The sequence below is a fragment of the Micromonospora sp. DT53 genome, from assembly GCF_049841535.1.
Taxonomy (GTDB): Bacteria; Actinomycetota; Actinomycetes; order Mycobacteriales; family Micromonosporaceae; genus Micromonospora.
Genome location: NZ_JBNCKM010000001.1, coordinates 1,166,227 through 1,222,161, shown reverse-complemented (window position 1 = coordinate 1,222,161; position 55,935 = coordinate 1,166,227). Strand labels below are relative to the sequence as shown.

54 protein-coding genes and 5 pseudogenes (2 of these 59 cut by a window edge) are annotated in these 55,935 nt (G+C 69.2%); 26 read left to right on the top strand and 33 right to left on the bottom strand.

Annotated elements, in window-relative coordinates; translation table 11 throughout:
- The 5 genes from ACLQ3B_RS05710 to ACLQ3B_RS05690 form a co-directional block, all read right to left on the bottom strand.
- Positions 1-729: the 5' portion of a ketosynthase chain-length factor gene (locus ACLQ3B_RS05710; protein ID WP_425777954.1), read on the bottom strand. Its footprint begins 516 nt before the window's first position; 729 of the gene's 1,245 nt are visible here — the first part of the coding sequence; it begins with the start codon at positions 727-729; its stop codon lies beyond the left edge, outside the window.
- A complete protein-coding gene (locus ACLQ3B_RS05705; protein ID WP_425777952.1) occupies positions 726-1,994 on the bottom strand; it encodes a beta-ketoacyl-[acyl-carrier-protein] synthase family protein in 1,269 nt (422 codons plus the stop codon). Before ACLQ3B_RS05705 ends, ACLQ3B_RS05710 begins: the two co-directional genes overlap by 4 nt.
- 6 nt (positions 1,995-2,000) lie before the next feature.
- On the bottom strand, positions 2,001-2,339 hold the full coding sequence (locus ACLQ3B_RS05700; protein ID WP_425777950.1) for an antibiotic biosynthesis monooxygenase family protein: 339 nt from the start codon (positions 2,337-2,339) through the stop codon (positions 2,001-2,003).
- A gap of 111 nt (positions 2,340-2,450) precedes the next feature.
- Entirely contained in the window at positions 2,451-3,218 is a 768-nt protein-coding gene (locus ACLQ3B_RS05695; RefSeq protein WP_425777948.1) for an SDR family NAD(P)-dependent oxidoreductase, read from the bottom strand.
- Positions 3,219-3,280: 62 nt separating this feature from the next.
- On the bottom strand, positions 3,281-3,721 hold the full coding sequence (locus ACLQ3B_RS05690) for a nuclear transport factor 2 family protein (protein WP_425777946.1): 441 nt from the start codon (positions 3,719-3,721) through the stop codon (positions 3,281-3,283).
- Between the two features lie 174 nt (positions 3,722-3,895).
- On the opposite strand from ACLQ3B_RS05690, the gene ACLQ3B_RS05685 reads away from it, so the two are divergent.
- The 6 genes from ACLQ3B_RS05685 to ACLQ3B_RS05660 all read left to right on the top strand — a co-directional run bounded on the left by ACLQ3B_RS05685 (position 3,896) and on the right by ACLQ3B_RS05660 (position 9,481).
- A complete protein-coding gene (locus ACLQ3B_RS05685) occupies positions 3,896-4,675 on the top strand; it encodes a cyclase family protein (protein ID WP_425777944.1) in 780 nt (259 codons plus the stop codon).
- 94 nt (positions 4,676-4,769) lie between these two features.
- Positions 4,770-5,702 (top strand): SRPBCC family protein, encoded by a 933-nt coding sequence (locus ACLQ3B_RS05680; RefSeq protein WP_425777942.1) that lies wholly within the window; start codon positions 4,770-4,772, stop codon positions 5,700-5,702.
- Positions 5,695-6,357, top strand: a complete 663-nt coding sequence (locus ACLQ3B_RS05675; protein WP_425777940.1) for a class I SAM-dependent methyltransferase — start codon at positions 5,695-5,697, stop codon at positions 6,355-6,357. The genes ACLQ3B_RS05680 and ACLQ3B_RS05675 overlap by 8 nt, the downstream gene beginning before the upstream one ends.
- An 82-nt stretch (positions 6,358-6,439) precedes the next feature.
- Positions 6,440-7,285, top strand: coding sequence for an NAD(P)H-binding protein (locus tag ACLQ3B_RS05670; RefSeq protein ID WP_425777938.1), 846 nt, complete (start codon positions 6,440-6,442; stop codon positions 7,283-7,285).
- A gap of 181 nt (positions 7,286-7,466) precedes the next feature.
- Positions 7,467-8,891, top strand: coding sequence for an NDP-hexose 2,3-dehydratase family protein (locus ACLQ3B_RS05665; RefSeq protein WP_425778063.1), 1,425 nt, complete (start codon positions 7,467-7,469; stop codon positions 8,889-8,891).
- Entirely contained in the window at positions 8,888-9,481 is a 594-nt protein-coding gene (locus ACLQ3B_RS05660) for a dTDP-4-dehydrorhamnose 3,5-epimerase family protein (protein WP_425778062.1), read from the top strand. Before ACLQ3B_RS05665 ends, ACLQ3B_RS05660 begins: the two co-directional genes overlap by 4 nt.
- A gap of 9 nt (positions 9,482-9,490) precedes the next feature.
- Here ACLQ3B_RS05660 and ACLQ3B_RS05655 read toward each other — a convergent pair whose 3' ends face one another.
- The 3 genes from ACLQ3B_RS05655 to ACLQ3B_RS05645 form a co-directional block, all read right to left on the bottom strand.
- The gene (locus tag ACLQ3B_RS05655) at positions 9,491-10,213 is read right to left on the bottom strand and encodes a class I SAM-dependent DNA methyltransferase (RefSeq protein ID WP_425777936.1); all 723 of its coding nucleotides are present in this window, start codon (positions 10,211-10,213) and stop codon (positions 9,491-9,493) included.
- Positions 10,206-11,516: an activator-dependent family glycosyltransferase gene (locus ACLQ3B_RS05650; RefSeq protein WP_425777934.1), complete on the bottom strand. Its 1,311-nt coding sequence runs from the start codon at positions 11,514-11,516 to the stop codon at positions 10,206-10,208. The genes ACLQ3B_RS05655 and ACLQ3B_RS05650 overlap by 8 nt, the downstream gene beginning before the upstream one ends.
- Positions 11,517-11,608: 92 nt before the next feature.
- The gene (locus tag ACLQ3B_RS05645) at positions 11,609-12,757 is read right to left on the bottom strand and encodes a cytochrome P450 family protein (RefSeq protein ID WP_425777932.1); all 1,149 of its coding nucleotides are present in this window, start codon (positions 12,755-12,757) and stop codon (positions 11,609-11,611) included.
- An 804-nt stretch (positions 12,758-13,561) separates the two neighbouring features.
- Here ACLQ3B_RS05645 and ACLQ3B_RS05640 point away from each other — a divergent pair.
- Complete coding sequence (locus ACLQ3B_RS05640; protein WP_425777931.1) at positions 13,562-14,455, top strand: NAD(P)H-binding protein; 894 nt, start codon at positions 13,562-13,564, stop codon at positions 14,453-14,455.
- Positions 14,452-14,613, top strand: coding sequence for an NmrA family NAD(P)-binding protein (locus ACLQ3B_RS05635; RefSeq protein ID WP_425777929.1), 162 nt, complete (start codon positions 14,452-14,454; stop codon positions 14,611-14,613). The genes ACLQ3B_RS05640 and ACLQ3B_RS05635 overlap by 4 nt, the downstream gene beginning before the upstream one ends.
- Positions 14,614-14,723: 110 nt before the next feature.
- Here the strand turns inward: ACLQ3B_RS05635 and ACLQ3B_RS05630 are convergent, their stop codons facing one another.
- The 6 genes and pseudogenes from ACLQ3B_RS05630 to ACLQ3B_RS05605 all read right to left on the bottom strand — a co-directional run bounded on the left by ACLQ3B_RS05630 (position 14,724) and on the right by ACLQ3B_RS05605 (position 19,098).
- On the bottom strand, positions 14,724-15,497 hold the full coding sequence (locus ACLQ3B_RS05630; protein ID WP_425777927.1) for a class I SAM-dependent methyltransferase: 774 nt from the start codon (positions 15,495-15,497) through the stop codon (positions 14,724-14,726).
- A gap of 69 nt (positions 15,498-15,566) precedes the next feature.
- Positions 15,567-16,655 carry an aldo/keto reductase gene (locus ACLQ3B_RS05625; RefSeq protein WP_425777925.1) on the bottom strand — a complete coding sequence of 363 codons (1,089 nt, stop codon included), beginning with the start codon at positions 16,653-16,655 and terminating at the stop codon, positions 15,567-15,569.
- A 71-nt stretch (positions 16,656-16,726) separates the two neighbouring features.
- Positions 16,727-16,873: pseudogene (locus tag ACLQ3B_RS05620) on the bottom strand (methionine adenosyltransferase domain-containing protein); the annotation flags it as partial.
- Positions 16,874-17,191 (bottom strand): hypothetical protein, encoded by a 318-nt coding sequence (locus tag ACLQ3B_RS05615; protein ID WP_425777923.1) that lies wholly within the window; start codon positions 17,189-17,191, stop codon positions 16,874-16,876. It abuts the pseudogene before it with no gap.
- Positions 17,188-17,643, bottom strand: a complete 456-nt coding sequence (locus ACLQ3B_RS05610; protein WP_425778060.1) for a hypothetical protein — start codon at positions 17,641-17,643, stop codon at positions 17,188-17,190. The genes ACLQ3B_RS05615 and ACLQ3B_RS05610 overlap by 4 nt, the downstream gene beginning before the upstream one ends.
- Positions 17,644-18,171: 528 nt before the next feature.
- Entirely contained in the window at positions 18,172-19,098 is a 927-nt protein-coding gene (locus ACLQ3B_RS05605; protein WP_425777921.1) for an NAD-dependent epimerase/dehydratase family protein, read from the bottom strand.
- Positions 19,099-19,833: 735 nt separating this feature from the next.
- Here ACLQ3B_RS05605 and ACLQ3B_RS05600 point away from each other — a divergent pair.
- Positions 19,834-20,763 carry a hypothetical protein gene (locus ACLQ3B_RS05600; RefSeq protein ID WP_425777919.1) on the top strand — a complete coding sequence of 310 codons (930 nt, stop codon included), beginning with the start codon at positions 19,834-19,836 and terminating at the stop codon, positions 20,761-20,763.
- A 240-nt stretch (positions 20,764-21,003) separates the two neighbouring features.
- On the opposite strand, the pseudogene ACLQ3B_RS05595 reads toward ACLQ3B_RS05600, so the two are convergent.
- Positions 21,004-21,691: pseudogene (locus tag ACLQ3B_RS05595) on the bottom strand (transposase); the annotation flags it as partial.
- A gap of 119 nt (positions 21,692-21,810) precedes the next feature.
- Between ACLQ3B_RS05595 and ACLQ3B_RS05590 the strand changes: the two are divergent.
- From ACLQ3B_RS05590 to ACLQ3B_RS05580, 3 genes and pseudogenes are all read left to right on the top strand, one after another.
- Positions 21,811-23,097 (top strand): activator-dependent family glycosyltransferase, encoded by a 1,287-nt coding sequence (locus ACLQ3B_RS05590; RefSeq protein WP_425777917.1) that lies wholly within the window; start codon positions 21,811-21,813, stop codon positions 23,095-23,097.
- 185 nt (positions 23,098-23,282) lie between these two features.
- Positions 23,283-23,402 (top strand): annotated as a pseudogene (locus tag ACLQ3B_RS05585) (IS5-like element ISFal3A family transposase); the annotation flags it as partial.
- Between the two features lie 191 nt (positions 23,403-23,593).
- The gene (locus tag ACLQ3B_RS05580) at positions 23,594-23,875 is read left to right on the top strand and encodes a hypothetical protein (RefSeq protein ID WP_425777915.1); all 282 of its coding nucleotides are present in this window, start codon (positions 23,594-23,596) and stop codon (positions 23,873-23,875) included.
- Positions 23,876-23,923: 48 nt separating this feature from the next.
- Here the strand turns inward: ACLQ3B_RS05580 and ACLQ3B_RS05575 are convergent, their stop codons facing one another.
- A complete protein-coding gene (locus tag ACLQ3B_RS05575) occupies positions 23,924-25,255 on the bottom strand; it encodes an MFS transporter (protein WP_425777913.1) in 1,332 nt (443 codons plus the stop codon).
- A 252-nt stretch (positions 25,256-25,507) separates the two neighbouring features.
- Here ACLQ3B_RS05575 and ACLQ3B_RS05570 point away from each other — a divergent pair, with 252 nt between their 5' ends.
- Both ACLQ3B_RS05570 and ACLQ3B_RS05565 read left to right on the top strand, forming a co-directional pair.
- On the top strand, positions 25,508-26,407 hold the full coding sequence (locus tag ACLQ3B_RS05570) for a LysR substrate-binding domain-containing protein (RefSeq protein ID WP_425777911.1): 900 nt from the start codon (positions 25,508-25,510) through the stop codon (positions 26,405-26,407).
- Positions 26,408-26,868: 461 nt separating this feature from the next.
- A pseudogene (locus ACLQ3B_RS05565) lies at positions 26,869-27,643 on the top strand (IS701 family transposase); the annotation flags it as partial.
- Here the strand turns inward: ACLQ3B_RS05565 and ACLQ3B_RS05560 are convergent.
- Positions 27,643-28,563, bottom strand: a complete 921-nt coding sequence (locus ACLQ3B_RS05560; protein ID WP_425777910.1) for an RNA polymerase subunit sigma-70 — start codon at positions 28,561-28,563, stop codon at positions 27,643-27,645. The pseudogene ACLQ3B_RS05565 and the gene ACLQ3B_RS05560 sit on opposite strands and share 1 nt — an antisense overlap.
- Positions 28,564-28,700: 137 nt before the next feature.
- On the opposite strand from ACLQ3B_RS05560, the gene ACLQ3B_RS05555 reads away from it, so the two are divergent.
- From ACLQ3B_RS05555 to ACLQ3B_RS05535, 5 genes are all read left to right on the top strand, one after another.
- Positions 28,701-29,417 (top strand): DUF899 family protein, encoded by a 717-nt coding sequence (locus tag ACLQ3B_RS05555; RefSeq protein ID WP_425777908.1) that lies wholly within the window; start codon positions 28,701-28,703, stop codon positions 29,415-29,417.
- 113 nt (positions 29,418-29,530) lie between these two features.
- The gene (locus ACLQ3B_RS05550) at positions 29,531-29,938 is read left to right on the top strand and encodes a hypothetical protein (protein ID WP_425777906.1); all 408 of its coding nucleotides are present in this window, start codon (positions 29,531-29,533) and stop codon (positions 29,936-29,938) included.
- A 117-nt stretch (positions 29,939-30,055) separates the two neighbouring features.
- Positions 30,056-31,045 carry a hypothetical protein gene (locus ACLQ3B_RS05545; RefSeq protein ID WP_425777904.1) on the top strand — a complete coding sequence of 330 codons (990 nt, stop codon included), beginning with the start codon at positions 30,056-30,058 and terminating at the stop codon, positions 31,043-31,045.
- Between the two features lie 543 nt (positions 31,046-31,588).
- Positions 31,589-32,875: a Na+/H+ antiporter NhaA gene (gene nhaA, locus ACLQ3B_RS05540; protein ID WP_425777902.1), complete on the top strand. Its 1,287-nt coding sequence runs from the start codon at positions 31,589-31,591 to the stop codon at positions 32,873-32,875.
- Between the two features lie 70 nt (positions 32,876-32,945).
- Positions 32,946-33,392, top strand: coding sequence for a CBS domain-containing protein (locus ACLQ3B_RS05535; RefSeq protein ID WP_393362455.1), 447 nt, complete (start codon positions 32,946-32,948; stop codon positions 33,390-33,392).
- 3 nt (positions 33,393-33,395) lie between these two features.
- On the opposite strand, the gene ACLQ3B_RS05530 is transcribed toward ACLQ3B_RS05535, so the two are convergent.
- The 4 genes from ACLQ3B_RS05530 to ACLQ3B_RS05515 all read right to left on the bottom strand — a co-directional run bounded on the left by ACLQ3B_RS05530 (position 33,396) and on the right by ACLQ3B_RS05515 (position 37,604).
- Positions 33,396-34,685 (bottom strand): SLC13 family permease, encoded by a 1,290-nt coding sequence (locus ACLQ3B_RS05530; RefSeq protein WP_425777900.1) that lies wholly within the window; start codon positions 34,683-34,685, stop codon positions 33,396-33,398.
- A gap of 320 nt (positions 34,686-35,005) precedes the next feature.
- Positions 35,006-35,566, bottom strand: a complete 561-nt coding sequence (locus tag ACLQ3B_RS05525; protein ID WP_425777898.1) for a GerMN domain-containing protein — start codon at positions 35,564-35,566, stop codon at positions 35,006-35,008.
- On the bottom strand, positions 35,563-36,918 hold the full coding sequence (locus ACLQ3B_RS05520) for a sensor histidine kinase (RefSeq protein WP_425777896.1): 1,356 nt from the start codon (positions 36,916-36,918) through the stop codon (positions 35,563-35,565). The genes ACLQ3B_RS05525 and ACLQ3B_RS05520 overlap by 4 nt, the downstream gene beginning before the upstream one ends.
- Positions 36,915-37,604, bottom strand: a complete 690-nt coding sequence (locus tag ACLQ3B_RS05515) for a response regulator transcription factor (RefSeq protein ID WP_425777895.1) — start codon at positions 37,602-37,604, stop codon at positions 36,915-36,917. Before ACLQ3B_RS05515 ends, ACLQ3B_RS05520 begins: the two co-directional genes overlap by 4 nt.
- Before the next feature lie 153 nt (positions 37,605-37,757).
- Between ACLQ3B_RS05515 and ACLQ3B_RS05510 the strand changes: the two genes are divergently transcribed.
- From ACLQ3B_RS05510 to ACLQ3B_RS05495, 4 genes are all read left to right on the top strand, one after another.
- Positions 37,758-38,174 carry an STAS domain-containing protein gene (locus ACLQ3B_RS05510; RefSeq protein WP_425777893.1) on the top strand — a complete coding sequence of 139 codons (417 nt, stop codon included), beginning with the start codon at positions 37,758-37,760 and terminating at the stop codon, positions 38,172-38,174.
- Positions 38,175-38,326: 152 nt separating this feature from the next.
- Entirely contained in the window at positions 38,327-38,944 is a 618-nt protein-coding gene (locus tag ACLQ3B_RS05505; RefSeq protein ID WP_425777891.1) for an STAS domain-containing protein, read from the top strand.
- A gap of 126 nt (positions 38,945-39,070) precedes the next feature.
- Positions 39,071-39,346 carry a GlsB/YeaQ/YmgE family stress response membrane protein gene (locus ACLQ3B_RS05500; RefSeq protein ID WP_425777889.1) on the top strand — a complete coding sequence of 92 codons (276 nt, stop codon included), beginning with the start codon at positions 39,071-39,073 and terminating at the stop codon, positions 39,344-39,346.
- A gap of 155 nt (positions 39,347-39,501) precedes the next feature.
- Positions 39,502-39,801, top strand: coding sequence for a BON domain-containing protein (locus tag ACLQ3B_RS05495; RefSeq protein WP_425777887.1), 300 nt, complete (start codon positions 39,502-39,504; stop codon positions 39,799-39,801).
- An 88-nt stretch (positions 39,802-39,889) separates the two neighbouring features.
- On the opposite strand, the gene ACLQ3B_RS05490 is transcribed toward ACLQ3B_RS05495, so the two are convergent.
- From ACLQ3B_RS05490 to ACLQ3B_RS05480, 3 genes are read right to left on the bottom strand one after another with little or no spacing between them, the layout of a single operon-like run.
- Complete coding sequence (locus ACLQ3B_RS05490; RefSeq protein ID WP_425777885.1) at positions 39,890-40,939, bottom strand: PucR family transcriptional regulator; 1,050 nt, start codon at positions 40,937-40,939, stop codon at positions 39,890-39,892.
- Positions 40,940-40,999: 60 nt separating this feature from the next.
- The gene (locus tag ACLQ3B_RS05485) at positions 41,000-41,788 is read right to left on the bottom strand and encodes an ABC transporter permease subunit (protein WP_425777883.1); all 789 of its coding nucleotides are present in this window, start codon (positions 41,786-41,788) and stop codon (positions 41,000-41,002) included.
- Complete coding sequence (locus tag ACLQ3B_RS05480; RefSeq protein WP_425777881.1) at positions 41,766-42,692, bottom strand: ABC transporter ATP-binding protein; 927 nt, start codon at positions 42,690-42,692, stop codon at positions 41,766-41,768. Before ACLQ3B_RS05480 ends, ACLQ3B_RS05485 begins: the two co-directional genes overlap by 23 nt.
- Positions 42,693-42,932: 240 nt before the next feature.
- Between ACLQ3B_RS05480 and ACLQ3B_RS05475 the strand changes: the two genes are divergently transcribed.
- The gene (locus ACLQ3B_RS05475; RefSeq protein ID WP_425777880.1) at positions 42,933-43,823 is read left to right on the top strand and encodes an ABC transporter ATP-binding protein; all 891 of its coding nucleotides are present in this window, start codon (positions 42,933-42,935) and stop codon (positions 43,821-43,823) included.
- A gap of 83 nt (positions 43,824-43,906) precedes the next feature.
- Positions 43,907-45,421: a hypothetical protein gene (locus ACLQ3B_RS05470; RefSeq protein WP_425777878.1), complete on the top strand. Its 1,515-nt coding sequence runs from the start codon at positions 43,907-43,909 to the stop codon at positions 45,419-45,421.
- A 233-nt stretch (positions 45,422-45,654) separates the two neighbouring features.
- Here the strand turns inward: ACLQ3B_RS05470 and ACLQ3B_RS05465 are convergent.
- The 6 genes and pseudogenes from ACLQ3B_RS05465 to ACLQ3B_RS05440 all read right to left on the bottom strand — a co-directional run.
- Positions 45,655-46,058 (bottom strand): annotated as a pseudogene (locus ACLQ3B_RS05465) (cation:proton antiporter); the annotation flags it as partial.
- Between the two features lie 223 nt (positions 46,059-46,281).
- Positions 46,282-46,560, bottom strand: a complete 279-nt coding sequence (locus ACLQ3B_RS05460) for a BON domain-containing protein (protein WP_425777876.1) — start codon at positions 46,558-46,560, stop codon at positions 46,282-46,284.
- A gap of 80 nt (positions 46,561-46,640) precedes the next feature.
- The gene (locus tag ACLQ3B_RS05455) at positions 46,641-47,069 is read right to left on the bottom strand and encodes a PRC-barrel domain-containing protein (RefSeq protein ID WP_425777874.1); all 429 of its coding nucleotides are present in this window, start codon (positions 47,067-47,069) and stop codon (positions 46,641-46,643) included.
- 193 nt (positions 47,070-47,262) lie between these two features.
- Positions 47,263-48,147 carry a glycine betaine ABC transporter substrate-binding protein gene (locus tag ACLQ3B_RS05450; RefSeq protein ID WP_425777872.1) on the bottom strand — a complete coding sequence of 295 codons (885 nt, stop codon included), beginning with the start codon at positions 48,145-48,147 and terminating at the stop codon, positions 47,263-47,265.
- An 81-nt stretch (positions 48,148-48,228) separates the two neighbouring features.
- The gene (locus tag ACLQ3B_RS05445) at positions 48,229-49,122 is read right to left on the bottom strand and encodes an ABC transporter permease (protein ID WP_238688368.1); all 894 of its coding nucleotides are present in this window, start codon (positions 49,120-49,122) and stop codon (positions 48,229-48,231) included.
- Positions 49,119-50,366: a quaternary amine ABC transporter ATP-binding protein gene (locus ACLQ3B_RS05440; protein WP_425777869.1), complete on the bottom strand. Its 1,248-nt coding sequence runs from the start codon at positions 50,364-50,366 to the stop codon at positions 49,119-49,121. The genes ACLQ3B_RS05445 and ACLQ3B_RS05440 overlap by 4 nt, the downstream gene beginning before the upstream one ends.
- 629 nt (positions 50,367-50,995) lie before the next feature.
- Between ACLQ3B_RS05440 and ACLQ3B_RS05435 the strand changes: the two genes are divergently transcribed.
- The gene (locus tag ACLQ3B_RS05435) at positions 50,996-52,975 is read left to right on the top strand and encodes an acyl-CoA dehydrogenase (RefSeq protein WP_425777867.1); all 1,980 of its coding nucleotides are present in this window, start codon (positions 50,996-50,998) and stop codon (positions 52,973-52,975) included.
- Between the two features lie 29 nt (positions 52,976-53,004).
- Here the strand turns inward: ACLQ3B_RS05435 and ACLQ3B_RS05430 are convergent, their stop codons facing one another.
- From ACLQ3B_RS05430 to ACLQ3B_RS05420, 3 genes are all read right to left on the bottom strand, one after another.
- Positions 53,005-54,471 (bottom strand): metallophosphoesterase family protein, encoded by a 1,467-nt coding sequence (locus ACLQ3B_RS05430; protein ID WP_425778059.1) that lies wholly within the window; start codon positions 54,469-54,471, stop codon positions 53,005-53,007.
- Between the two features lie 130 nt (positions 54,472-54,601).
- Positions 54,602-54,940: an STAS domain-containing protein gene (locus tag ACLQ3B_RS05425; protein WP_425777865.1), complete on the bottom strand. Its 339-nt coding sequence runs from the start codon at positions 54,938-54,940 to the stop codon at positions 54,602-54,604.
- 127 nt (positions 54,941-55,067) lie between these two features.
- A protein-coding gene (locus ACLQ3B_RS05420) for a PP2C family protein-serine/threonine phosphatase (protein ID WP_425777863.1) crosses the window boundary here: on the bottom strand, positions 55,068-55,935 show its 3' portion. Its footprint extends 224 nt past the window's final position; the window shows 868 of its 1,092 coding nt (coding positions 225-1,092); the start codon falls outside the window, past its right edge; it ends in the stop codon at positions 55,068-55,070.

Here is a 55,935-nt window from a genome sequence, read left to right as displayed (position 1 = left end):
GGCGTTCGCCTCGGATTCCAGGACGAGCAGCGCTCCCCCGTCACCCGGCACATAACCGGCGGCGTCGACGTCGAACGGCAGGTAGGCGCGGCCGGGATCCCCGGAGCGGCTGACCTCCCGGTTGGTCAGCTGCGCGACCCAGCCCCAGGGACAGGGCGACCCGTCGATCGACCCGCAGATCATCGCGGCCGCCCCGTCGCGGATCCGGCGCCGCGCCTGGGCGATCGCGTCCAGCCCGCCGGACTGCTCGGTGACGAGCACCCCGTTCGGGCCCCGCAGCCCGTGACGGATCGAGATCTGACCCGTGTTCACCGCGTAGAACCATGCGAACGACTGATACGCGCTGACGTGCTCGGGTCCCCTGCTCCACAGCTTCTCGAGCTCGCGCTGACCGAACTCGAAACCGCCGGCGGAACTCGCGGTGACCACGCCCATGCCGTACTCCGGCAGGCCGGCCGGGTCCAGCTGCGCGTCCTGCAGCGCCCAGTCGACCGCGACCAACGACAGCCGGGTCACGCGGTCGGTCTGCGGCAGCAGCTGGTGCGGCAGATGCTCGCCGGGCTCGAAACCGCTGATCTCCCCGGCGAGCGTGCTCGAGTACGGTTCCGGGTCGAATGCGGTGATCCGGCGGATCGCGCCCCGCCCGGCCACGGTGCTGTCCCAGTGCCGCACCGCACCGAGCCCGGTCGGCGCCACCACCCCGATCCCTGTCACCACGGTGGCGGTCACGGCCGCTTCCGCTCCGGCCGGCACAGCACCATCGCACTCTGGAAGCCACCGAAGCCGCTGCCGACCGTCAACACGGTGTCGACCTGCCGTTCGCGCGGCAGGACCGGGACGTAGTCGAGGTCGCACTCGGGATCCTGGTCGTGCAGGTTCGCGGTGGGCGGGATGATGCCGTGCCGCATGGCCAGCGCGCACGCGGCGATCTCCAGCGAGCCGATGGCACCGAGTGAGTGACCGATCATCGACTTGATGGAGCTGATCGGGATGGCGTACGCCGCCTGTCCGAGGCTCCGCTTGAACGCCGCCGTCTCGTGTCGGTCGTTCTGCACGGTGCCCGAGCCGTGGGCGTTGATGTAGTCGATGTCCTCGGCAACCACCCCGGCCCCGGCCATGGCGACCCGGATCGCCTCGGCCATCTCGACACCGTCCGGCCGCAGCCCGGTCATGTGGAAGGCGTTGGCCCGGTTGGCGAAGCCGGCGATCTGGGCGTACGGGTGCGCACCCCGGCCACGGGCGTGCTCGAGCTCCTCCAGGACGAACATCGCCGCACCCTCACCGAGCACGAACCCGTTGCGGCTGCGGTCGAAGGGGCGGGCGGCGGTGGTCGGGTCATCGTTGCGCGGCGTGGTGGCCCGGATCGCGTCGAAGCACGCCACGGTGATCGGCGAGATCGGCGCGTCGGTCGCCCCGGCCACCATCACATCGGCCGTGCCCTCCCGGATCAGATCGACGGCATGCCCGACCGAGTCCAGGCCGGAGGTGCAACCGGTGGAGATCAGGCCCACCGGGCCCTCGGCACCGACGCCCCAGGCCACCTCGGCGGCGAGCGAACTCGGGACCAGCGCGTTGAACAGGTGCGGAACCCCGTACTCCTCCGACACGTGCCAGCTGCGACCGCCGTCGCTGACCGTGGCGTACTCCCGTTCGAGGCTCATGGTGCAGCCGACGGCGCTGCCGACGGTCACACCGACGCGCCCCGGGTCGAGCGTGCGGAAGTCCAGCCCGCTGTCCTCGACGCACTCCCGGGCGCTCACCACCGCCAGCTGCGCCGCCCGGTCCATCCGCCGAACCTGTTGCGGGGACAGCCCTTCCATGGCCGGATCGAAGTCGCACTCGGCCGCGATCTGCGAGCGGAACGGGGCGGGGTCGAAGAAGGAGATCCGGCGGGTCGCGGTGCGACCGGTGGAGATCACGTCCCAGAACTGCTTGGCACCGGTGCCGCCCGGTGCGACGACCCCGATACCGGTTATCACGACGCGACGTTTCATTCGGGATCACCGCACCGAGTAGCTCTGCCGAGGCGTGTACATGTTCGCCTCGTTGGTGCAGCGGGTGCGGATCTCCTTGGCATGGGCCTCGAATTCTGGATGGGTGATGGCGTTGCGCCACGACTCGACGTCGGTCCACAGGGCGATGTTGACGAACCGATTTTGCTTGTCCGCGTCGATGTGCCGGGAGAGCGTGTACTGGATGAATCCGGGCTGGCTGGCCATGAACTCGGAGATGTCGGCGAACACCCGCTCGAAATCGTCCGGCGAGCCGTGCACGCTGAAGGTATTGACGAACGTGACGACACCGCTTCCGGTCGCATCGAACCGTTGTGGATTCGACATCAGCACCACTCCTCGTTGTTGCCTGCGGACCGGCGTTCGGCCCCCTACCGCAAACGGTGCCCGATGCCTCTAGCGGTCAGCTCGATTCTGGCTCGGCTGCGGCCCGGCCGGTCAGACAACGCTCGCTCCCCCGTCGACCGCCAGCACCGTGCCGGTGGCGAAGCCGGCCTCTGGCGCCGTCAGTTGCCGAACCCACCAGGCGATCTCCGCCGGCGCACCGACCCGGCCCAGCGGGGTGACGGTCTTCATCCACTCCAGGAAGCGGGCGTACTCCTCCTGCGTCGCGCCCGACCGCACGCCCATCCCGGTCTCCACCACCCCGGGAGCGATGCCCACCACCCGGATCCCCTGAGGTGCGAGTTCGACGGCCCAGGTCCGGGTCAGAAAGTCGAGCCCGACCTTGGTGGCGCCGTAGATCGAGAAGTTGGGCCAGGCCCGGCGTCCGAGCGAGCCCGCGCTGCTGATGTTCACCACGGTGCCGCCGGTCGCGGCCAGGGCGGGGATCGCCGCCTGTGTGAGCAGGATCGGCGCCAGGAGGTTGACCTCGATGTCCGCCAGGGCCGCCGGTTGCTCGATCGTCCCCAGCGGTGCGGGCGTTGCTGCCGAGGCGTTGTTGACCAGCACGTCGATCCGGCCGAACTCGCGCACCGCGGTGTCCACGATGTGCCGCACCTGGCCGGGCGCGGTGATGTCGGCGGTCAGCGGGCGGATGGTTGGGTAGCCGTCGGCGGTCTCCACCAGGGTTCGCTCGGTGCGGCCGACCACGAGGACGTGGTCGGCGTGCTCGGCGAACGCTCGGGCGGTGGCCTGACCGATGCCGGTGCCGCCCCCGGTGACCACCACGGCGCGGGGTGCGGTGCCGTCCTTCGAAACGTTCACGCCGCGACGCTAACCACCGCCGCTCGAGGCGCGGTCGACCGGCGATGGTGCCCGGCGAGGCGTCAGCGCAGTTCGTCGCGGGTCACCACTCGCCGACGCACCTTGAGCCGCCCGTCCTCGCGGACCAGCACGTCTTCGCACACGCACATCGCGTGCAGCACCGACGCCCCGCCCCGTGGCGTGCGCACGACCTGCACGTACGCCCGGACGTGCAGGTCCCCGCCGGGCTCCGGTACCACCGACACCATGGTGTGACAACGTCGGTAGCGGATCCCCTCCGCGGCGAGCGCGTCCGCCGCCCGGCGCAGGCCGGCCCGCAGGTTGGCGCGCCCCCGGATCGGCTCGGGCACCTTTGGCGGCGAAAGCATTGTGGCGTCCTCGGTGAACGTCATCACCGCTTCCTCGACGATCCCTTCGTCGAGGAACCAGATGTGCTCGGCGTAGAACTGCTGCACTTCCGCGTAGAGGGTCGCGTAGGTCGTTCGATCGGTTGGTACGGCCATGGCTTCTCCCGACTTCGTGTCATCGCGGCAGGCGCCGTCCGGCGCAACGCTCGCACACACACGTCGAAACCCGCTCGAATCACGGCCCGGCTGGAGCAGGGCTGTACCGCGCCTCGAACGACGGCGGCGAGGATCGCCGACGACCGTGTCACCATCCAGACCCGGGAGGCGCCCGTGCGCATCATCGACCTCTCCGCCCCGGTGGACGGAGCAGCCTACGAGCCGGATCCGATCCATCACGAGGTGCTCACGCCGCGCGAGGGCGCACTGCACATGAGCGCGGAGATGCAGGAACACTTCGGCATCAAGTTCGATCCGGACGAACTGCCCGACGGTGAGTTCCTCTCGCTGGACCGGATCACGCTGACCACCCACACCGGCACCCATGTGGACGCACCCTCGCACTACGGCTCGACAGCCGCCTACGGCAACGGGATCCCGCGGCACATCGACGAGCTGCCGCTGGACTGGTTCCACCGACCCGGGGTCGTGCTCGACCTCACCGAGGCCGGCGTCGGGGTGGTGGGCGCGGCTCACCTGGAGAAGGAGTTCGCGCGGATCGACCACGTCCCGGCCCCGATGGAGATCGTGCTGCTGCACACCGGCGCCGACAAACGGATCGGCACCCCCGAGTACTTCACCACCTTCGCCGGCCTGGACGGCCCGGCCGTGCACCTGTTGTTGGATCTCGGGGTGCGGGTGATCGGCACCGACGCGTTCAGCCTCGACGCGCCGTTCGGCGACATCATCGAGCGGTACCGGCGGACCGGTGACCGCTCGGTGCTGTGGCCGGCCCACGTCGCCGGCCGTCGGCGCGAGTACTGCCAGATCGAACGCCTCGCCAATCTCGGCAGCCTGCCCCGGCCGACCGGCTTCACCGTCTCCTGCCTTCCGGTGAAGATCACCGGCGCCGGTGCCGGCTGGGCGCGCGCGGTCGCGCTCATCGAGGACTGACGGTCCAGCGAGGTTCCACAGGCGCTCAAGCCGGCGCGGAGAGTCTCGAGCTCACACATCGTCGCCTTCCCGACCACATGGAGGTATCGCAGCCGTGCCGACCCTGCAGCAGGACACCATCCAACACACCACCATCGTCGACGCGCCGGCGACCCTGGTCTTCGATCTGGTGGCCGGCTTCGACCGGTGGCCCGAGTTCCACGGCCCCTCCGTGCACGCAGAGCGGCTCGGGCACCAGGACGGGGCCGAGGTGTACCGGCACTGGTGGGTCATTGACGACCACACCGTACGCTCGTGGCAGGCGCGCTGGCGGTTCCACCGGGACGAATTGCGGATCAGCTTCGAGTTCGATCCCGAGGGACCGGACGCGGCTCCTTCGCGCGGCCAGTTCGCCTTCCTGTCGTTGTCCGCGGGATCCGCCGAGATCCGGGCCGAGCAGACGGTGTCCGGTCCGGGCAGCTACGACCCGGAGCGGTTCGAGCGTGAGCTCCGCGAGCTGGTCGACCGGTTCGCCGACGCGGCCGCGCGCAGCGAGGAGCGACGGGACCTGGTCGTCGACTTCGAGGACCCGCTCTTCGTGGCCGGCCCGCTCGAGGACGCGTACAACTACCTGTACGAGGCCGACAAGTGGCCGGAGCGCATTCCGCACGTCTCCCGCCTGACCCTGGAGGAGCCGGCGCCGGGCGTCCAGTTCTTCGACATGGACACCCAGACCCCGGACGGCTCGGCGCACACCACCAGGTCAGTGCGGATCTGCCTGGCCGGCAACGTGATCGTTTACAAGCAGATCCACCTGCCGAAGCTGCTCGACGGCCACACCGGGCACTGGAAGTTCACGCCCACCCGGGAGGGCTTCATCCTCGCGGCCCGGCACACCGCCACGATCAAGCCCGACGCGCTGCCGATCCTCGGCCCCGGCACCACCGTGCTCGACGCCCGCCGCTACCTGCGTCGGGTGCTCAGCACGAACAGCATGAGCAACCTACGGCTGGCCAAGGCCTATGCCGAGGAGCGCGGCGGTGTCTGAGCCGACGGCGCGCGAAACCCTTGCCGGGACGGCCGTCTACACCCCGGAATGGCTCGCCGAGTACGACGCCGTGGTGCTCGAGAAAGTCTCCCGGCAGGTCTGGCGCTGCGACCCGTCGGTGATGCTCGAGTGGTACGAGCGGAACATCGGCTCGCGGCACGTTGACCTCGGTCCGGGGACCGGATACTTTCTCGACAAGTGCCGGCACAGCTCCCCGCGGCCCCGCATCGCGCTTGTCGATCTCAATTCGGCGGTGCTGGTCGAGGCGGCCACCCGGCTGCGGCGGTTCCAGCCTGTCACTTTCCAGCGCAACGTGCTCTCGCCGTTCGCGCTCGACGACGAACCGTTCCACTCAGCCGGGCTGAACTTCCTGCTGCACTGCCTGCCGGGTGAGATGGCCCGCAAGGCCCGGGTCCTCGACCACGCCCGCGCGCATGTCGTGCCCGGCGGCCGGATCTTCGGCAGTACGGTCCTGATGGACGGGGTGCGCCACAGCAAGGCGGCGCGGCGGCTGCTGGACACGCTCAACGACAGGGGCACCTTCAGCAACCGCGGCGACTCCCTGGAGGGCCTGTCGGCCGAGCTGGCCAGCAGGTTCACCGACCACCGCCTCATCGTCCACGGGTCCGTGGCCCTGTTCGAGGCGCGGGCCTGAAGCGCAGCGGTGGACTTTCGGTCCTCAATGGATCGGTGCCCGCTGTTATGCTCGTGGGAAATCCGGATTAAGGAGCACATTTGTGAAGATCTTGGTGACCGGAGCCACCGGTACGGTCGGCCGCCACGTCGTCGACCGCCTGCTCGCCGGAGGCGTGCAGGTGCGGGCGCTCACCCGACGGCCGGAGCATGCCGGGCTGCCGGCGCAGGTCGAGGTCGTCGGCGCTGACCTGGAACAGCCGGACACGCTCGAGGCGGCCTTCCAGGATGTCGACCAGCTGTATCTGGTGGTCAGCGGAGCGACCGAGGAGGTCGTCGACCTCGCGAGGAAGGCGCAGGTGCGGCGGATCGTCGTCCTGTCGACGGCCACCGCCGCCATCGACGGCGACATGATCGGCGGTTTCCACCGCGCCGCCGAGAAAGTGGTGGAGAACTCCGGGCTGGCCTGGACCCACATCCGCCCGGGCATGTTCGCCGCCAACCTGCTGGACTGGGCGGACGCCATCCGTACCGAGGGTGTCGTGCGAGCGCCGCACGAGGCCGCGCGGCAGGCGCCCCTGCACGAGGTGGACGTCGCCGAGGTGGCCGCCACCGCGCTGCTGGCCGACGGACACGACGGGCGGATCCACACCCTCTCCGGCCCGCAATGTCTCACCAAATCCGAACAGGTGGCGGCGATCAGCCAGGCCATCGGCCGCCCGGTCAGCTTCGAGGAGTTGACCCCGGAGCAATGGCGGGCGAGCGTGCAGGACGCGCTGCCCAGCTACGTGGCCGAGTGGATGCTCGGGCTCTGGGCCAAGGCGGTCGACAACCCGGAGCCGGTGCTGCCGACCGTCCAGGAGGTGCTCGGCCGGCCACCCCGGTCGCTGGCCGAGTGGGCCAGCGACCATGCCGCGGACTTCCGGTCCGAGGCGGCGCCGGCGCACTGATCCCGGCCGCGTGCCCGGAACCCGGCGTCGAGCCAGGCTCGACCCAGCGTTCGACCGGCCTCGAGCGGCTCCTGCCACCGTCGTATGTGGAGCAACCGGCAGTCTGCTACGACGGAGGAGCTTCCCGGTGCGCACAGATCATGGAACCGGCACCGCCCCGCGCCCGAACCACGACACCGCCATGCCGATACGCATCGCGGAGTCCGTGCTCGCCGGGGCCGAATCAGGCGCAGCAGAGATCGATGGCTGGCTTGACGCGTTACGTTCCCGACGCACCATGCAGGTGCGGCAGGTCGGGCTCGACGAGTTAGACGGCTGGAGCACCGACCAGGACACCGGTGTCATCCGGCACGACAGCGGCAAGTTCTTCACCATCGAAGGGCTCGAGGTGCACGTACCGGGCGCGCCGGTGCCGCGCTGGAGTCAGCCGATCATCAGCCAGCCGGAGGTCGGCATCCTCGGCTTCCTGGTCAAGCAGTTCGACGGCGTCCTGCACTGCCTCATTCAAGGCAAAACCGAGCCGGGCAACTACCACGGACTGCAGATCTGTCCGACCGTGCAGGCGACGCGGAGCAACTACACCATGGTGCACGGCGGAAAAGCCGTGCCCTACCTGGAGTACTTCCAGGACGCCCCACCGCACCGGGTCATCGCCGACGTCCGCCAGTCGGAGCAGGGGGCGTGGTTCCGCCGGAAGCGCAACCGCAACATGATCGTCGAGGTGACCGGGGAGGTGCAGCTGCTCGACGGCTTCCGCTGGGTCACCCTCGGCCAGTTGCACCGGTTGCTGCACGCCGAGGATCTGGTCAACATGGACGCCCGTACCGTGTTGTCCTGCATGCCGTTCGCCGGACCGGGTCTGGCGGGTGCCCTGCCGGCCGGCCGAGACGAGTTCCATGACGCGCTGCTCGCCTCGTGCAGCGACGACCGGGGCAGCCTGTACTCGGTGGGCGACATCCTGAGCTGGGTGACCGAAGCGCGCAGCCACACCGACATCTTCACCCGCGAGGTTCCGCTGAAGCACCTGCCCGGGTGGCGCAAGACCGACGGCCGGATCTCCCACGAGTCCGGGCGCTACTTCGACATCATGGGGGTGGCGGTGCGCAGCGGCACCCGGGAGGTCGGCAGCTGGGCGCAGCCCCTGATCGCGCCCGTCGGCACCGGTCTGGTCGCCTTTCTGGTCGCCCGCATCCACGGCGTCCTGCACGCACTGGTGCACACCCGCGCCGAGCCCGGCTATGTGGACGTGGTGGAGCTGGCGCCGACCGTGCAGTGCACCCCCGGCAACTACACGGTGCTGCCGCCGGCCGCGCGCCCACGCTTCATCGACGCGGTGCTGGACGCACCACCCGAGCGCATCCACTTCGACACGATCCTGTCGGAGGAGGGTGGCCGCTTCTACCATGCCAGGAACCGCTACATGATCGTGGAGACCGACCCGGACGCGGCCTTCGACCACCCGGACTTCCGCTGGATGACGCTGCACCAGATGGTCGGCCTCCTCCGGCACAGCCACTACCTGAACGTTCAGGCACGAAGCCTCGTGGCGTGCCTGCACAGCGTCACCGGGGTGCGCCCGGCGGCCGACCGGGCGGGGCGGCCGTGACGGTCCGCCGGCTCGCCGTCGAGGGGGCGTTCGAGTTCTGTGTGCCCGACTTCCCGGACGAGCGGGGCCGGTTCACCACTCCGCTGGACCAGGCGGCCTTCGCCGAGGGGGTGGGGCGACCGCTGTTCTCGGTCGCCCAGGCCTGTGTCAGCACGTCCAGGCGGGGAGTGTTCCGTGGCGTGCACTACACCGCGGCCCCACCGGGGCGCGCGAAGTACCTCTGGTGCGCCCACGGGCGCTTCCAAGACATCGTGATCGACCTGCGCGTCGGGTCACCGACCTTCGGCCGGCACGAGACCGTCATCCTGGACGGCGACGGTTCGCGTGCGCTGTACCTGCCGATCGGGGTCGGGCACGCGTTCCTCGCGCTGGCCGACGACACGGTGGTGTCGTACCTGCTCTCCGGCGCGTACGTGCCCGAGCGTGAGCACGCCCTGGATCCGTTCGACCCGGCGCTCGGCCTGGACCTGCCGCCCGCCTCGACCCTCATGCGCTCCCCGCGGGACCTCGCCGCGCCGACGCTGGCGGAGGCGGCGAGCCGGAATCTGCTGCCGAACTACGCCGAGTGTGTCCGGGCCGAGCCCGGATGAGCCGACGCGTCATCCCAGGTTGACCCCGACGAACAGGCCACGGTTGAACCAGCCTTCCGGGCGGATGAACTCCGCCGGGCACCCCGCCTGCGCGAAGGCGTCCTCGTACTGCTCCCGCGTGAACAGCGCGAGCCGATGCGTGTCGCTGAGGTGCCGGAGCCCGCCGGCGTCGCCCGTCAGATAGTGCACCGTCATCCGCACCGCATCACCGTCGCGCACCGAGTGCGAGAACCTGGCGATGGTCCGCCCGCACTCGTGGTCGCGGACCAGGTCCGAGGAGACATAGCCGGAGACGAACGTGTCCGGGAAGACCCACGGCTCGATGACCACCACGCCGCCCGGTGTCAGGTGCCGGGCCAGGCAGGCCAGCGTCCGGTCGAGGTCGGCCTTGTCGGTCACGTAGCCGATCGAGCTGAACATCAACGTGATCGCGTCGTACCGGCGACCGAGGTCGAAATCACGCATGTCACCCTGGTGCAGACAGCCTTCCGGGAGCCGCTGGCGGGCGATGGCCAGCATCTCCGGGGAGATCTCCAGACCATCGGCGACGGTGAACCAGTCACGCAGATGGCAGAGGTGCCCGCCGGTGCCGCAGGCCACGTCGAGGACGGACCGCGCCGTGCGATGGTGGCCACGCACCAGCTCGGCGAGGTAGTGCGCCTCGGCCCGGTAGTCCTTGCCGCGGTGCCGGTAGATCAGATCGTAGACGTCGGCGAAGTCGGCCTCATACATGCGAGCCTCCGGCTCGACGGGACTCCGTGAGCTCCACCAGGAGCGGCGCGAGATCGTTGGGGCTTGGCTCGGCGAGCACCTCCTGCTGCACCCGACGCGCCCCCTCGGTGAACGACGGATCCTTCAGCAGCCGGTTCAGGCCGTCGCGCAGCAGGTCGGCGGTGACCTCGGCCCGGGGCAGGGTGAGCCCCGCCTGGCACCGGGCAACGGCCTGGCCGCGAACCGCGTCCCACGGGTCGGTGAGCATCAGCTGCGGCACACCGTGCACCTCCGCGGTGGACCGGGTGCCGCTACCTCCCTGGTGTAGGACGGCTGCGCAGGTCGGCAGCAGCTCGTTGAACGGTACGAACCCGACGGCCCGCACGTTGTCCGGCAACCGGATCTCGCCGAGTTGGTCCGGGTCGAGGGTCGCGACGACCTCCGCGTCCAGATCGCGGACCGCCTCGAGCAGGTCGCCCAGGGAGACCGAGCCGAGCACCTCGTCGAGCGCGCTGACCGGCTGGCCGTCGGAGCGGCTGGTGAGGCCGAGCGTCAGGCAGATCCGCGGGCGCTCCGGCGGCGTGCGCAACCAGTCGGGGAGAACGGCCGGCCCGCCGTACGGGATGTAGCGCATGCCGACGGTCCGCACGTCGACGTCGAGCCGCATGCTGGGCGGCGTGATGTCGATGGTCCACTGCCCGGTGACGATCTCTTCATCGAAATGGGCACCGTGCCTGGCAAGGCTGGCCGTCAGCCACTCAGCGGTGGGATCGTCGCGATGCTCCGGCGGCCGCTCCTCGGCCAGTCGGAGCATCGCGTGCCGTGCGCGCAGCGCGATGTCCGGGCCCCACAGGAATCGCGCGTGAGCCGCACCGCAGACCTGGGCCGCGATCGCGCCGGCGAAGGTGTACATCTCCCAGACCACGAGATCCGGCTGCCATCCGGTGGCGAACTCGGTGAGTCCGTCGATCATCGGGTCGCTGTTCATCGTGGCGTACATGGCAGAGCTGGCGACGTGTTCGAGCTCCAGCAGCGCCCGCCAGTTCCAGGTGTGCGGGGAGTCGCCGGTGTAGTCGAAGTCCCGTACCAGGTCCAGGCTGCCGGGGAAGATTTGCCCGAGCAGCTCCGGTGCCCACGGATCGATCCCGAACCAACCCGACCGGCCGACCGGGACCGCGGTGAGCCCGGCGCCGGTGATGGTGTCGACCAGGTCGGGCTGGCTCGCCACCCGAACCTCGTGTCCGGCCGAGCGCAGTGCCCACGCGAGCGGCACGAGCGAGTAGTAGTGCGTCGGGGCGGCGAAACAGGTGAACAGCACCTTCATGGCTGGCTACCTTCCGTGTCGTACGTCGGCCGGGACGTCCGGGCGCGGCGCTGCGGCCCTGCGCCCACCTGGTTCGCGGCGGGCGCGGGTGCCTAAGTACGGGCGGGCAGTCTGCGGACGCCGTGGCTGACCGGCGCCCGCACCTTCCGGACCACGGGTCCGGCTGCCGTGAGGCCGGGAAACCGGGTGACCAGCGCGGTGAGCGCAACCGCCGCCTGGGCGCGGGCCAGCGGCAGGAACAACGCTCCGGGCCAGCCGGGCACCAGCACCGCCCCGCCGGGTGCCGGCGGGCGACCGGGCCTGAAGGTGTCGGGTGCCTCGAAGACATCGGGATCACGGTTGGCGGGGCCGATCAGGAGCGCGACCTGGTCACCCGCCATGATTTTGGCACTGTGGACCGTGGTGTCCCGGACGGCGACCATCAGCTGCACCCGGACCGGCGGGTCGTACCGCAGGGTCTCGGTGACGATCGCCGCCGCGCGGCCAGGCTCCGCGCGCAGCTCCGTCCAGCGCGCCGGTTCGGCCAGCAGCGCGACCAGCGCGTTGCACAGCAGATCGACGCAGATCCGGGCTCCGACCAGCCCGAGCACCAGGTGCAGCGGCTGCCCGTCGAACAGTTCACGGAGATCGTCGATGGCGGTCAACATCTCATCCGTGCCGTGCAGACCCTGGGGGCAGAGCAGACTGTCGACGGCCGGTGCGGCGCGCGAGGCCTGCTCGGCCAGCCGCGGCCCACAGGCCGCCGGCAGCGCCAGCAATTCGGTAAGCATGGCCATCGACATGTCGGCCGCGACCGCGGCGAGATCGAGCTCCTCGCCGCCGAACCGGTCCAGCGTCCGTCCGGCGGCCGTCGTCAACCGGGGCTCGTGCCGTGTCAGCGCGGCCTCCCCCACCCATGACCGGGCCAGGTCCGACAGGACCGCCCGCTGTTCCGGCTGCAGGCCGAGGTCCCGCTCGGTCAACGGCATGACCGGCATGCCGAGTGGGCGCCAGTCGCACAGCCGCGCCTCGAACGCCGGGTCGGCCATGAGCGCCGCGGTGGCGCCATGCCTGGCCACCACCCACGTCCCGGTGTCGCTCCGCCAGATCGGGCCACGCTCGCGGAGGCGGGCGTACAGGGCCGGCTGGTCCTCGTCGTGGTCGCGCAGCAGCGCGGCGAAGGGGTCGCCTCCCGCCGCGCGCAACCACTGCAGTCCCTGGACGAGTTGCAGACGACGTCGCCTGCCGTCATCGATCACCATCTCGTCACCCCCTGCGCGACCGATGGCTGGAGATCCTCTGGCACCGCCCGGTCAGGGACGTGCCGCTACCTGAAGGGATTGATGAAAGGTGTCTCACAAGTCTGAACCCTGATAACAGGCTCTCGGATCTGGCTACAGACGTGGTGGACACCGCAGGCGGCCGGGCAGATTCCGAGCTGGCGCCAGGCTCAAATTCTCTTCGCCACCTTGCAGATGCCCTGCGGGTCAGCCGCCACCACAATCAGTCCGCAGTGCTGATCGGTGACCTCGAACGGATCTACCGGCGCTCCACGAGGCCGACAAGGAACTGAAGGATCTGGTCGCTTCCACCGGCAGCACGTACGCGCCGCCTCCGGCGACGACTCCCCCACGGCGCTCGACCTACGTTTCCACATCGGCATACTGCTGGTCTCCGAAGACAAGGCCGCCGAGACCGCGGACGAGCTCCAACCGGTGCACGACGACCTCTGCCCGGCGCAGTCGGTGGAGCCCAGTTCAGCACCACCAACTCCGGGGCGGTCAAGTGTTCCTGGCCCACGGCTGTCTCATGCCGGGCCCTGAGGTGGAGCAGCCGGGCGGTGTCGACCCTGGCGGCGCGCAGCGCACCGGCGGAGCATCGCCGTGCCTGGGGAGTACCCGCGCCATCCGGAACACCGACACAATCGGACCGCGGTGGCCTCGCATGTCGTACATATGCGACATTGGAATCTCGCCTAGCCTGCGTGGTGACCGCCTCCGCGCCCTGGGCCGTGGATTCGCGGCGGCGGTCTATTGCCCCACTCCAGGTACTCGAGAAAGAGCATCGTGACAATCCTAGTAACCGGAGCGACCGGAAACGTGGGTCGCCACGTGGTGACCCAACTGGCCCGGGCCGGGCGACCGGTGCGGGCGATGACCCGCCGGCCGCGGACAGGCCGGCTGCCGGACGGTGCCGAGGTGGTCCAGGGAGACTTCGAACGTCCCGAGACCTGGCGAGCGGCGCTGCACGGAGTGCAGTCGGTGTACCTGTTCCCCTTCGTGTACGCCGCGACCGACCACGGGTTCGTCGATGAGGCGGTCAAGGCCGGCGTCACCCGGTTCGTCGTGCACTCCGCGGCGGCGGCCGGGTTCGCACCCGGAACCGGAGGCAACGGCGCTCTCGGGCGGCACCTGACCGAGGAGCGGGAGACGCACCGCGGGCTGGAACTGCTGGTGGAGGCCTCCGGCGCTGAGTGGACCCATGTGCGGCCGGGCCTGTTGGCCGCCAACGCGCTGCGGTGGGCCGACCAGATCCGGACCGGACGGGTGGTGCGCGGGCCGTACGCGGCCGCTGGCTACCCGGTGGTCCACGAGGCCGACGTCGCTGACCTGGCGGTCGCGGCGCTGCTGACCGACGACCATGTCGGTGCTGCATACACCGTCACCGGCCCGGCGAAGGTCTCGCAGGCGGAGCAGGTCGCCGCGATCGGTGCCGCCATCGGCGTGCACCTGCGGTTCGAGGAACTCGATCCGGCCGAGGCGCGCAGGCAGTGGCTGCGCGACGGCTTCGATGAGGAAACCGCCGATTGGATGATCGCACTGCTCGCCGACGCGATCGACGGGACGGGTGCGCTGCCGCCAACGGACACCTATCTGCAGGTGACGGGGCGACCACCGCGCACGTTCGCCCAGTGGGCCAACGATCACGCCGCCGACTTCCGGCTGGAGGTGACGCGATGACGATTCTGGTCACGAGTGCCACCGGCATGGTGGGCCGACACGTCGTCACCGCACTGGTGAGGACCGGCCATCGGGTCCGCGCACCCACGCGGACGCCGACGGCGTCGAGCCTTCCGCGGACGACGCAGCAGCGATTGCCCCGCCAGCCTCGGACGTAATCAGGTAGCGGTCGTCATGGCGGACCACCTACGCCCACATGCTTGCAGAGCTGTTCGATGATCGGAAGGCAGCGCATCATCCGTGGTCAGCGCCGGCTCGGCGATGAATTTCACTCGCCCCACTTCAAGTAGATCACGGGCTGCTCACGGTGGGGAAGCTGCCGCAGCACCATCTGGTCGAGGCCGAAAACCTCACGGAGCGCGGCGGTTACGCCAGGCCATCTGGGATGCCCGAGTTCGTCGAAGGCAATGATGCTGCCCTTGGCGAGGTGGGGACGGATCGCTTGGAGCAATTCGTGAGTCGGCTCGTATAGGTCGAGATCAAAGAAGGCCATCCCGATGACCGTCTCCGGGTTTTCCGCCAGATAGCGCGGGACAGTTTCCCGTACGTCTCCCTGGACCACAAAGGTCCGCTGTACGTGCGAGACCGAGTCCCCTGACTCGTGCGCGGCGAGCACGTCGCGCAGGTGGTCCACTTCGTGGTCGGGGACGGCGAACCTGCCGACGGCCGCGCTCGGGCTCACCTGGTCGATTTCGGAGAGGTCGGGAAATCCGGTGAAGGTGTCGAAACCGATGATCCGGCGGAAGGAGTTGTACGGTTCGTACAGGCTACGCAGTGCGGACAGAATAGCGAGATGGCGTCCGTGCAGGACGCCGAATTCCATGATCACGCCGGGGATCTCGGGGAGCATGCGGTAAAGCGCATCCATGGTCAGCAGATCGGCGAGCTGATGGCGCCGTAGATACACCGGGAGATTGTCGATCAGATACTTGGGTGGCATGGGCGTCTCTGTCAGCAGTTCTGTGAGCCGCTCACGCACCTTCTTTTCCAGTGATGACTCGTGCGGCAAATACTGCGGATTCTTGTACTGCGCCTCTGTCATACGGGTTCCCTTTCTCGGTATACAACTCCGGATCCGATGGGCGGGCGTGTGATGCGGCAGCGACGGGGATCAGGAAATCCATGCTTCTGGTGCGGGCCCGCCCCGGCCTATAGGCGGGAACAAGGCGTCGAGCCTGGCGAACTCCGACTCGGACAGAGACACCTCCAGCGCTGCTATCGCGCCGTCGACATGTTCTGTCGTCCGAGGCCCGATGACCGCGGCGGTGACCTCGGCGCGGGAAAGCACCCACGCCAGCCCAACCTGGGCGGGGTCGCGGCCGATCTCGTCGCACAACCGCTCGTACTGCACGATGGTGTCGCGCTGGTCGTTCAGTGCGGCGAGTGCGCGGCCCTGCGCTGACTTGACCGCGGTCCCCTCGGCCAGCTTGCGGACCGCGCCGCCGAGCAGTCCGCCATGCAGGGGCGACCAAACGAGCACGGCGATGCCATATGCCTGCGCCGCTGGCAGCACCTCCGTTTCGGCGAACCGTGTCGTCAGGTTGTATAGGCACTGCTCGGAAGCCAGTCCTAGGAAGTGCCGGCTGCGGGCGGACTCCTGCGCTGCCGCGAGGTTCCAGCCGGCGAAGTTGGAGGAGCCGATATAACGGACTTTTCCCTGGCTGACCAGCTGTTCCATGGCTTGCCACACCTCTTCCCAGCCGACTGCGCAGTCGGTCCGGTGCATTTGGTAAAGGTCGATCCAATCAGTGCGCAATCGCCGTAGCGACGCCTCGCACGACGCAATGATGTGCCGGGCGGACAGGCCCCGGTCGTTGGGCCCCGTTCCCATCTCGTTGCCGACTTTGGTGGCCAGCACGACCTCGTCCCGCCGCGCGGGTTTCGCCAGCAGCCATCGTCCGATAACTTCCTCGGTGTAACCCTTGTAGGCGCGCCAGCCGTACAGGTTTGCGGTGTCAAGGAGGTTGATGCCGTTGGCCAGTGCGTAGTCCATGAGCCGGTGGGCCTCGGGTTCTTCCACCCGCCCACCGAAATTCACCGTGCCGAGGGCGAGGCGGCTGACCCTCAGGCCGGTACGCCCCAGTTGCGTGTAGAACCGATCGTGGTCCACCTGGGCCGACCGATCGCCCTGAGCCTGGCTCGAGACGCCGATGCCACTCGCGTCGACCGGATGGGTTCCGTGCTGTCCGGTGAGTTCCATGCAGATATCCCCTTTGAGGTCGACGTTCAGGTGCCGCCTCGAGCTCGAAAGATTCTGTCTCATGAGAATTCGGGCCGCAGAAGGTCGAGATCTCGGATGATCGCGCCGGGACGAGGGTCGAACACGTCGGCGATGGCCGCCGAGATGCGGTGGGGGTCCACCCGTTCGGTGCCGAACGTTTCGATGGACAGGCCCACCGAAGCGGCCTGCCCCAGGGATTATGATTCCTTTTCACGACCATTTTCCCTGCCAGTTCGGCTGCCCGACAGGCACCCGATCGCCGACCAGTCGTTCCAGTTGTTCGACCACCTCGAACGGTGTCGGCCGCGCCAGCACGTCGGCACGCAGTTCACCTGGGGCAGTGTGAAATTCGGACTCAGGAGCCGCTGCAGGGCAGCATCGATGTCGCTATCGGTGATGGCGGCGCCTGAGAGATTCGGCCCTGCTCCGCTGTCGCGCACCTGGTGGCCTTGGAAGACCTCATCCGGAATGTGGGAGACGGCCAGTAGCGGCAAGCCGTTGACGAGCGAGGTCAACACACTTCCCGCACGTACTCCTCGATGGGCGCGGTGAAGTCGATACTCCACAGGTGTCGGACGGCGGGTACGTCGAGCAACGTGCCTATCAATGGACCGACGAGTCCGGTCGGTTCGAACACGACCAGCTCAGAGCGCCCACGCTCGGCGAAAGACACCGCGTCGGCAGCGTGCGCTCGGGCCGCGGCCGCCGCGAGCCCGAACCCGACGACCTGCCGCTCTCTTTCCTGTTCCGCAGCAACCGTCTGATCGGCGCTGAGCACCTCAGTCTCGGGTTTCCAATCGCGCCTGGCGGATTCGGTGCGCAGCAGCGCGAAGGAGTCGAAATCCGGACCTACGCCGAACGCGGGCAGTCCGGAGCCGACGATGGCCGGCACCGTATCCGGCTTGCTGACCACCACGACGTCGTGGCTGCGGGCGCGTAACGCCCAGCGGCACCATCGGGCGCAGATGGCCCGGTGTGTCCCACATTGCGATCAGAATTCGCATCTTCGTCTCCAATCACAGGTTCACAGCCGGGTTCGCCGGCGAGAGTCGTGTGCGCAGCATCCTGCGGCGCGCTCGGAGATCGCTCCAGCAGGAGTCGATGTGGACACAGCAGGGCGCATCGAGAGACGCTGGATTCGCGCTCCGGCGAGGAATGTCGTTATGAGCCAACGTCTCGTGGACGCGATCGATGCGATGGCACGGCCGTGCCGCTGGTGCACATCGGCTCCGCGTACGAGTACGGGGTCGCACGGGCCGACGGGAGTCGGAGCGTGGACGAGCCGACCCACCGCCCCCGGAACCCGCCCACGGCAGTACCAAATTCGCCGCCACCGCATGCCTGACCGGGTCGACGCCGCCGTGCATCGACTCATCGAGTTCAGCGCGCCGGTGCGAGTAGTCACCACCGAGGGGCCGGAGTCGTCGCGGGCGTCCGCCACAGGCGCGCCGCGGATCCGCATCGAGAAGGCGGCCCGACACGCGGGTGCGCGGCTTCAGGATGTGAGTGCGCTCCAGTAGTCGCGCAGTGCTTGGTCTAGGTTGCGGGTGGCCCGCCAACCGAGTGCCTGCTCGGCGGTATCGGTGGCCACTTCCAGCCAGCTTGCGCTGGGCCTCGGCGCGCTGGGCGCGGTGGCGGATTCGACGATATCGGCGGGCACCGCGCTGATCGTGACCAGCCGGTTGACCAGCTGCCGCACGGAAACTGCTTGTCCGCGACCGATATTCACCACAGTGCGCGCGGTTCGCGAGCGCGCCGCGACGGGTACCGCGTCGCCGAGGTCACGCACGTCGACGAAATCGCGGTAGGCGGTAAGCGTCGACAGTTCGACACGTGCCCGGCCTGCACGGTGACTTGCGAGTATGGAGCCGACCTTGCCGATCAGGGTGCCAGGGTGCTGGCCGGGGCCGATGCTGTTGGTCACGCGTAGTACGACACCGTCCACCGCGCCGCGTGTTATGGCCGCCTGAACCGCCATGGTGGCCGCCAATTTCATTCGACCATAAGGAGATTCGGGCTCGGTCGGCGCAGACTCGTCGACCTGCCCGGAACTGGGGAATGGGCCGTATTCCAGCACGCTGCCCAGGTGCACGTAACGGGTGCGCAGGTCGGGGCGGGCTGCCAGCGCGGCGAGCGTGGTCTCGGTCAGGGTGACGAGCGATCGATGCATGCGGCGTTCATCCAGGTCCCAGTACGAACCTGCCGCGTTCACCACCAGGGTGGGCCGGTATCGCCGCAGCAGCTCGGTCAGCGGTCGAGGGTCGTCGGTGCCGAGGTCGAGTGAGGCGTGTTCCGTGCCATTCGGACTCACCCCGCGCGACACCGATATGGCCCGATAGCCGCTGTCTCGCAACGACGCGACGATATGCGTGCCGGCGAAGCCGGTGCCGCCGAGCACGAGAGCGATGTCTCGTTTGATCATTGCGACCCTCCATTCGGCACGACCGCAGCTGGTGTCAGCGTCCGTAATGCCGCTTCAGCACTGAGATCTCCGCGTTCGTGGGCATAGCCGCCTTCCCCATGAGCACAGTGTCGGATCAGGTATTCGAGAACCACTAGGACGCGAATAGAAGCGGCGGACCGGTGCGTCGGCGCGCGCCACATCCCGCGTCCAGGCGGTCTCCCGAACGTTTCGAGATCACGAGTGTGGTTGAGTCGCGGTTTGGCGCTGTCGGCGTGTCACGCGGGGGGTGAGGATCTGTGTATCAATCCCGCTGCCGGTGTGGTGGCAGCGGTGCCGGTGGGGATGTGCCGGTCGCGCAGGTGTCGCGACTTGCTGGAACTGCTGGTCGAGGTGTCGGATGGTCGCTCGTCGCAGGGTCGGGATCATCCGGCGCCGGTGGTGCTGGCTCTGGCCGCGCGGGTCGGCCGTCGCGGTCGACGATCACGGTCAAGGCCACCGCCGAACTCATCCGCCAGCGCGGTGGGCAATTCGTGTTCGCGGTCAAGCCCTGGGCGGACACGCCGATCGCCTGGCGCAGTGTCGACGCCGGACAACCTCGACGACCTACAGACCAAGGCCCGTGCATGCAACCGGCGGAGCTGCTGCGTCTTCGATATCTCCGAGTGTGCGTCTAGGCGATTTCAACCAGCTCCGGAGGCCGCCGCGTTAGCGTCCGAGCAAATCAGGAATGGAAACTCAGGAAGGGAGGTCGAAGTGGACAGCGCGTTACGACGGCGGTTGCAGCTCGTGCGCGGGCTGCAATGGCTACGGGCTGCGGAGGGGGACCCTCTGGCGATGCTGTTGCGCGGCTATCCAGGGGACGCGTGGTCGGTGAGCACGGATCCGATATCCCGCAGCGCGACCGGAACGGTGCTGGTCGGCGGCGCGCAGGCGGCTGAGCTGCTCGCGGCGGGCAGCGGGCTTGCCGACTGGCGTCCGACCGGGACCCGGGTGATGGCGGTCGCGGCCGAGGATATCGAACCCGCCGACCCGGTGGACGTCGCCGCGCTGGCCGACGTACCTGCGCCACCGGTGGCCGGAATACCCGACGAGCTGATCGACCTGGTGCCCACCGCGGAGCTGTTGTGCGCCAAGGCGTACGCGGAGCTGCTCGGTGCCGAGCCGGATAGCCTGCTCGGCGCGACCCCGGTGCTGGACAACCTCCTGTGTCCGCAGGGGATCGCGGTCGCCGAGCGCATGCTCGTCGCAGTCGACGATCTGCGTGCCGCTTTGTGCGCCCGTACTCCCGCGTTTTTCCTCGCCGTGGTCGCACCACGGCTCACCGCCGACCTGGTCACCCGCACGGCCGCCGCGCTGCTCGTCGACGGCCAGTGGCCGGACGTCGAGGGGGCGGTCGAGCGAACCCTGGCCGGGTACCCGCCCGTGCGGCTGCACCTGACGACCACGAGCGCGGACGTGACAGTTGCCGGAGAGGTGGTCCCCGGCAACACTCAGGTGGCCGTGCTTACCAGCCCCGCTGCGCTGCCGAGTTTGCTGGACCTGCCACTGGTGTATGCCACCGCCGCCGCTGTCCTTACCGCGATCGCCCTGCGCCACCCGCGTCTGGTCTCCACGGGCGCCCCGCTGGACCGCCCGCTCGCACCGGCCACTGGTGGCCTGGCTCACCTACCGGTGGCGTCCTAATACTGCAACGGCAGTAAGCACGGAACACCGGCGGTTGCTGACGCCGGTCCGAGGTTAGTTGCATAGCCAGGAGGCGGCGCAGCAGAGACATAGCGCCAGTAGCGCGGCCGAGGTGAGCAGCAGGACGAGAAGCGTGGTCAGCTCGCTGCGCGCCGCCGGCGTAGGCGGTTCCGGTGGCCGCCTGCCTCCGGTCGGCTCGGGGACGGACACAGCATGATCATGTTAGATCCGCCGTCGGACTCAGCGGTTGCTCAGAGGTCGCCATGTCGCCGGTAGTGGCAGGTTCGGGCTTGGTGTTGGCGCCGTCTGCGCCATCGAGACCAGGCCCAGTCCCGTTCTGGTGGGTGAGTTGATCGCACGACGAGTGCGGCGAGCAGCCTTCGTGATGTGGGCGTACCAGGCCCGCCGGTCACGGACCTGGTATTCGTCAAGGCCGGATTCGTTGTTGGCCTGCCGGAAGCACTCCTCGATCGCCCACCGAGCCCCCGCGATCCGGACGAGGTCGACCAGGCGGATGCGGCGAGGTCCGTAGCAGACGTGGTAGGCGATCTCCCCGGTCGTCATGCTGCGCCGGGCCAGGAGCCAGTGCCCCCGGCCGGGCTGCCAGCCGATACGCACTGGCACCCGCGCCCACCAGTACTCGCGGGGCCTTCGACCGCCCGTATGCCTCGTCCATCTCCCCCCACCCCCGACACTCCGGCGTCGAGGGCTCGGGCCAGCATCCGGGCCATCTGCACCTTCGTGGCGAACAGCACCTCGTCCGGATCCCCGCGGCCCGACACCGGTCCCGGTCATCGGTCCACGACGCCGGGAGGTAGAACTGCCGGTCGACCAGCGCGTGGCCCTTCCCGCAACGGTAGGCCAGGAACGTCCCGACCTGGCAGTTCTCCGTCCGACCAACGGTGCCGGAGTACTGACCGACGAACCCGACGCCCACCACGAGTCGAACTCCATTCGCCCACTGCCGTTGCAGTATCAGCACACCGAGTTCCTGCCAGTGCAGCCGTAAACGGCGGATTCGACGCTCATCAGAGAGTTGGTATTCCTATGAAGGTCGTACTGACCTGTTTCGCAGCGCCCACGCACTTCTATTCCATGGTTCCGCTGGCCTGGGCGCTGCGCGCGGCCGGGCACGAAGTTCGGATTGTCAGCCAGGCAGCGATGGCGCCGGCCATCACCGGCGCGGGGCTCACCGCCGTCACGGCGGGGCCCGCCGAGTGGTACGGCGACCAGCACGCGCCGGACCTGCTCAACGCGATCTTCCCCGGCTGCCTAGATCATGTGCGCGACTTCGACTACACGGACACCGACGCCTGGACGCACACCGGGCTGCTTGCTCTGGAGCACATGGCGAGTTCGGCGATGTTTGCCACCATGAACGACGACCAGATGGTGGACGACATGGTGGCGTTTGTGCGGGACTGGCGGCCCGACCTGGTCATCTCAGAGACCTATACCTTCGCCGGAAATATCGCCGCCCGCGTGGTCGGTGCCGCGTACGCCCGTTTTATCTGGGGCCCGGACGGCGCCCTGCGGGCCAGGCAGGCCCTCCTGCGCATGTCGGCGGAGCTGCCCGCGTGCCACCGCGAGGATCCGACCGCCGAGTGGCTGTCGGACACCCTGGGTCGGCACGGGTCGTCCTTCGACGAGAAGGTGATCACCGGTCAGTTCACCGTTGACATCACTCCACCCAGCATGCGGCTGGATCTCGGGCTGCACTACGAGTCCCTGCGTTACGTCCCTTACAACGGCCCGGCGGTCGTGCCGGACTGGCTACGCACGCCGCCCGAGCGCCCCCGCGTCTGTCTGACGCTTGGCGTGACCGACCGCTCGCATGGGCAGATCAACCACCTGGACGCCGTGCTCGGGGCGTTGAGCCCGATTGAGCTGTTCGAGGCGGTCGCGGGCTTGGACTGCGAGGTGATCGTCACCGTGGACCCGGAGCGACTGGCGATCCCGGTGCCGGACAACGTGCACGCTGTCGGGTTCGTTCCGCTCAGTGACCTGATGTCCACCTGTTCGGCCGTCGTCCACCATGGCGGCAGCGGCACCCGCTCCACGGCGGAGGTGCACGGTGTGCCGCAGCTGATGGTCGCGGAGGGCTGGACCGTCCTGCGCGGTCATGGCATCGAGGCGGCGGGCGCGGGCCTGTGCATCCCGGTGGAGAAGCTCACCGTGACAGGACTGCGCAAGGGGCTGCGCGCACTGCTGGGAGATCCGTCATACGCCGAGGGTGCGCTGCGGTTGCGGGACGAGATTCACGCCCTGCCGACGCCCGCGGCGCTGGTGCCCAGGCTGGAAGCGCTGGTCGACGCCTATCGAGAGGAACGCTGAGATGCACGAGGGCGAGTTCGCCGATATCTACGACCGCATTCACGCCCACCGGCTGATGTTGGTTGGTTCGTTCCAGGCGGCCGCGAACTCCTCCGTCTCCTGATACCCGATCGGGTTGGCGACCGCGCTCCTTGTCACCGGGCCCGCGAGGGTCGGCGTGTTGGAGGTGTGGTTGAGCGCGTCCGGTCCGCAAACTCGCCGACCAGCGCGGCTTCGTCGTACACCCCCGCCGCTGGGTCGTGGAGCGAACCCTGGCCCGGATCACCGCCCACCGCCGCCTGGTCCGCGAGTACGAGACCTACCCCGGCACGTCCCAGGCCATGATCCGATGGGCCACTGACGGAACTGGCGGCTCTGCATCGGCGATGGTAATGCTGCCAGTGGATGATCCGAGGCGTTCGGTCGCGGAGCCGGCGGGTTTGTCGGAGGCGGCGCGGGCGCCGCAGGCGTTGCCGGATCGAGTGTTTGACGGCCTGTTCGATCCGGAGCCGGGTTTGTGGTCCGCAACGAGGGTGTGGTGTTGTCGGCGACATGGCCGTCGAGGATGGATGACGCGGGCGAGGCGACAGGGACGGATGCGGGCGTGATCGAGGCGGACGTCGCCGAGGCGGGACGGGTGCCGACCAACCGAAACCTGCTGACCGCGATCGCCGAGAACACCGTTAGCCAGAAGGCGACGTCCGCCGGTCCACCCCGCTGCGCCACCGCTTTCACGTCGCGACGGCCGGCATCCCCGGCGTCGGCGCGGATCCTTCCCGTTGGACACCGACGCAACTGAACGAAGCCCGGACGCTGATCGAGCAGTACAAGACCCTCCACGGGATGCTCACCCTGCCGAAACCCCAATGGGTTGCGGTGATTCGGGTGCGCGTTCGTGAATCGGGCCCTCGGGTTCCGGGTCTCCTGGTCCGGGAGTCGTGGCGGCGTCGCGCAGTGCCGATTCGACTCGGCGGTTGCTGGTCATGGTGGCCGTGACGGCGGTCATGGCAAGGAGGATGCCGGCGGCGGCGTAGAGCGGGGTGCGTATGTCGTAGGCGGCGGCCAACCAGCCGCCGACGATGGCGCCAAGGGGGGCGGCACACATGGCGAGCATGCGGGAGGTGGAGGCGACCCGGCCCATCAGGTGGGCGGGGACGATCGCCTGCCGGATGGAGGGGCCGAGCACCATCGTGGCGCCCATGCCCGCCCCGCAGACGGCGAGCGCCAGCCCGGCCAGGTACGGGTTCGGGGCAGCCGCCAAGCCCAGGATGGCAAGCCCTTCGACGGCGGCCGTGCAGGTCAGTGCGGTGCCGGTGCCGAGTCGTCGGCTGAGGAAGGAGGCGATGCCCGCGCCGAGCAGGCCGCCAGTGGCCTCCGCCGCGAGGAGCAGGCCGAAGCCGTAGGTGTCGATGCCGAGCCGGTCGTGCGCGAAGAGGGCGAGGATGGTCTCCACCGCGAGGAAGGCGACGTTCCCGACCGCCGGACGCAGCGCGAGCCCGAGCAGCAACCGGTCCCCGAAGACGTACGAGGCCCCGGCCCGCGCCTGCCGAAGCAGCGACTCGCGGACCTGCGGAACGGGCCGGGGCACGGCCGGCAACGACCGTACGAGCACGGCGGACAGCGCGAACGACACCGCGTCGGCGAGCAACGGAACCGCCCGCCCGAGCGCGAGAAGGGCACTGCCCGCAGGCGGCCCCACAAAGCCGGACGCAGCTGTCTGGGTGCCACGCAGACGGGCGTTGGCGCGCTCCAGGAGCAGGGGGTGCCGGCCGAGCAGATCCGGCAGATAGGCCGTGGCGGCCGTGTCGAAGAAGAGTCCACCGAGGCCGAGCAGAAAAGCGACGGCCGCGAGAAGTGGAATGCTCAGCACGTCGAGCGCGGCCGCTGCCGCCGGGATCACGAGCAGCACCGCCCGCGCCGCATCCACGACCCACATCGTGCGCCGACGGTCCCAACGATCCACCAGCGCACCGCCGAGCACCCCGAAGAGCAGCCACGGCAGTGTCCCGGCGGCCGTGACGACGGCGAGCGCCATCGGATCCCGCGTCAACGTCAACGCGAGCAGCGGCAGGGCGGCGTGCGTGACTCCGTCACCGAGCGAGGAGATGGTCTGCGCGGTCCAGAGCCGCCCGAACCCGGTCGGCAGCGTCGCCATCTCAGTCATCCGATTCCGGGTCATGCGGCCTCCCCCTCGACCTGCTGGCGCCGAGCCGGCTGGCACCGCCCGAGGAGCAGCGGCGCGGCGCTGCTGATCGGTGGCGTCCTTATCCCAATGTCGATCAAGGTTTCGCTCATGGGCCCACGATCACCCCGCCACCCGGGCGGAACAACGCGAAAGATCGAACCGCCGCTTAAGCCACCGGTTATCGTTCGGCGCCGAAGTCGTAAACTTCCCCGATCACGCAGTTCAGGCGCAGGATCCGGACGGGCGGTGACAGGGAAGGGAGACGGCCTGGTGGAGCTGCGCGACATCGAGATCTTCCTGATACTGGCCGAAGAGCTCCACTTCGGGCGTACGGCCGAACGCCTCCACGTGTCCCAGGCGCGGGTCAGCCAGTCGATCAAACAGCAGGAGCGCCGGATCGGCGGCGCCCTGTTCGAGCGAACCAGCCGCAGCGTGCGACTCACCCCGCTCGGCGAGCGGCTACGCGACCGGCTCGACGCGGGCTACCGCGAGATCATGGACGGCATCGACGAGGCCACCGCCGCCGCTCGCGGACAGGTCGGCACCCTGACCGTCGGTACCTTCGACACCCACCACCGGCAGATTGCGGCCGTCCTCGACCTGTTCCGGCAGCGGCATCCGCGATGCGAGCTGCGCATGCGCGAGATCCTCCCCTCCGACCCGTTCGGCGGGCTGCGCGCGGGCCGCATCGACATCGGCCTGCTCTGGATGCCCGTCTGCGAGCCCGACCTCACCGTCGGACCGGAGTTGTACACCGAGCGGCTGGTGCTGGCCGTCGCCCCCACTCATCCGCTGGCCGGCCGGGACCGGGTCGAGATGGAGGACCTCGGCGATCACCCGGTGGTGGACCTGGAGGGGCCTGTGCCGGACTACGTGTGGCAGGCGCACACCCCGCCCATGACACCGTCCGGGCGGCCCATCCGGCGCGGCACCACAGCGGCCACGCTCGAGGAGGCCCTCACGGTGATCGGCACCGGCAGCGTCGTGTCCCCCGTCGGGTCGTACGCGGCCGCCTCCCGGCAGCGTCGTGACCTCGCATTCGTGCCCATCGTCGACAGCCCAATCCTGCGGTACGCCCCGGTCTGGCGCAGCGCCGCAGAGACCACACTGATCCGCGCCTTCGTCCACGCCGCCGGAGGCGGCTGACCTGCGTTGTGCGCCTACCGACCCGGGCCCGGCAGCGCTTCGCCCTAGCAATCCGCCGGCACAGGGGCGACACGACCCATTGCCCCCCGCCGATGACGCTCAGCGCCACTCTGAAGCTCACGCAAGTCTAGCTGTGGCGGTGACCTCTTCGGCTCCGCCGAAGAGGTCACCAGCCTGAGGGGCCTGGTCAGGACGTTGCCCGTGGGATCGCTGTGTCGAATGCCAGAACTGCGGCGGACTCCAGCAAGCTCACCCGCAACGCTCCACATCGATCTGCAGCACGCCCACAGACGTGGCCTTAGTACTCCAACGTCAATTGGCTTCTGCGTTGGGCGTGGCGCGGGCATGAGGACGACTACCGCGTTGATCATCGATGGTTTGTGAGGACAACCGAAGATCGTGCGGTGGCCGTGGGCCACGGCGTAGACCCGACCGGGTGGCAGGTCATCCTGGACGAGGCGGTGACGCGTGTCGCGGACCGGTTCGTGCGGGCGGAGCCCCGTCGGACCGCCGGGCAGTTCGTGTAAGGGCTGCTGTCGGGCGTGGAACGTAAGACCTGCTGGTCGTTGGCCGAACGGACGGGTCACGACGATCCGCAGGCGATGCAGCGGCTGCTGCGTACGGCGGCGTGGGACGCCGACGCCGTACGCGATGACGTGCGTGATTGGCTGATCGAGCAGCTCGGCCACCCCGAGGCTGTGCTGGTCACCGACGAGACCGGCTTCCTGAAGACGGGCGTGTGCTCGGTCGGGGTGCAGCGGCAGTACACGGGCACCGCCGGCCGGGGTCGAGAACAGCCAGGTTGGGGTGTTCCTGGCCTACGTGTCACCGGCGGGGCGGGCGATGATCGATCGCCGGCTCTACCTCCCCGAGACATCCTGGTGCGATCGCCCCGACCGTCTCACCGCAGCCGACGTCCCGGACGACGTCGGGTTCGCTGCGAAGCCTGCCCTGGCCCGGCAGATGATCGCCGCTGCGCTGGACGCCGGTGTCCCGGTCGGGTGGGTGACTGGCGACGAGGTTTACGGCGTCGACCCCGGCCTGCGCGCTGACCTGGAACACCGCGCGATCGGCTACGTCCTGGCCGTCGGCTGCGACCGACGCGTGCACGTCAACGACGGCCGCACTGTGAAGCGCGTCGACGACCTCGCCGACCGGATACCCACCGCCGAGTGGCAGCAGCACAGCTGCGGACCGGGAGCGAAAGGTCCCCGCGACTTTCTGTGGGCCTGGGTCTAGGGCTCGAGCGTGGCGGGCATGCTGAAGGCGGCGACGTGACGGGCACCGATGAAGGCGTTGCTCTCGACGATCTTCCCGTTCTCGATCCGGAGTACGTCGACGACCAGCGCCTCGTAGTGCGGGCTGCCGGGCCGGCGGAGATAGTTGATCAGTGCCGGGCGCCCGTTGGCCGAGGTGGGGAACGTACGCCAGTCGAGCGGTCGGCCGAGGAACTTCGCGACCGCGTCGATCCCGACGACCGGCGGCTCGGGCGGCATCGTGATCCGTACGTCCTCGGCGAGCAGTGCCCGGATCGTCTCCGGGTCCTTCGCGTTGGCGTAGCGGCGCAGGATCTCTTCGTCCTCACTGGTGAGCCGCGGGCGGCGCCAGTCCTTCGGGTCTGACGGAGCGCGCTGCCGGAGGGTGTGGCGGGCCCGCTGGAGGAGGCTGTTGACGGCCGCCACGGCGGTGTCGAGCGCGCCGGCGATCTCCTGCGGCGTCCAGCCGTGGACGTCGCGCAGCACGAAGGCCGCCCGCTGCCGCGGCGGCAGGTACATGAGCGCTGCGATCACGGCCAGCTCGACGGTCTCCCGGGCGGCGAGACCGGTCTGCGGATCGTCGGCCAACAGGGCGTCTGGATAGGGACCGAGCTCGGTGGACCACTCCAGCGGGTCACCATACGGAACCGTCCGGTGACCGGCCGCCTTGCGGCTGTCGAGGAAGACGTTCGTGGCGATCCGGTAGAACCAGGTGCGCGCCGACGCCCGACCCTCGAAGCGGTCGCGAGCCCGCCAGGCACGCAGGAAGGCCTCCTGCACCAGGTCGTCCGCGTCGGTGACGTTCCCTGCGAGGCGGTAGCAGTGCACGTGTAGCTCGCGCCGGTGCTCGTCGAAGGCGCGCTGCAGCCAGACCGCCTGCTCGTCAGGCGAGTCGGACATGTGATCTCCCCGGGGCTGAATGGTCCGCACAACCGTACTGACGACCGCGGACCCCATCCGTCATCGGTCACCGATGACGATCGCCGACTCGGTCGTCTGTACCTGTGACCAATCCCCACTCCACGAAGGAGAGAGCCATGACGGCAACCCCCGCGTCCAGCGCAGCCACGCCCCCGGTCGTCGACCGGGAGACCTGGCTGCGCGAGCGCGACGAACTGCTGGTCCGGGAGAAGGCCCATACCCGCGAAGGAGACGCCATCGCAGCCGCTCGTCGTCAGCTGCCGATGACCTTGATGCCGACGGTGACGGTCCAGGGCCCCGGCGGGGACACCCCGCTGGTGGAGGTTTTCGAGGGCCGCCGAATGCTCATCGCCTACTTCCACATGTGGCGCGACGGCAAACCGTACGGGGATCAGTGTGAGGGGTGCACCTTCTCGACCTGTCACATGCAGATGCTGGACTACCTGCATGCCCGGGACGTCACCTACGCCGTGTTCTGCCAGGGCCCCTACGACGAAAGTGCCCCGTTCGCGGAGTTCATGGGCTACCCGTTCCCCTGGTATTCGGCGAAAGACTCCGACCCGGCGCTGGCCGACGGTCGCGAATTCGGGTTCATCGCCTGCTACCTGCGCGACGGCGACCAGGTCTACGAAACCTACTGGACCACCGGGCGGGGCGTGGAGGCGTTGACGACCAGCTACCACGCCTTGGACCTCACCGTGTACGGCCGGCAAGAGAACTGGGAAAACTCACCCCAAGGTTGGCCGCGGGTCAGTGGTCACCCGTGGCGGCTCAACGGCCGCCCCACCGCCCAATGGTCACGCCCCGGCGTTACGCCGGCGGTGACGTCCTGACGCTCGAGATGGTCATGCTCGGGTCGGCCGCGGTGTCGGCCTGCTGCTGCGTCGTGCCGCAGGCGGGCGCGTCCCACAGGGCCCGGATGCTCGCGGGTGCGATGGTGGCTGTCATGGTCGCGGTGACCCTCGACGCCGCACCGGTTGTGCAGTACGCGGGCGCGCTGCTGCTCCTCGCCTTCGCGGTGGCACTCGTCACCAGCGGTCCGACCGAGCGCGGCCCGGAGGTGGAGTGGCACCGTACGGCCGGGGCCGTGCTCATGGCGCTCGCCGTGCTGATGCATCAACACGGCGGGTCGATGGCTATCCACCACATGGCCACCGGGCCCCGGATGGACCACGGCACCGTCACCGGCCATGACGCGGCGCTCGTGTTGCTACGCGCCGCCACGGCGGCTTACCTCTGCTGGATGGCGGCCGCACTCGTCCGGCTGCGCAATCGACCGATCACGGACCTGCTCCGTTGGGAGCACCTGGCCATGGGGGCAAGCCTCGCGGCCATGATCTTCTTCATGAGCTAGCCGAGTAAGCCAGCCGGCAGATCAAGTGACGTTGGAGTATTAGGCGAACCGAGACGCCGGCCGCTGCCAGCCATCCCGGAGCTCAGGACCTGTACGTGGGCCATAAGATCCACGTCTATGGTCCGCACCACACCTCCGCGTTCTCTGGACATCGCGGCACTCTTCCCTGAACTGCGGGAACATTCCATCACCGCTACCCGCCTGCATCCCCGACCCGGCGCTCCGACCATTACGGACAGTTCAGTCGGCGGACCGCTGCTATGGCCGGCCGACGAGGTATGGCCGGTCTGCGACGACGCCGGGGCGCACGAGCCATGGAACCTGACGACCCCGGCCGCTCTGCACCGCAGGCGGAATATCCTCGCGACCGCAGAAGCCCGCGAGCCGCTGCCGGGCGGAGACTTCTTGACTGCGGAGGAGCGGGCCGAGCTCGATGCGGCCAATGCTCTGGACCTGGACGACCTGGTCGAGGATTCCATCCCGTTGGTCCCGGTCGCGCAGTTGTACCGACGAGATATCCCGGACTACGCCGGTCCGGACGGCACCGACCTGCTCCAGGTGCTGTGGTGCCCTGTGGACCACTCGGACCGGCACTACAGCCCTCGCGTCTTTCTCTACTGGCGTGACAGTTCCGCCGTCGGCCCGCTACTCGAGGCGCCTCCCGAGCCGCCGGTGATCAGCGACACGTACCTGCCCGTTCCGTGCGTGGTGCACCCCGAGCAGGTCCGCGAGTACCAATACGCCGCCCTGCTCCCCGACGACCTACGCGAACGGCTCGACAAGTGGGATGACGGCGAAGACGAGAGCGGTCCCCACTATCAGACCGACTTGTCGCTCGCACCGGGATGGAAGGTCGGCGGGTACGCGAACTGGTCACTGACCGATCCGTACCCGATGGACTGTGCTGTCTGCGGCACCACGATGACCTTGATTCTCACGGTCGGCTCCAGCGACTGGAACGGCATGCATTGCAGCTGGCGCCCGTCCGAGGAAAACCCCACCGCCTCCCCAGACACCGTCGGCGTGCAGATCGGGCGCGGCTACTCCCTGTACACCTTCCGCTGCCCAGAATCAATCGATCATCCCCCGGCCACCGCTATGCAGTGACGCGGCCTCAATCCATGGCGTGCCGACAAGCTGGCCGTCCGCTACGAAGCCACCATCCAACTCGCCGCCATCGACGAATGGCTGTGACGGACTACAACACATGCCCTAGACCTGGGCACCGTTCCAGTGGAGGTCGCCGTCGGGCTACCAGTCGAACGGCTCGGTCACCGGCAGCGCGACCCCTTCGCGCCTCGGGAACTCGGCTGGGTCGCGCTTGCCCGCTGTACCCGCCGACGGGTCGAGGATCTCAACCATCAGCTCTTGATCAGTTCGCGCGGTCGGTGACGCCCGATCCGCCCGACTGGGCGTTACCGGCCGCACCTGGTCGCCCTGACCGAGCGTTTCACGCCAATCTTCGTGGTAGCGGTGGTGCTGGGTGTGGGGAACAGACGCCTGCGACTGATGCGCAGTGACGAGGGGCACCGCCGGCAGTAGGTGGTCCAGGCCGCTGCAGCGGTGGGCGCCGGTACGATAGGTTCCGGTGCGCCGGGAAGTCTGGTCGGCAATTGGCTCCGACCCGTCTTCTTGAAAGTTGGCCCGCTTGTGACGTCGAACCCTCAGTCACCCCCTCGTGTCCTGGGCCGCGGTTCCTGGGCCGAGGCACGTCGCATCGCCGACGTGCTGCGCAAGGAGACGATCGGCGGCGCGCTGCTGCTGGTCGGTGCCGTCGTGGCGCTGATCTGGGCGAACTCGCCGTGGGCGCACCGCTACCAGGCGATGACGGCGCTCACCGTCGGGCCGCACGCGCTGCACCTGGACCTGTCGCTGGCGATGTGGGCGGCCGACGGGTTGCTGGCGATCTTCTTCTTCGTCGCCGGTCTCGAACTCAAGCGCGAGTTCGTCGCCGGTGATCTGCGTGATCCCCGCCGGGCCGCGGTCCCGGTCGCCGCCGCGGTCGGTGGCGTGCTCGTGCCGGCGTTGCTGTACGCGGTGGTGAACTGGGGTGGCGCGGTGAAGGGGTGGGCGATTCCGACCGCCACGGACATCGCGTTCGCCCTCGCCGTGCTGGCGGTGATCGGCCGGCATCTGCCGAGCGCGCTGCGTACCTTCCTGCTGACCCTGGCGGTGGTGGACGACCTGCTGGCGATCGTCATCATCGCGGTCTTCTACACCGCTCACCTGTCGGTGCTGCCGCTGCTGGCCGCGGCGGTGCCGCTGGGCTTGTTCGCGCTGCTGGTACAGCGTCGGGTGCGCTCATGGTGGCTGCTGCTGCCGCTGGCGTTCGCGACCTGGGCGCTGGTGCACGCCTCCGGCGTGCACGCCACCGTCGCCGGGGTGCTGCTCGCCTTCGCCGTCCCGGTGCTGCGTTCCAGGAACGCCGGGCCCGGGCCCGGTCTGGCGGAGCACTTCGAGCACCGGTTCCGGCCGATCTCCGCAGGCGTCGCGGTGCCGGTGTTCGCGTTGATGTCCGCCGGGGTGGCCGTCGGCGGGCTGGACGGCTTGGCGGAGGCGGTCACCGACCCCGTCGCTGTGGGCATCATGCTCGGTCTGGTCGTCGGCAAGCCGATCGGCATCCTGCTCGCGACCTGGCTCGTCGCCCGGTTCACCCGGGCCCGGCTGGACGCGGGGCTGGCGTGGATCGACGTGGCTGGGCTGGCCGTGCTGGCCGGTATCGGGTTCACCGTCTCGCTGCTGATCGGCGAACTCGCCTTCGGCGTCGGCAGCGACGCCGACGGCCGGGTCAAGATCGCCGTGTTGGCGGGTTCCCTGATCGCCGCCGCGCTCGCCATGGTCATCTTGCGAGTGCGCAACCGCGTGTACCAGCAGATCTACGAGGCCGAGCAGGTCGACCGTGACCGTGACGACGTTCCCGACGTCTACCAGCAGTAGGCCGGCCGCGGGTGGTCTGACACGTGGCATCAGCGCGGTCGGGGCGGCAGCCCGGGCGTATCGTCGGTGCATGCGCGCGAGCGACGTGGCGATCCAGATGGAAACCGTTACCGAGGACATGCCGGCACGGGAGGCCGCGCGGATCCTGGCGGCGCAGGACCTGCCCGGCCTGATCGTGGTGGACACCATGGGCCGTCCCTCGACGGTGCTGGCCGGCACGCAGGTGCTGCGGATGGCGCTGCCGTCCTACTGCCAGGACGATCCGGCGCTGGCCCGGGTGATCGACGAGGCCGCCGCCGACGTGATCCTGGAGGGCATCGGTAACCGCACCGTCGCGGACCTGCTGCCGCGCAACCGTCCGGGCCTGCCGGCGGTCAGCGCCGACGCCACTCTGCTCGAGGTCGCCTCGGTGATGGCCCGCTCGAATGTGCCGCTGGTCGCGGTCGTCGACGGCAACCGGGTGATGACCGGCGCGATCACCCTGGACGGGCTGCTCGACCGGATGCTCGGCACCTGAGCCTCAGAAGAACCGCAGCCACAGATACGGCACCGCGATCGCCACCGAGATCACGGTGACGATCAGACCGTACTTGGTGAACCCCCAGAACGTGATCTTGTGCCCGGCGCGGTCGGCGATACCGAGCACCACCACGTTCGCCGACGCGCCGACGGCAGTGGCGTTACCGCCGAAGTCAGCCCCGATGGCGAGAGCCCACCAGAGCACCTGAGCCTTGCCGAGCCCGCCTTCGGCGTTCACCAACTCGCTCACGATCGGGCTCATCGTCGCCACGTACGGGATGTTGTCCACGATCGCCGACAACCCGGCCGATGCCCACAGCAACAACATGGTGGCCGGCCACAGCTTGCCCTCGACGGCCTCGGTCGCCGACCGGGCGATGCTGTCGATCACCCCGGTGGCGACCAGAGCCCCCACCATGATGAACAGGCCGGCGAAGAACACAAGCGTCGGCCACTCGACCTCCTTGGCCACGTCCTCCGCGTCCAGTCGGGACAACGCCAGCAGCAGCAGGCCGCCGAGGATGGCCACCACCGACGGCTCCAGGTGCAATACCGTGTGCAGACTGAACGCGACAAGAACCGCGCCGAGGACCACCAGGCTGATCACGACGAGGCGGCGGTCGCGAATGGCGTCCGCCTCCCGCAGCGCCATGATCCGGGCGGCGCGCTCGGCGTCGTAGCGGAACGCCTTGCGGAACATGATCCGGCACAGGCCGATGAACACGACGATCACGATCAGCACCAGCGGGGCCATGACGTTCAGGAAGTCGGTGAAACTCAACCCCGACCGGCTGGCGATGATGATGTTCGGAGGGTCGCCGACCAGGGTGGCCGCGCCACCGATGTTGGACGCCATCACCTCAGCGATCAAGAACGGGACCGGCGGCACACCGAGCCGCTCGCAGACCAGCAGCGTCACCGGCGCTACCAGCAGCACTGTGGTGACGTTGTCCAGTGCCGCCGACACGATGGCGGTCACCACGACCAGGATGACCATGATCGGGAACGGGCGGCCTCGGGCCTTCTTGGCGCTCCAGATCGCCAGGTACTCGAACAGGCCGGTGCGTTTCAGCACGCCGACGATCAGCATCATCCCCAGCAGCAGGAAGATGACGTTCCAGTCGATGCCGGCCTCTTCGGAGAAGAACGCGTGCTCGGCGTCGGTGGCCCCGATCGCCAGCATGATCGACGCCCCACCCAGGGCCACCGCCACCCGGTTGATCTTCTCCGTGGCGATGAGGACGTAGGCGGCGACGAACACGGCCACCGCGATCCAGGCCAGGGTGCTCATTCGGCGCTTCTCCTGTTCTGGTCAGCCGTCATCGCAACGCCGACCAGACTTCCCGGCACACCTGAGATCAACCTATCAGCCTGGTCGGTCGGCAATAGGCGTGCCGCCCCTGGGCGAGAAGTGGCTCCCCTGCGGTGACAACCTCGCTGCCGGCCACGGGCTGGCGGGACAAGCGCCCCGGCCGGCGGGAGCGCCAGGTCCTTTCGATTGCAGCTGGGCGGTGAGCGAGTGAGCGCTGCGTGTACCGCCTTCGTCGGCCGCCATCCCGGCAGTGGCCAGCTCACCCCGGCAGTGGCCAGCTCACCCCGGCAGTGGCCAGCTCACCGTGGGCTGATCAGTGGGGCGTAGTCGGTGCGGCTTAGTGGCTGTTCGGACAGTGAACCGTCGGCGCGGGGCACACCCAACGGTCTGCCGTCGCGCAGGAATGACACGCTGGTGACGTCATCGCGGCTGGTGAGGGTGCAGACGATCTGCCCGAAGGCGAGGACCTCGTCGCTGCGTCCGGCGTCATCAGCGGGTCCGTCGACCGCGACTCGGGCCTGGGTGCCGGTCAGCGTCGCACCGGCGGCGTTGACCGCTCCCGGCAGTGCGCTGGTCAGGTCGGTGTCGCGTTCGGCCTCGGTGGGTCCGGCGAGCAGGTGCCGCAGGTGGTCCTCGATGGTTGGTGTGCGGTCCACGCGCCGGAGCACCGGGACGATCCGATTGTCGCGAACCAGGCAGAGGGTCTCGGTGGCCAGCCCGACCGGCGCGGTCTCGGCGGGAGCGGGAGTGGGGAACGGCCCGCGCGGCGGCTGCACGGCGCGGGGTGCGTCGTCGGTGGGGATGCCACAGCCGCTCAGCAGCGCGACAAGCCCCACGGCGAGGAGATGGCGGCGGTTCACGTCAGGCTCACCGGCAGCGTGACGCGGAAGCGGGCACCCCCGCCGGGGCGGTCGGTGACCGTGACGTGTCCGCCGTGGGCGGCGGCGTGCTGGGCGACCAGTGCGAGGCCGAGTCCGGTGCCGTCGCCGGCACCCCGGGTGTGGGCGGCTCGCCCGCGGAGGAAACGGTCGAAGATGACCTCTCGGTCCTCGACGGGCACACCCGGGCCCTCATCCTCGACTTCGATGACGCCCGCGCTGCCGTCGCGGTCGAGCAGGACGCCCGTCGGACCGCCCCCGTAGGTGACGGCGTTGTCCAACAGGTTCGCCAGCACCTGCGCGACACGCCGTCGCTCGACCAGCCACGTCGCGGACACCTCCGGTGCGACGCGGACGATCGACGCGGGCAGGTCCAGGGCGTGGCAGGCGTCCCGGGCCAGTGCCACCATGTCCACGGGGGCACGGTGGGCGGGCTGGTCGCTGCGGGCCAGGTCGATCAGATCGTTGACGAGGCGCTGGAAACGGTCGATCTCGTCGGCGACCAGCCCCGCCGCGATCGCCGTCCGCTCGTCCTGCTGTTCGCGACGGCGGGCCAGGACACTGGCCGCGGCGGCGAGGGTCTGCAACGGGGAGCGCAGCTCATGGCTGACGTCGGCGGCGAAACGACGGTCGCGCTCGATGCGCTGCGCGAGGCGGTCGACCATCTGATTGAACGAGGATGACAGCCGGGTCAGGTCAGGGTCGCTGGCTGTGTCGAGGCGGGCGGTGAAATCGCCGCCGGCGATCTTCTCGGCGGCATCAGCGACGGCCGTCAGCGGACGCAGCCCGTGCCGGGTGGCGTACCAGCCGAGGGCCGCGCCGGACCCGGCGACCATGATCGCGACGGTGGTCAGCGCGAGCGCCAGGACCTGGAAAGTCTGCTCCAGCTCCCGCAGCGAGTTGACCTCGAAGTACGTCGCCGTCGCCGAGAGGGGCACGCCGACGACCAGTGCGGATTGTCCGTCGACGCGGACCCGCTGCACCGCCGGCTGCCCGGACGCCACAAGACGTCGCAAGTCGACGGGGATAGCCGCGGTAGGGCCGGGATCCGCGGTGCGCGCGTACCACTCGCCGTTGAGGTGCAGGACCGGGCGGCGGCCGCCACCGGTGTCCAGCGACCGGAGCACCTGTACGACGTCGGGGGTGTCGGTGTCGATCCCGGCACGGACGACTGTCGCGTCGAAGTACGCGGCGCGCAGGGCCGCGCGTTCCCGCTCGTCGATCAGGGAGCGGCGGGTCAGCTCGTACGAGACCAGGGCCATCGACGCGGCGAGCAGGAGCGCTCCGACGGCGAACGCGGCGGTCACCCGGGTACGCAGTCCGAGGCGTCTCATCGCTGCAACTTGTAGCCCAGGCCCCGCAGGGTGACCAGGTGCCGCGGGTTCGCCGGGTCCGACTCGATCTTCTGCCGCAGCCGGCCGACGTGCACGTCGACCAGCCGTTCGTCTCCACTGTCGTACCCCCAGACCCGTTCGAGCAGTTGCTGGCGGGACAGCACCCGGCCGACGTGCTCGGCCAACTCGCACAACAACCGGAACTCGGTGCGGGTGACCGGTACGGGTTGGCCGGCTCGGCGAACCTCTCCCCCGTCCGGGCTGATCTCCAACTCGCCGACGACGAACGCCGGCACGGGCTCCGACGCGTGCCCCGTGACGCCGTTTCGGGCCCGGCGGCGCAGGGCGCGCAGCCGAGCGGTCAGTTCCTTGATCGCCACCGGCTTGACGACGTAGTCGTCGGCGCCGGCCTCCAGAGCGGCGACGATGTCGTGCGTGTCGTCGCGGGCACTGACCACCACGATCGGTACGTCGTCGTCACGACGCAGCTGCCGAATGCATTCGAAACCGTCGAGGCCGGGCAACATCAGGTCGACCAGCACGTAGTCGGCGGGATCGCGGCGCTGCGCGCGCAGACCCTCCTCGGCCGTGGCCGCGCCCACCGCGTCGTAGCCCTCGTCCTCCAGTGCGAGCAACAACGCCAAGCGGATGCGGTCGTCGTCCTCGATCACCAGTACGGCCGTCATACCCGCATCATCCCCAGCCGATCGGCCCGCTGGCCAACCGTGGCAGCCGCTTGGCTGTTTTGTCACGGAACTGTCACAGATCCGCGTAGTGGCCGCCAAACCCGCCCGGCAGGGTGACAGACGACCTGATCCGCGAGGGAGAGGAGTGTGGCTGTGACCGGGCCACTGGCACCCACGCCGTGCACGCTGCCGCTGGTCGAGGTGTGCGTCACCGAGTTCGACCTGGCCTGTCTGCCGGCGACCGGAGCAGTGTTCGACCGCCTGCTTGCCCTGCATCCCGCACAGGTGGTGGTCGACCTGTCCGGGTGCCGGCACATCGATGCCGCCGCCATCGGCCTGCTACTTGATGTGCACCGGCGGCTGGCCCGCGCCGACGGGGTCCTCACCATCCGCGATCCGAACCCCCGCATCCGGCGCATCCTGCACACCGCCCGCCTGCACCAGGTCCTGCCGGTCGTCGACACTGCCCCATCGTCGCCGCCTGGCACCCCGCAGGGCGGGCAGGCACCGGCCCGCACACCGCCGACGCTTGTCGCTCATGGTCGCGCCTCGGCAAAAGTCGCTCACTGACGACCGCCCGGCGGGCTCCCCTGCCCACCATCGGGCGCAACAGCTATCAGCGCCGGAAACGTCAGGCTCGAGAGCCGGGCCTCGGCATCAGCTCTGCACGATCGCCGTGTCCCACCCCATCGGTAGACATGGCTCCAGGAAGGACCAGCAGAATGACCGTTGTCCCGGACGACCACCTGATGACCCTGATCTGCGACACCTGCGGCGACACCGTCAAGGCCACCGCGTGTGTGCTCCCCGATGCCGAGGTCGTCTGGACCCTGGTGTCCGAGCAGGGCTGGAGCGGTTCCCCCTTCGCTACCGGCCCGCACCGCTGCCCGCACTGCAGCCTCCTCCCGCTGCCTGCTGGCGGCCAGGCGTCGTGTGGCGACCACGGTCCGGGCGGCATCCTCGGCATCGACCACCTCGACGACGTGACCGTCGTCGCCGCGACAGGTGACGTCGATCTCGACACCGGGGACAACCTGCGCACCGCCTTGCGCCATGCAGCCGACATGGGAGGAAATGTCGTTGTCGACTTGAGCCAGGTGCACCTCATCGACTCCACCGGCCTCGGGCACCTCGTCCGCGCCCACCGCGACGCCCGCGACCGCGGGGTCACGCTCTGCCTGGCCGCGCCGTCGCGGTTCATCCGCACCGTCCTGCACACGATGCGCCTGGACGGAGCCTTCCCCGTCTTCGACAGCCGCGACGACGCGCTCGCCAAACTGTCTGAGGGTTCGGCGTCGGAGTGCGCGACCGCCATCGCGGCGACCGCCGCGGGTTCCTGATCGATGCCGCCTCCGGCGCCAGAAGGAGCTAGCGACCTGTCGAATGCCCACTGGTCGGCACCGAATTTTCTAGCCGACCGACACCTGCCGTAGCACCCCGTCTCGAAGAACGTCCGAGGAAAGCCCATGAGCATCGCTGGCCTCGTAGCCGCGCTCCTCGTCGGCGTCGCTGCCGGCCTGCTCGGCAGGCTCGTCATTCCAGGACGCCGGGAGGCCCCGGCCTGGCTGACCGTGTCCGTCGGGGTGGTCGCCGCGCTGGCGGGCACCATCGTCGCTCAGCTGGCGGGCGTCGATACCAGCACCCTCAACCTCTTGGCCCTGGTCATCGAGGTCGGTTTCGCCGGCAGCGGCGTCGTACTCGTCGTCGCCACCGCCAAAATCGACCCATCCGACCCGCCATGATCCGGAACGACACGGCGCCCGCACCACAGAAGTTCGATGTGGACGGACAGCATGAGTGAACCCTCATGACTCCCACCGCTTCTGACCGATCCCGGAGCGTTACGGGCTCGCCGTCCCCGGTTCCCCCGGGCCTCGCCACAACCTAGGAGCTGACCGTGTACATGCCATGGCCACTACCCGATGAGAACTGGTTCGCCGACACGTCGAACCAGCCCGAGCCGAACTGCGAGGACCTGCGGATCGAGGCGCTTGTCGCGCAGCGGCTGAGCATCGACTGGACCACGCGGCGTCAACAGATCACCGTCTCCGTGCAGAACCGGGTCGTCATCCTCGCCGGCGTGGTCAGTGACGCGAACGCGCGGCAGGTCGCGGCCGAACTCGCCTACGACGTGCCCGGCGTCTTCGACATCTGCAACATACTGCGGCTCAGCGGCCCGCGGCGTAGCCGCTGGTGACCAACGATCATCGGTGACGCCGGGGTACCGGATGTCCACGAAGACCCGTCGACCAGGACGATGCCGTCCTGATCCGGACGTTCGTGCGCTAATTCGGCCAGCCGAGTAGTCGAGCGCCGAGTGCGGCCGTTTGTAGCGTGAATCGTTGGGTCGGCTCGCCGGGGTGGTAGCCGGTCAGGTCGCGGATGCGGTCGAGTCGGTAGGTGATCGCGCGGACGGACAGGTGCATCTGCCGGGCGGTCGCGGTGTGGTTGCCCTGGTTGTCGAAGAGCACGGTCAGGGTCTCCAGGTAGGGCTCGGCACCGCCGCGTGCCGTGGTCAGTGGCCCGAGGACCGTTGTCACCAGGTCGGTGATGGCGTCGCGGTCTCGCAGGAGCACGGGGAAAACCAGCAGGTCGGCGGCATTGAGGATGGGTGTGGTGAAGCCGAGCCTGACGGCGTAGTCGAGGGTGTGACGGGCCTCGTCGAGCGACGTGGCCAGGCCGTGGATCCCGGGTTGGGTGCGGCCGACGGCGATCTGCCAGGTGCCCGCGCCGAGTTCGGTGAGGAGCAGGTGGGCGAGTTCGGCCGCGATGCCGCGCAGGCCGCCGGCGCTGATGCACACCACGTCGCCGTCGCGGAGGGTGGTGAGGGTGTTGCCTTCGCCGAATCGGGAGGCAAGTGCGGCATCGATGCGGTGCGTGATGCCGGGAGTCAGGCCGGCCGCACGGGCGATCAGGACGGTGTGGGTGGCCGACAGGCGAATCCCGTATCGGTGTGCGCGCTCGGCCAGACCGCCCGGGTCGGCCCGGCCGGTGAGCAGGTCGTTGACGAACGCGGCACGTTCGTTGTCGTGGCGATCCAGCTCGGCGCGGTTCTGCCGGGTGTACCCGTCCACGGCGGCGGTGAGCAGGACGCGGGCGGTGTCCAGCAGTGTCTCGGCGCGGGAGTGCACGGCCGCGGCGGTGTCGGTCGACGCGACCAGGGTGGCGCTCCAGTGGGCAGTGGCGGCATCCAGCAGACCGGTAACAAGCTCCCGCAGCTTCAGCCCCTCATCCGCTGCGCGGGCACCCAGGTTGACCGCTGCCTGACGCCGGGCACTGGCCGGGACGTACAGCAGCTCCTGGCAGTTGGCCGCCAGCCAATTGGACTCGCTCATGGGCTGTTCCTTGTCGGCGTGCTGGTCGCCGCCCGTCACCGGAGGCCACCAGCCTCAGGTTTACACACCGATGTCGCGGCGGTCGAACGCGATGACTCCGGCGGCCGTGGTTGCGGCACCGAGGAGTACGAGGGCGAGAAGCTCGGGCAGATGCCAGCCGGTGTGCAGCGGGTCGGTGCCGATGAAGTAGTGAAACGGTGACAGCCAGCGCACCCAGTGCCACCCGTCGAGCATGCCAGCGATGGCGTTGGCCATGTAGGTGGCCACGGCGAGGCCACCGGTGATGGCAAGGACCACAGCTCGCTTCCCGGTGGCGGCCCCGATGAGGAAGGCGATGCCGGCGAAGCTCCACACCAGGGCGACCAGGCCGGCGGACGCGGCGGCGACGTTGGACAGGGAGATGTCCATGCCGATCCAGGGGACGATGATCATCAGCAGGATGCCGGGGATGGCGGCGATCCCGGTGAGCGCGCTGCCGGCAGCGGCTACCCGTTGCCAGGCGAAGGTGGCTCGCGAGACCGGGTTGGCCAGCATCAGCTCCATGCCGCCGTCCTCCTCTGGCCGAGCGATCGTGCGGGCGGTCAACGTGACGGCGCACATCAGGACCAGCAGTGGGCCGACCAGGCTGAAGATGGTCGCCTGCAGATACCCGGCGGGCGACAGCATGTCAGCGATGCCGAGGAAGTCCAGCATGCCCTGGGGCAACGCGTCCTGCTTCAGCTCCGCGGCACCCTGGAACTGGCTGTAGAACGAGGTGTAGATGGCGGTGAAAGCGGCGACGCCACCGGCCCAACCGAACAATGCCAGGCGGTCGTCCCGCCAGGTCTTACGCACCAGCGCGGGAAGCATCGCCGGCTCCTTCCCCGTGGTAGTAGAACGACAGGAACGTCTCTTCCAGGTCAGGTTCGGCCGACAACATGTCCACGACCTCATGACGCGCTGCCGCCTTGATCAGCGGGTCGATGCGGCCGTCGACAGTGCACTTCAGCACCGGGCCGGACACCACCACGTCACTGACTCCGGGCAGGACGCTGAACTCGGCCGGGTCCACCGGATCATCGAAGTGAATCTCGACGGCGCGGACCGCCCGCTTCCCCAGTGACTCAACCCGCTCGACCGCGGCCAACTGGCCGTCGCGGACGATGGCGACCCGGTCGGCGACCTGCTGCACCTCGGCCAGGACATGAGAGGACATGAAGACCGTCTGCCCGGCACCACTGGCGTCGCGGACCATGGCCAGGAACTCCTGCTGCATGAGTGGATCCAGCCCACTGGTCGGCTCGTCCAGGACCAGCACCGCCGGCCGGTGCATGAACGCCTGCACCAACCCGACCTTCTGCTTGTTGCCCTTACTCATCGTCCGTACCGAACGCGAGAGGTCCAGGTCGAGCCGCTCCGCGAGGTCGGTCACCTGCGACCAGGCCACGCCGCCGCGTGCTGCGGCGAAGAAGCGCAGCAGGTCTTCCGCCTTGTCCCGCCCGGGAAACACGAGCTCGCCGGGCAGATAGCCGATCTGACGGTGCAGTGCGGCCTTGTCCTTGCGCGGGTCGAGCCCGAGCACGGTCGCGTGTCCACGAGTGGGGCGCAGGAAGTCCAACAGCAGCCGGATCGTGGTCGTCTTCCCAGCTCCGTTCGGTCCCAGGAATCCCACCACCTCCCCGGCGCGAACCTCCAGGCTGAGCCCCTCGATACCGCGACGCTGACCATAGAACTTGGTCAGGTCCTCGGTGAGTAGGGCGATGTCGCTTGTCATGCCCACATCGTCGCCGGCCGCCGGCCCGGCATCCAGGTCAGCATCCGGCCGACAAACCGCCGACGCCGTTGCCGGACACCGGAAACCAACAGGCATGGGCTGCGGCGGGCGGCGGTTGGCCGCCGTCGACGGCGCCGGGTGGGGGATTCCTCGGCGGCGAGCACGGGAGTACGGTGAGTTCTGGTGCGCCGGGAAGTCTGGTCGGCAGGTCATCTCGTGCTGCGGCTTCTGGAGGCTCCGATGGGCGTTTCTGCCCTGCGCACCGAACATCTGTCCAAGCGGTACGGGCGGCTTCTCGCCCTCGATGACCTCACCCTCGACGTCGCGGCCGGCGAGGTTTTCGGGTTCCTCGGCCCCAACGGTGCCGGAAAGTCAACGACGATCCGGCTGCTGCTCGGCCTTGCCCGACCCACCTCCGGACGGGCGTGGATCTTCGACACCGACGCCGCCGATGTCGCCGCCGCCCACCGCAGGCTCGCCTATGTGCCGGCGGATGTGGCGCTGTGGCCACGGATGACCGGCGCCGAGGTGCTGGACCTGCTCGCCCGCATCGGCCCCGGCACCGATACCGCCTATCGAGACGAGCTCATCCAACGGTTCGCGCTGGACGTGTCCAAACCGGCTGGCACCTACTCGACGGGCAACCGGCAGAAGGTCGCTCTGATCGCGGCGTTCGCCACCCGGGCGCCTCTGCTGGTGCTGGACGAGCCGACCAGCGGTTTGGACCCGCTCATGGAGCTGCAGTTCCGGCAGGCGGTCGAGGTTGCCCGCGACAACGGGCAGACGGTGTTCCTCAGCTCCCACCAGCTCGCCGAGGTCGAGGCCGTCTGCGACCGCGTCGGCATCCTGCGCGCCGGTGAACTGGTGGAGGTGGCGTCCGTCGCGCAGTTGCGCCGGCTGCACCACACCGAGGTGGTCGCGACGTTCGCCGGAACGCCACCGGACCTCGCCGGTGTCCTCGGTGTCGACGGCTTGCACACAGACGGCGCCGCGACCGTGCGGTTCACCCTGAACGGCTCCCCCGCCGCGGCGTTGCGCGCCCTGGCCGACGCTGACGTGTCGACGATCGTCGTCCGGGAGCAGAGCCTGGAGGAGATCTTCCTCGCCTACTACGGGCAGAACGCCCGATGATCGCGGCCACGGCGGCAGCAGCCCGCCCGCAGCGTGTGCTCAGAGGGCTCGCGGTGCGCCAGGTGCGCAGTGGTGCCATGGTCGTGACCGCTGTGTGCGCGGGCATGTCCGCCCTGGTGGTGGTCGGCTACCGCAGCGAGGCACTGGACCCGGCGGCCCTGGCGGCGCTGGCCCGCAACCCCGCGATCCGCACCCTGTTCGGTGAGCCGGTCGCCCTCGACCAGCCGGGCGGGTTCACCGTGTGGCGCACGGGCACCGTCCTGGCCGTCCTGCTCGCTGTGTGGGTAATGCTCGCCGCCACCCGGATCACCCGAGGAGAGGAGGACGCCGGCCGGTGGGGCCTGCTGCTGTCCGGCGGCATCACCCTCGCCGAGGCGGTCCGCCAGCACCTCGGTGTCCTGGCCGCCGTTCCGGTCCTCGTTGGAGCGGCGACCGCCGCGGCGATGATCGCTGCGGGCGTGGACGCTGCGGGTTCGTTGTTGCACGGCACCGGCCTCGCTGCCGTCGGGCTCTTCTTCGTCGCCGTCGGAGGCGTCACCGCGCAGCTGTTCGTCAGCCGGTCGGCGGCCAACGGTGTCGCGGCAGCCGTCCTTGTCGTCGGGCTCCTCACGCGGATGGTCGGCGACGGTCTGCCTGCACTGGCCTGGCTTCGGTGGCTGTCCCCGTTCGGGCTCTTGGCGCTGACCCGCCCGTTCGACGTCAATCGTGGGCTGCCGGTGTCGGTGCTGACGTTTGCCGCGGTGCTGCTACTGGCCCTCGCCGGTCGGCTCGCGGCTCGGCGTGACGTCGGCGCGGCGATCCTTGCTACGGCCGACAGCCGGCCGGCGCGTACCGCGTTGCTCGGTTCGGTGCCCGCCTTCGCGGTACGGCGTACGACGCGGCCGCTGGCCGCATGGTCGGCCGGGATCGGCGCGTATTTCCTGCTGCTGGGTCTGATCGCCCGGTCCATGGCCGAGTTCCTGACCGGCAACCCCGAGTTCGCGACGATGGCGGCCCAGGCTGGCTTCCCGGCACTCGGCACGGTCGAGGGCTACGCGGCCACCCTGTTCGCGCTGCTGGCCGTTCCGGCCGGGGTGTTCGTCGCCGTGCGGCTCGCCGCCGTCGCCGCGGACGAGAATGCCCGGCGTCTCACCCTGCTGCTGGCCGCACCGGTGACCCGAGTACGGCTGTTGGCCGCCGAAGCGGCCGTCGCTGGCTGCGCCGCGCTGGTCCTGATCACGGTGGCGGGCGTCGCCATGTGGGCCGGCACGGCCACTGTCCATGCCGGCCTCTCGGTCGGCGAGGCGCTCGCCGGGGCCTGGAACGTCCTGCCGGTTGTGCTGCTGTGTCTGGGAGCTGCCGTTCTGGCGCTCGGACGGGCGCCGCGCGCCGTCGCGGCGATCGGCGCTCTTCCGGCCGCTGGCGGGTTCCTGTGGCAGGTCCTTGCCGACAGCATCGACGCGCCCCCCTGGATCAGGGCGCTGTCGCCGTTCGCGCACCTGGCGGCGGTACCTTCCACCGCACCCGCTTGGCCAGCAGCGTCGGTGATGGCCGGCATCGCCGCAGCAGCAGTGGTCGCCGGCGCGATCGGCTACCGCCGGCGTGACCTGTGTGCCTGACCGACGATCAAAGACGCTCGGGTATGCGCATTCAGACGTCGCCTTGTCGGCTGCGTGGTCGTCCTTGAGCGCGAGCCATAGCGTGGGAGCGCGACCTTGCCATTCCCGTCCGACCATCGGGTCAGCTCCATCGGGTGCTGGTTGGCCCCTCGCGTTCGGCGTAGACCTCGGCGGCGGCGCCACGGTCATCGGCCACCGCTGCCGCCGTGTGACCCTGCGCTGCCTGGACTGGGCTACTCGGCGTTCGGCTGCCCGCCGGCAGCCTCACCGTCGCTCCTCGTGACGGTTGGCGCGGCAGCCGCCGGGGGGTCGCCGGCAGGCCGACGCGAGACCGCTTTCCTGCGACGCACCGGCCGTACCCGCCGCAGCGCCTCGTGCCGGTTGGGCGTGTCGCGGCTGTCGTCAAAGCCTGCGCGATCACGACGTCGGTCGAGGAGTGCGCCAGGATCGAGATGACGATCGTCAACGCGACCAGGTGAAAGACCTCGTCGGCTGCGACGATGCCGGATTCGATCACCAACAGGCCATAGACGACCGAGGCGAAGCCCTTGGGCCCGAAACACATGGCGGCCGCCTGCTCCCGCAGGCTCAGCCCGGAGCGCAGGAACGATATCCACAGCGCGATCGGGCGGGCAACAGTGGCCGGCATGCAGGTTGCCCGGGACAGGCGCGACCCCGCGGCCAACGACAGACCGCCCAGCACGGCCACCGGTCGGCCGCAGGAAGGCCCCTGACGACATCCGCGACGGCCGCCGGTAGGCCGAGGGGGCCGGTCCGGTTCCTCCGTGATCAGACCGGCCGCCCCACCCGCATGTACCCGGACGGGACACCCGTCGCCAGCGTGTCCGCCGGACGACCGTTCACCGCTCCAACGGTCGTAGCCGGTTGTTGACGTCGTGCACTCCCGCAGTGCTCCAGGCGCGCGCGTGGGCCTCCCTGCTCACGTCGGCGCACGTGACCACGCCATCCAGGATGACCACGCGGTTCTGCACCTCGATGCAGATGCGTTCGTGACGCAATCGCGGATCGCGCTGCATGCTCTCCAGCAGCCGGCAGGCCAGCCGGGCATCATCAGAGGCAGGCTGGACCTGGATCAGCGATGGAAAGTCGTCGGGTAGAAACCAGGGGACGTAGGTCATGACGTTTCCTCACAGGTGATCCGGCGTTTCGGCGGCCGTGTCCAGCCGCCGAACACCGGCCGGTCGGGGGTACCCGGAACTCAGCGTCGGGTCGGGGGCGCCGGGTACGGCGGAGCGACCCCACTCGGGCTGAAGAACGGCGCGTAGCCGTAGTACCAGTACACGTCCTCGTAGTAGCCGGCCTCCTCGACGACCTCCGGGTCGTACGTCGGGGCCTGCTCGATCTTCTCCCGGGTCAGGTCGACCCGCACGTTGTCGTCGGTGACGCCGCTGACCGCCTCGACGGGGAGGAAGGTGGCGGTGGCGCCGATGCCGAGAACTCCTCCGTGCTCGACACGCAGGAACCGCACCTTGTGCTCCTCGCGATCGATCAGCAGGTCATCAACCTTGCCTAGGTCGTCACCGTCGACGTCGAGGACGCGCCGGCCGCGCACGTCGTGCTCGGCATCCGCGATCGTCTGCCCGGAGTCACTGAGCTTGACCAGAATCGCCGTCATGTCGTGTTGCATGAGCTGCTCCTTCCGTAGCGTCTGATTCTTATTCGCTACCCAAGGGAGGGCCGGGACTAGACGACGAAACGATGACGGTTGCTGCCCACTTTGGTGACGGCTCGCCGTGCCCGTTCGTGACGGGCCGTCGAGCGACTGGCGGAGACGACGTGGGGCCCCGCCGAACCGGCCGGGCCCCACGAGTCATGCGGTTTCAGGAGAGAGTGTTGAGATACTCCGGGTTGGCCTTCAGCCACTCCTTGACGGCCTTCTCCTCGTCGCCCTTGTGGGTGTTGAACATCAGGTCCTCCAGGGACGCGAGCTGGTCACCGTCCATCTTGAACTTTTTCAGCATCGCGGTGACCTCGGGGAAGTCCTTGCCGAAGCTGGTACGGGCGAGTGTGCTGATCTGCTCGGCCTGGCCGAGGGTGCCCTTCGGATCGGCGAGGTCCTTCAACTCGTACTTGGCGTAGGCCCAGTGCGGGTGCCAGAGGGTGACCACGATCGGCTTCTTGTCGGCGATCGCGCCGTCCAGGGCCGCCAGCATGGCCGGAGTGGAGGAGGTCTTCAGCTTCAGCTTGCCGTCCAGGCCGTACTCGGGGATGACCTTCTCCTGGGTGGCCTTGGTCAGGCCGGCGCCCGGCTCGATGCCGATGATTTCCCCGTCGAAGCTGCCGGCCTTGCCGGCCAGGTCAGCCAGCGAGTCGACGCCCTCGACGTATTTCGGCACGGCGATGCTGAGGCTGGCGTCGTCGTACCAGACGCCGAGCTTTTCCAGCTTGTCGCCGTACTTCTCCAGGTAGGAGGCGTGCGTCTGGGGCAGCCAACTGTCCAGGAACAGGTCGATGTCGCCGTTGGCGAGACCGCCGTAGACGAGACCGGCCTCCAGGTTCTTGAGTTCGACCTCGTAGCCCTTGTCCTGCAGGATGTCCTGCCACAGGTGGGACGCCGCGATCGCCTCGTCCCAGGCCATGTAACCGATGGTGATCTTCTTGCCGTTGTCGGACGCGTCGTCCTGCTCGCCACAGGCGGCAGCGCCGCCGAGGGCAAGGGCGGCGGTCACCGTGAGCGCGAGGGTGCGCTTCAGTGTCGTGAACAAAAGGGTTGTCCTTCCTCTTTTGGGTATGCCGGCGGACCCCGTGTACGCGGGAAAAAGGGGTTGTCGGCGGAGATTGATGGATCAGGCGGCCTGCCGCGCGAGACGTTGCGCCCGGGCGGACGGGAAGCGGTCGCCCGCGGAGTCGGTGAGCCGGTCGAGTACCACGGCGAGGATCACGACGGCGATCCCACCTTCGAAGCCGCTGCCTACCTCGACCTGGGACAACGCGAACATGATCACGTCGCCGAGGCCGCCGGCACCCACCATGCCGGCGATCACCACCATGGACAGGGCCAGCATGATGACCTGGTTGACACCGGTCATGATGGTGGGCAGTGCCAGCGGCAGCTTGGTCCGCAACAGCACCATCCACGGCGGCGCACCGAACGACTCGGCGGCCTGGACGATCTCCTTGTCGACCTGGCGCAGACCCAACTCGGTCAGGCGCACCCCGGGTGGCATGCTGAAGACCAGGGTGGCCAGCACGCCCGGCACTGTGCCGATGCCGAAGAAGAAGATCGCCGGAATGAGGTAGACGAACGCGGGCATTGTCTGCATAAGGTCCAGCACCGGCCGGGCCACCGCGGAGGCCCGCTTGTTCTCGGCGACGAGCACACCCAGCGGGATAGCCATCAGCAACGCCAGGGTGCTGGCCACGAGCACCTGCGCGAGCGTGCTCATGGTCTCCTCCCAGTACGGCATTCCGGCCACCAGACCGAGGCCGACCGCGGTACCGAGGGCGAACTTCCACCCGCGCAGCCACCAGCCGAGCCCGGCGAGCACCAGCACGACCACCACCGCCGGTACGCCGGTGAGCAGGTCGTTGAGCGGTCGCACCAACGCCTCGACCACCGCGGCGACACCGTCGAAGAACGGGCCGAGGGTGGCGGTGGCCCAGTCGACGGCGGACTCGGTCCAGGCGCCCAGCGGCACCCGAGGCAGCCAACTGTCCAACGGCGACTGCGTCAGGCTCATGTCGACGCTCCCTTCGTTCCGATCAGTTCCACCTGGTCCTGGCCCTGCGTCGGCTCGTCCGGGGTTGCGGCGGCCAGCGCACTGAGCAACGTGATCCGGGGAATCACCCCGATCAGCCGGTCACGCTCGTCGAGAACGGCCACCGGGTGCTGACTCTCCGCGCAGTCGGCGAAGAGGTCCGCCACCGAGGTGTCCGCGGTGACCGTGCGGACCCGCTCGCTCGACACGTAACCGTCGAGGTGGGGGCGACCCTCGCGGAGCGCCCGCAACACCTCCTCCTCGGTGACAGTGCCGAGGAAGCGCTTCATCGGTCCGGTCACGTAGACGACCGAGGTTTGGCTTTCCCGCAACGCCTTGGCGGCGACCCGGGGACCGGCGTTGACGTCGAGCACCTGCTGGGGCTTCTCCATCACCGACGCGGCGGTGAGGATCCGGGTCCGGTCGACGTCGGCGACGAACTGCGCCACGTAGCCGTTGGCCGGGTCGGTCAGGATCTCCTCTGCGGTGCCGATCTGAACGATCCGACCGTCGCGCATCACCGCGATGCGGTCGCCGAGCCGCATGGCCTCGTTCAGGTCGTGGGTGATGAAGATGATCGTCTTGCCCAGTTCGGCCTGAAGCTCCAGGAGCTGGTCCTGAATCTCCCGGCGGATCAGCGGGTCCAGCGCCGAGAACGCCTCGTCCATCAGCAGAATCTCGGTGCCGGCCGCGAGCGCGCGGGCCAACCCGACCCGCTGCCGCATGCCGCCGGAAAGGTCATGGGGCAGGTTGTCCGCCCACTCCGTCAGGCCCACCATGCGCAGCGCGTCCATAGCTCGCTCACGCCGCTCGGCCTTGGGCAGCCCGGCGACCTCCAGCGCGTACCCGGCGTTCTCCAGCACCGTTCGATGCGGCATGAGCGCGAAGTGCTGGAACACCATGCTGATCTTCTCGCGACGCAGCTTGCGCAGCGCCGCCGGCTTGAGCGTGGTCAGCTCGACCCCATCGACCCGCACGCTGCCCCTGGTGGGCTGCAGCAGGCCGTTGAGCATTCGGATCAGGGTCGACTTTCCGGAACCGGAGAGGCCCATGATGACGAAGATCTCACCTGGGCGTACCTCGAAGTTCGCATCGATCACCGCGGCCGTGGCCGGCAGCCCGGCGAGCGCCTCCGCGCGCGGCTTGCCGTCCGCCAGGCGTCGTACCGCTTCGTCAGCCCGGCTGCCGAAAATCTTGTAGAGCGACTGCACTATGAGCGCGGACACGATCCCCCTCTCGACGGAAACCGGCGGGCGTATCGCATCACCGGCGCCATCTTCGCGTCTCTTCGTCGATATCAACATCGATCACATTCCGCGGGTCACATAGGCCCGGCGGCGAAACCTACCGACGCCCTCGCCACAAATCCAATCGGTGCCGCAGAGTTGTGGATATGCACACAAAAATTCGCGAGCCCCGGTGCCGGACTGGTCGTCCGGCAGATGTTGCGCAACCCATCGTCCGGCAGCGGTCCGACCGGGCAGGATTGGTGCAGCCTGCGCCGATCGTCCCGCTGGAACGCCTCCCACCAGCGGGTCGACGCCCGACCAAGAGCAGTTCCAGAATTTGTTGAGGTTGATAGGAAATTGTCACAAGACTGTCATATTCCATCGTGACTCGATCGCGTAATCTCATCTTCGGTGCAGTGCCGCGGCTTCCGATCGCGGCCGAGTTCGAGGACACCGTCCCCCATTCATCCGACACCCCAAATCGTCGTGAGGAAGCGATCAGGCAGGCGTGGGGTCAGGTGATTGGTGCGCCCTCTCACCACGGTCTCCCTCAGCGACTCACCGAGGCGTCGGTATTCTTGATTGGGCACTGCCGACACCATTGCCCGTCAGCTGAGGGGGGAACCATGCTCAACCACATCGACCTCGCTCGCCTGCGCGACGTGCTCGACGGACCGTGGGCCAGGGTGCGCAACGCGCACCGGGAGCACCTCGACGAGCGCTTCCTCCCGGTGTACGGCGAGACCGGTGACCAGGCGCGGGAGCGGATCTCCCGGTTGCTCACCGAACTCCCCGCTGAGCTGGGCATGGCGTCGGCCTTCCCGACCGAGTACGGCGGCAACTCCGATGTCGGCGGCTCGATCATCGCCAGTGAGATGCTGGCGCAGGTCGACCTGTCGCTGATGGTCAAGGCGGGCGTGCAGTGGGGTCTGTTCGGCGGCGCTGTCGCGGCCCTCGGCACCCGACGGCACCACGACGCCTATCTGCGGGACATCATCTCGGGCACGATTTTCGGCTGCTTCGCGATGACCGAGACCGGGCACGGCTCCGATGTCCAGCAGCTGCGCACCACCTGCACGTACGACCCGCGGACGCAGACCTTCGATCTGCATACCCCGCATGAGGCGGCTCGGAAGGACTACATCGGCAACGCCGCCCGCGACGGGCGGATGGCGGTCGTCTTCGCGCAACTGATCACGAACGGGCACCGGCACGGCGTACACGCGTGGTTGGTGCCGATCCGCGACGCGCAGGGCAACCCTCTGCCCGGCGTGCGCATCGGTGACGCCGGGCCCAAGGCCGGCCTGCTCGGCGTGGACAACGGGCGGCTCACCTTCGACCACGTGACGGTGCCGCGGGACATGCTGCTGGACCGCTACGGTCAGGTCGCGCCGGACGGCACCTACTCCAGCCCGATCGAGAACGACTCCCGGCGCTTCTTCACCATGCTCGGCACCCTGGTCCGCGGCCGAGTGAGCGTGGGTGGCGCCGCGTCGGCGGCCACCAAGTCGGCGCTGACCATCGCGGTGCGCTACGGCGACATCCGCCGCCAGTTCGGCACACCCGATGCGGAGCGGGAGGTGCTGCTCAATGACTACCTCGCCCACCAGCGCAAGCTGCTGCCCGCCCTGGCCACCACGTACGCGCTGCACTTCGCGCAGACCGCGCTGGTCGTAGCGCTCAATGAGGTGCAGGGCGGCGACGGGCCGGTCGACGAGCACCGGCAACGGGAGCTGGAGTCCCGGGCCGCCGGTCTCAAGGCCGCGCAGACCTGGCACGCGACCCGCACCATCCAGATGTGCCGCGAGGCGTGCGGCGGCGCCGGCTACCTGGCCGAGAACCGGCTACCCAGCCTCAAGGCCGACACCGACGTCTTCACCACCTTCGAGGGCGACAACACGGTGCTGCTGCAACTGGTGGCCAAGGGACTGCTCACCGGTCACCGGGACGCTTTCGGCTCGCTGGACGGGTGGGGGCGCGCCTCCTTCGTCGCCGAGCAGGTCCGCGAGATGGTGCTCGAACGCACCGCCGCGCGGTCACTCATCGAGCGACTGATCAGCGCCGTGCCCGGTCGCGACGACGAGGTAGCCGTCACCGACCGCGGCTGGCAGCTCAAAGCCTTCGAGGACCGCGAGAGGCACCTGCTCGACGGCGCGGTCCGCCGCCTGCGCAACGGCGCGGCCACGAAGAAGGACCATCCCTTCGACATCTTCAACGACGTCCAGGACCACGTCCTGACCCTCGCCGCCGCGCACATCGACCGGATTACCCTGGAGGCGTTCGTCGCCGGCATCGACGACACCACCGACCCGGTGGTCCGAGCGCTGCTCTCCCGGGTCTGCGATCTGTACGCGCTCAGCGTCATCGAGGCCAACAAGGGATGGTTCCTGGAGCACGGCCGGCTCACACCGGCCCGCTCAAAGGCGATCACCGCCGTCGTGAACGGGCTACTCAAAGAGCTACGCCCGAACATGCGGACGCTCGTCGACGGTTTCGCCATCCCGGACGAGTGGCTGCACGCCGCGATCCTGCGCGAGGAACCCCACCGGCAGGAGACCACGATCGCCCACGACGCCGCCGGTGATCCGCAGGTGGTCCCGGCCTAGGCAGGATGACGCCGGGGTGGCTTTCGAAGCTAATTGTTGGCGGGAGTGGCGGACGGCGCAGCCGGATTCACTGGCGGTGTGCCGTCGACCACCTTGCGGTTGAGACTCACCTGCGCGGTGCCGGCGCCGCCGACCTGGATGTCGTCGTACGCCTGGAGCTGGTGATCCGCGCCGAGGTAGAGCACCGACATGACCAGAGGCAGCGGTTCGTCACCTTCGAGTCCGCGCAACCCCGCCCCGCCGGTGGAGCCCTGCACCGCCAGCCGGGTGGTGACCGCCCCGGTCGGCTCCAGCGTGGTCACCTTTCGCTGGTGTCTGTGGCCGGCCAGGACCAGCGGCGTGGCGCCGTTGAGCGCGGTCGCTGATGCGGGGTCGTGCACCAGTGCGATGTCCACCGGTCGGTCCAGTGAGCGGATCGTCGCGGCGAGCTGCTCCCCAGTGCCCTCGACCGTCGCCGCTGGCTCCTCCCAGGGCCCGGCCTCGGTCTCCTGCTTGTCGGGCGTGAACCGGGGGTCGCCGATGCCGGCGATCGTCACTCCGGCGACCGTCGTGACGGAGTCGTCCAGGACGACCGCGTTCGGCTGGCTGGCCACCGCCGCGGCGGTTCGGGGTGAGTCGTGGTTGCCCCGGACGTAGACGTAGGGCACGTTGAGCTGGCCGATCATGGAAACGTACGAGGTCTCGGGTTCGCTGCCCCAGTCGGTGATGTCTCCGGTGTCGACGACAATGTCGATGTCGTACTGCTCGACCACGGTTTTGATCATTGGCCAGGCGGCAGGGTTCAGGTGCAGGTCCGAGACGTGCAGGATCCGGGTGGTGTCGGGCGCAGCCTGGTAGATCGGCAGGGTCGACACGGTGGCGTACAGCTCGCCGACGTTGCCGACGAGGCGTTGGAGTTGCTCGGCGTAGCGGTTGTAGTCATCGGCGATCCGTTGCGCGTCACCGATCAGTGCCGGGGCGTTGACCAGCAGGCCCTCGTATCGGGGTTCGGCCAGCGCCTGCGGTCGTACCGTCAGGGCGGCCGTGCCGAGGGTGCCGCCGGTGATCAGCAGGGCGAGACCACCCGACCAGGCGACGCGGCGCACGGACCGGAACGTCAACCCCGCGAGCAGCATCGACGCGAGGACCGACACTCCGAGCGTACGAAGCCCGAGGCGGACCAGGGCGTCGCGGATGTCCTCAGGTGCCGTGGAGCCGGCGTGGGCGAGGCCGGCGGGGTCGTCGAGCAGAGCCTCGGTGCGTCGCTGGTCGAGCGAATCGAGGCGGACGGTCAGTCGCGCGGGGCCGTCGTGGCTGTCGAGGAAGAGCGACCCCAGCGGGGGTATGGCGATCTCCGTGCCGCCCTCCGTGGATGGGGTCACCTGGAAGGCGACCCGAAACGGCCCGACGTCACTGGCGCCTCTGGCGCCGAGCAGGGTGCCGATCGTGATGCCCGTGGCGGTGACGGCGACCAGCGCGACCACCGCCAGGACGCGGCCTGCCCACGGCGAGCGCATGATCTGGCGCGGCCGAACGGCCGCGTGTCTGAGGCGTTCGGCCAGGGCGGCGCGACGCGGAGGGGCCGCGTCCGGGGGCGGAGTCACGAGGGGATCCGATCTCTGGGCTGGGCCGAGGGGACGGCGGGGGTCAGTTCGAGGGGGCGATCTGGTCTTCGGCCCCTGCGCCCAGCAGGCCGAGCAGTCCGGCGGCGAAGAGCTGCCGCCGGACGACAGACGAGAGGTTCTCCAACCGCAGGGCGCCGCGGCGCACGGCGACCGCGCGTTGGCACGCCACGAGCGTTCCCATGCCGGTGGAGTCGATGAAGGTGAGGTCAGTGACGTCGAGGGTGACGTCTCGCACCGAATCGGACGCCAACGCCGCAATGACCGCGTCGTGCACGAGTCCGCTCGTTGCGAGGTCCATCTCCCCGCCCAGCCGGATGCGGGTGGCGGTCCCTATCTGCGTCGTGTCGACTGTCAACTCCAACGCACGACTCCTAACCGTGGCAGCGTCAGGTGAAACATGCATGGATGCAATGAATTGTTTTCGCAGGCCAGCCTATCCGCTGCCGGAGACGTGTCCAAGGTCGCCAAGCGCGACGCGTGTTCGTCTCTCATTGGGCCGCTGGGCTGCGCTCGGCCAGCAGGAGTGCGATGTCGTCGTGTGGTTCGCCGCCCACGTGCCGGTGCACGGCGTCCCAGACCGCGTCGAGGCACCTGTCCACCGACGGCTCGGCCAGACACGCCCTCAGCGCGGGCATCGGAAAGAAGCGCCGTCGGCTGTCACGTGCCTCGAGCAGCCCGTCGGTGAGCACCAGCAGCCGGTCACCGACGTCCCAACAGCAGACGTTCGCCGGTGTCCGAGGCCCACCCAGACCCAATGGTCGATCCGGCGCAGACACCGTCAACTCCTCCAGTTCTCCTCCGGAGCGGTGCCGCAGGATGGGCGCGGGGTGACCGCAGTTGACGGTCCGGATCTCACCTCCGCGGAGCTCGACCAGGACGGCGGTGACGAACGTCGCGCCACGGGCGGGAGTCGGCTCCCGAGCGACGAGATCGTCCAGGTCGCGCGCCACCTGCGTCAGGTCGGGCCGAACGATCGCCGACTGCCGGAACGCCCCCGCCACCGCCGAGGCCAGCCGCACCGCGGCAAGTCCCTTGCCGCAGACGTCACCGACGATGATCCGCAGCCGGTCCTGGTCGGCCACCACCTCGTACAGGTCGCCGCCCACGCCGGCCTCCTCGTAGGCCGAGACGTACCGGGCGGCCAGCTCGACTCCGGCCGCGTACTGCGGCGGTTCGCGCAGGATCGCCGCCTGGGTGACCCGCACGATCTCGGCCATCCGGCGCAGACGCTCCTCCCGTCCCGTTCGGGCCCGCGCGACGTACACCGCCATCAGGCTGACCGTGATGACCACCGCCACCCGCAGCAGGTGATCGAGACTGCCGAGCATCCCGCTGGGCAGCCCCGCCCCCACCGCT

Coding starts and splice junctions, on each gene's coding strand:
- ACLQ3B_RS05655 (WP_425777936.1), bottom strand. CDS start 10,213: ATGTATGAGGCCGACTTCGCCGACGTCTACGATCTGATCTACCGGCAC.
- ACLQ3B_RS05665 (WP_425778063.1), top strand. CDS start 7,467: ATGCCGATACGCATCGCGGAGTCCGTGCTCGCCGGGGCCGAATCAGGC.
- ACLQ3B_RS05705 (WP_425777952.1), bottom strand. CDS start 1,994: ATGAAACGTCGCGTCGTGATAACCGGTATCGGGGTCGTCGCACCGGGC.
- ACLQ3B_RS05490 (WP_425777885.1), bottom strand. CDS start 40,939: ATGAGCGAGTCCAATTGGCTGGCGGCCAACTGCCAGGAGCTGCTGTAC.
- ACLQ3B_RS05605 (WP_425777921.1), bottom strand. CDS start 19,098: ATGATCAAACGAGACATCGCTCTCGTGCTCGGCGGCACCGGCTTCGCC.
- ACLQ3B_RS05520 (WP_425777896.1), bottom strand. CDS start 36,918: ATGAGACGCCTCGGACTGCGTACCCGGGTGACCGCCGCGTTCGCCGTC.
- ACLQ3B_RS05635 (WP_425777929.1), top strand. CDS start 14,452: ATGACGATTCTGGTCACGAGTGCCACCGGCATGGTGGGCCGACACGTC.
- ACLQ3B_RS05650 (WP_425777934.1), bottom strand. CDS start 11,516: ATGAAGGTGCTGTTCACCTGTTTCGCCGCCCCGACGCACTACTACTCG.
- ACLQ3B_RS05630 (WP_425777927.1), bottom strand. CDS start 15,497: ATGACAGAGGCGCAGTACAAGAATCCGCAGTATTTGCCGCACGAGTCA.
- ACLQ3B_RS05445 (WP_238688368.1), bottom strand. CDS start 49,122: ATGAGCCTGACGCAGTCGCCGTTGGACAGTTGGCTGCCTCGGGTGCCG.
- ACLQ3B_RS05500 (WP_425777889.1), top strand. CDS start 39,071: ATGAGCATCGCTGGCCTCGTAGCCGCGCTCCTCGTCGGCGTCGCTGCC.
- ACLQ3B_RS05515 (WP_425777895.1), bottom strand. CDS start 37,604: ATGACGGCCGTACTGGTGATCGAGGACGACGACCGCATCCGCTTGGCG.
- ACLQ3B_RS05530 (WP_425777900.1), bottom strand. CDS start 34,685: ATGAGCACCCTGGCCTGGATCGCGGTGGCCGTGTTCGTCGCCGCCTAC.
- ACLQ3B_RS05430 (WP_425778059.1), bottom strand. CDS start 54,471: ATGCGCTCGCCGTGGGCAGGCCGCGTCCTGGCGGTGGTCGCGCTGGTC.
- ACLQ3B_RS05645 (WP_425777932.1), bottom strand. CDS start 12,757: ATGGTGATCGATGACGGCAGGCGACGTCGTCTGCAACTCGTCCAGGGA.
- ACLQ3B_RS05555 (WP_425777908.1), top strand. CDS start 28,701: ATGACGGCAACCCCCGCGTCCAGCGCAGCCACGCCCCCGGTCGTCGAC.
- ACLQ3B_RS05535 (WP_393362455.1), top strand. CDS start 32,946: ATGCGCGCGAGCGACGTGGCGATCCAGATGGAAACCGTTACCGAGGAC.
- ACLQ3B_RS05575 (WP_425777913.1), bottom strand. CDS start 25,255: ATGACCCGGAATCGGATGACTGAGATGGCGACGCTGCCGACCGGGTTC.
- ACLQ3B_RS05475 (WP_425777880.1), top strand. CDS start 42,933: ATGGGCGTTTCTGCCCTGCGCACCGAACATCTGTCCAAGCGGTACGGG.
- ACLQ3B_RS05590 (WP_425777917.1), top strand. CDS start 21,811: ATGAAGGTCGTACTGACCTGTTTCGCAGCGCCCACGCACTTCTATTCC.
- ACLQ3B_RS05480 (WP_425777881.1), bottom strand. CDS start 42,692: ATGACAAGCGACATCGCCCTACTCACCGAGGACCTGACCAAGTTCTAT.
- ACLQ3B_RS05435 (WP_425777867.1), top strand. CDS start 50,996: ATGCTCAACCACATCGACCTCGCTCGCCTGCGCGACGTGCTCGACGGA.
- ACLQ3B_RS05690 (WP_425777946.1), bottom strand. CDS start 3,721: ATGGCCGTACCAACCGATCGAACGACCTACGCGACCCTCTACGCGGAA.
- ACLQ3B_RS05455 (WP_425777874.1), bottom strand. CDS start 47,069: ATGCAACACGACATGACGGCGATTCTGGTCAAGCTCAGTGACTCCGGG.
- ACLQ3B_RS05545 (WP_425777904.1), top strand. CDS start 30,056: ATGGTCCGCACCACACCTCCGCGTTCTCTGGACATCGCGGCACTCTTC.
- ACLQ3B_RS05700 (WP_425777950.1), bottom strand. CDS start 2,339: ATGTCGAATCCACAACGGTTCGATGCGACCGGAAGCGGTGTCGTCACG.
- ACLQ3B_RS05560 (WP_425777910.1), bottom strand. CDS start 28,563: ATGTCCGACTCGCCTGACGAGCAGGCGGTCTGGCTGCAGCGCGCCTTC.
- ACLQ3B_RS05505 (WP_425777891.1), top strand. CDS start 38,327: ATGACCGTTGTCCCGGACGACCACCTGATGACCCTGATCTGCGACACC.
- ACLQ3B_RS05625 (WP_425777925.1), bottom strand. CDS start 16,655: ATGGAACTCACCGGACAGCACGGAACCCATCCGGTCGACGCGAGTGGC.
- ACLQ3B_RS05550 (WP_425777906.1), top strand. CDS start 29,531: ATGGTCGCGGTGACCCTCGACGCCGCACCGGTTGTGCAGTACGCGGGC.
- ACLQ3B_RS05460 (WP_425777876.1), bottom strand. CDS start 46,560: ATGACCTACGTCCCCTGGTTTCTACCCGACGACTTTCCATCGCTGATC.
- ACLQ3B_RS05485 (WP_425777883.1), bottom strand. CDS start 41,788: ATGCTTCCCGCGCTGGTGCGTAAGACCTGGCGGGACGACCGCCTGGCA.